The organism is Chryseobacterium sp. C-71, assembly GCF_020911865.1.
In the GTDB taxonomy this organism is placed as follows: domain Bacteria; phylum Bacteroidota; class Bacteroidia; order Flavobacteriales; family Weeksellaceae; genus Chryseobacterium.
This window is the reverse complement of record NZ_CP087131.1, coordinates 57,672-115,342: the sequence shown is the minus strand read 5'-3', so window position 1 is coordinate 115,342 and position 57,671 is coordinate 57,672. Positions and strand designations below refer to the sequence as shown.

The 57,671-nt window shown below is 34.7% G+C and carries 52 protein-coding genes (2 of these 52 cut by a window edge); 22 read left to right on the top strand and 30 right to left on the bottom strand.

The window, feature by feature from the left end; genetic code table 11:
- On the bottom strand, positions 1–546 hold the 5' portion of the coding sequence (locus LNP04_RS00500; protein ID WP_229984635.1) for a carbamoyl phosphate synthase small subunit. 531 nt of this gene lie to the left of the window's left edge; only the first 546 of its 1,077 coding nucleotides appear in the window; its start codon is at positions 544–546; its stop codon lies beyond the left edge, outside the window.
- Between the two features lie 178 nt (positions 547–724).
- Positions 725–1,615, bottom strand: coding sequence for an aspartate carbamoyltransferase catalytic subunit (locus LNP04_RS00495; protein WP_229984634.1), 891 nt, complete (start codon positions 1,613–1,615; stop codon positions 725–727).
- Positions 1,616–1,857: 242 nt separating this feature from the next.
- On the opposite strand from LNP04_RS00495, the gene LNP04_RS00490 reads away from it, so the two are divergent.
- Positions 1,858–2,319, top strand: a complete 462-nt coding sequence (locus tag LNP04_RS00490) for an Lrp/AsnC family transcriptional regulator (RefSeq protein WP_047442942.1) — start codon at positions 1,858–1,860, stop codon at positions 2,317–2,319.
- Positions 2,320–2,481: 162 nt separating this feature from the next.
- On the opposite strand, the gene argH is transcribed toward LNP04_RS00490, so the two are convergent.
- The 8 genes from argH to LNP04_RS00450 form a co-directional block, all read right to left on the bottom strand.
- Positions 2,482–3,786: an argininosuccinate lyase gene (argH, locus tag LNP04_RS00485; protein ID WP_229984633.1), complete on the bottom strand. Its 1,305-nt coding sequence runs from the start codon at positions 3,784–3,786 to the stop codon at positions 2,482–2,484.
- 263 nt (positions 3,787–4,049) lie between these two features.
- Entirely contained in the window at positions 4,050–5,168 is a 1,119-nt protein-coding gene (locus tag LNP04_RS00480; protein WP_229984632.1) for a M20 family metallo-hydrolase, read from the bottom strand.
- On the bottom strand, positions 5,143–5,937 hold the full coding sequence (gene argB, locus LNP04_RS00475) for an acetylglutamate kinase (protein WP_229984631.1): 795 nt from the start codon (positions 5,935–5,937) through the stop codon (positions 5,143–5,145). The genes LNP04_RS00480 and argB overlap by 26 nt, the downstream gene beginning before the upstream one ends.
- 158 nt (positions 5,938–6,095) lie before the next feature.
- The gene (locus tag LNP04_RS00470; RefSeq protein ID WP_229984630.1) at positions 6,096–7,052 is read right to left on the bottom strand and encodes an acetylornithine carbamoyltransferase; all 957 of its coding nucleotides are present in this window, start codon (positions 7,050–7,052) and stop codon (positions 6,096–6,098) included.
- Between the two features lie 286 nt (positions 7,053–7,338).
- Positions 7,339–8,478, bottom strand: coding sequence for an aspartate aminotransferase family protein (locus LNP04_RS00465; protein WP_229984629.1), 1,140 nt, complete (start codon positions 8,476–8,478; stop codon positions 7,339–7,341).
- A gap of 273 nt (positions 8,479–8,751) precedes the next feature.
- On the bottom strand, positions 8,752–9,717 hold the full coding sequence (gene argC, locus LNP04_RS00460) for an N-acetyl-gamma-glutamyl-phosphate reductase (protein WP_229984628.1): 966 nt from the start codon (positions 9,715–9,717) through the stop codon (positions 8,752–8,754).
- A gap of 123 nt (positions 9,718–9,840) precedes the next feature.
- A complete protein-coding gene (locus LNP04_RS00455; RefSeq protein ID WP_229984627.1) occupies positions 9,841–11,034 on the bottom strand; it encodes an argininosuccinate synthase in 1,194 nt (397 codons plus the stop codon).
- Entirely contained in the window at positions 11,006–11,605 is a 600-nt protein-coding gene (locus LNP04_RS00450) for a GNAT family N-acetyltransferase (protein WP_229984626.1), read from the bottom strand. The genes LNP04_RS00455 and LNP04_RS00450 overlap by 29 nt, the downstream gene beginning before the upstream one ends.
- A 158-nt stretch (positions 11,606–11,763) precedes the next feature.
- On the opposite strand from LNP04_RS00450, the gene LNP04_RS00445 reads away from it, so the two are divergent.
- The 15 genes from LNP04_RS00445 to nhaA all read left to right on the top strand — a co-directional run bounded on the left by LNP04_RS00445 (position 11,764) and on the right by nhaA (position 29,370).
- The gene (locus LNP04_RS00445; protein WP_229984625.1) at positions 11,764–12,180 is read left to right on the top strand and encodes a terminase gpP N-terminus-related DNA-binding protein; all 417 of its coding nucleotides are present in this window, start codon (positions 11,764–11,766) and stop codon (positions 12,178–12,180) included.
- A 260-nt stretch (positions 12,181–12,440) separates the two neighbouring features.
- Complete coding sequence (locus tag LNP04_RS00440) at positions 12,441–13,820, top strand: porin (RefSeq protein WP_229984624.1); 1,380 nt, start codon at positions 12,441–12,443, stop codon at positions 13,818–13,820.
- A gap of 48 nt (positions 13,821–13,868) precedes the next feature.
- Entirely contained in the window at positions 13,869–15,449 is a 1,581-nt protein-coding gene (locus tag LNP04_RS00435; RefSeq protein WP_229984623.1) for an MFS transporter, read from the top strand.
- A 44-nt stretch (positions 15,450–15,493) separates the two neighbouring features.
- Positions 15,494–15,718 carry a DUF6814 family protein gene (locus LNP04_RS00430; RefSeq protein WP_229984622.1) on the top strand — a complete coding sequence of 75 codons (225 nt, stop codon included), beginning with the start codon at positions 15,494–15,496 and terminating at the stop codon, positions 15,716–15,718.
- A gap of 379 nt (positions 15,719–16,097) precedes the next feature.
- Entirely contained in the window at positions 16,098–16,292 is a 195-nt protein-coding gene (locus tag LNP04_RS00425) for a hypothetical protein (RefSeq protein WP_229984621.1), read from the top strand.
- Positions 16,285–19,002 carry an ATP-binding protein gene (locus LNP04_RS00420; protein WP_229986329.1) on the top strand — a complete coding sequence of 906 codons (2,718 nt, stop codon included), beginning with the start codon at positions 16,285–16,287 and terminating at the stop codon, positions 19,000–19,002. Before LNP04_RS00425 ends, LNP04_RS00420 begins: the two co-directional genes overlap by 8 nt.
- Positions 19,003–19,199: 197 nt before the next feature.
- The gene (gene tnpA, locus LNP04_RS00415; RefSeq protein WP_229984620.1) at positions 19,200–19,652 is read left to right on the top strand and encodes an IS200/IS605 family transposase; all 453 of its coding nucleotides are present in this window, start codon (positions 19,200–19,202) and stop codon (positions 19,650–19,652) included.
- A gap of 140 nt (positions 19,653–19,792) precedes the next feature.
- Entirely contained in the window at positions 19,793–20,158 is a 366-nt protein-coding gene (locus LNP04_RS00410; protein WP_229984619.1) for a response regulator transcription factor, read from the top strand.
- 40 nt (positions 20,159–20,198) lie between these two features.
- On the top strand, positions 20,199–22,085 hold the full coding sequence (locus LNP04_RS00405; protein ID WP_229984618.1) for an AMP-binding protein: 1,887 nt from the start codon (positions 20,199–20,201) through the stop codon (positions 22,083–22,085).
- 366 nt (positions 22,086–22,451) lie between these two features.
- Positions 22,452–24,359 carry an acetate--CoA ligase gene (gene acs, locus LNP04_RS00400; RefSeq protein WP_229984617.1) on the top strand — a complete coding sequence of 636 codons (1,908 nt, stop codon included), beginning with the start codon at positions 22,452–22,454 and terminating at the stop codon, positions 24,357–24,359.
- A gap of 68 nt (positions 24,360–24,427) precedes the next feature.
- On the top strand, positions 24,428–24,652 hold the full coding sequence (locus tag LNP04_RS00395) for a hypothetical protein (RefSeq protein ID WP_229984616.1): 225 nt from the start codon (positions 24,428–24,430) through the stop codon (positions 24,650–24,652).
- 293 nt (positions 24,653–24,945) lie between these two features.
- Entirely contained in the window at positions 24,946–25,353 is a 408-nt protein-coding gene (locus LNP04_RS00390) for a hypothetical protein (RefSeq protein WP_229984615.1), read from the top strand.
- A 140-nt stretch (positions 25,354–25,493) separates the two neighbouring features.
- Positions 25,494–25,859 (top strand): hypothetical protein, encoded by a 366-nt coding sequence (locus LNP04_RS00385; RefSeq protein ID WP_229984614.1) that lies wholly within the window; start codon positions 25,494–25,496, stop codon positions 25,857–25,859.
- Positions 25,860–25,978: 119 nt separating this feature from the next.
- Entirely contained in the window at positions 25,979–28,183 is a 2,205-nt protein-coding gene (locus LNP04_RS00380; RefSeq protein ID WP_229984613.1) for a bifunctional (p)ppGpp synthetase/guanosine-3',5'-bis(diphosphate) 3'-pyrophosphohydrolase, read from the top strand.
- A 2-nt stretch (positions 28,184–28,185) separates the two neighbouring features.
- Positions 28,186–29,370: a Na+/H+ antiporter NhaA gene (nhaA, locus tag LNP04_RS00375; protein WP_229984612.1), complete on the top strand. Its 1,185-nt coding sequence runs from the start codon at positions 28,186–28,188 to the stop codon at positions 29,368–29,370.
- On the opposite strand, the gene LNP04_RS00370 is transcribed toward nhaA, so the two are convergent.
- The 3 genes from LNP04_RS00370 to LNP04_RS00360 are packed head-to-tail and all read right to left on the bottom strand — an operon-like array spanning position 29,367 to position 31,848.
- The gene (locus LNP04_RS00370) at positions 29,367–29,744 is read right to left on the bottom strand and encodes a hypothetical protein (RefSeq protein WP_229984611.1); all 378 of its coding nucleotides are present in this window, start codon (positions 29,742–29,744) and stop codon (positions 29,367–29,369) included. The two genes, nhaA and LNP04_RS00370, sit on opposite strands and share 4 nt — an antisense overlap.
- Positions 29,725–30,762 carry a YihY/virulence factor BrkB family protein gene (locus LNP04_RS00365; protein WP_229984610.1) on the bottom strand — a complete coding sequence of 346 codons (1,038 nt, stop codon included), beginning with the start codon at positions 30,760–30,762 and terminating at the stop codon, positions 29,725–29,727. The genes LNP04_RS00370 and LNP04_RS00365 overlap by 20 nt, the downstream gene beginning before the upstream one ends.
- 3 nt (positions 30,763–30,765) lie before the next feature.
- Positions 30,766–31,848 (bottom strand): DUF4421 family protein, encoded by a 1,083-nt coding sequence (locus tag LNP04_RS00360; protein WP_229984609.1) that lies wholly within the window; start codon positions 31,846–31,848, stop codon positions 30,766–30,768.
- Positions 31,849–31,899: 51 nt separating this feature from the next.
- Here LNP04_RS00360 and LNP04_RS00355 point away from each other — a divergent pair, with 51 nt between their 5' ends.
- Positions 31,900–32,373, top strand: coding sequence for a 23S rRNA (pseudouridine(1915)-N(3))-methyltransferase RlmH (locus tag LNP04_RS00355; protein WP_229984608.1), 474 nt, complete (start codon positions 31,900–31,902; stop codon positions 32,371–32,373).
- Positions 32,374–32,412: 39 nt separating this feature from the next.
- Here the strand turns inward: LNP04_RS00355 and LNP04_RS00350 are convergent, their stop codons facing one another.
- From LNP04_RS00350 to secD, 11 genes are all read right to left on the bottom strand, one after another.
- Complete coding sequence (locus tag LNP04_RS00350) at positions 32,413–33,894, bottom strand: hypothetical protein (RefSeq protein ID WP_229984607.1); 1,482 nt, start codon at positions 33,892–33,894, stop codon at positions 32,413–32,415.
- Between the two features lie 105 nt (positions 33,895–33,999).
- Positions 34,000–34,449, bottom strand: coding sequence for a tRNA (cytidine(34)-2'-O)-methyltransferase (locus LNP04_RS00345; protein ID WP_229984606.1), 450 nt, complete (start codon positions 34,447–34,449; stop codon positions 34,000–34,002).
- Between the two features lie 10 nt (positions 34,450–34,459).
- Positions 34,460–35,446, bottom strand: coding sequence for a hypothetical protein (locus LNP04_RS00340; RefSeq protein WP_229984605.1), 987 nt, complete (start codon positions 35,444–35,446; stop codon positions 34,460–34,462).
- Between the two features lie 16 nt (positions 35,447–35,462).
- The gene (locus LNP04_RS00335; RefSeq protein WP_229984604.1) at positions 35,463–36,278 is read right to left on the bottom strand and encodes a lipopolysaccharide assembly protein LapB; all 816 of its coding nucleotides are present in this window, start codon (positions 36,276–36,278) and stop codon (positions 35,463–35,465) included.
- A gap of 1 nt (position 36,279) precedes the next feature.
- Positions 36,280–36,840: a phosphatase PAP2 family protein gene (locus LNP04_RS00330; RefSeq protein ID WP_129534032.1), complete on the bottom strand. Its 561-nt coding sequence runs from the start codon at positions 36,838–36,840 to the stop codon at positions 36,280–36,282.
- Positions 36,841–36,842: 2 nt separating this feature from the next.
- Positions 36,843–37,175: a twin-arginine translocase TatA/TatE family subunit gene (locus LNP04_RS00325; protein ID WP_229984603.1), complete on the bottom strand. Its 333-nt coding sequence runs from the start codon at positions 37,173–37,175 to the stop codon at positions 36,843–36,845.
- Positions 37,176–37,248: 73 nt separating this feature from the next.
- A complete protein-coding gene (locus tag LNP04_RS00320) occupies positions 37,249–37,887 on the bottom strand; it encodes an SCO family protein (RefSeq protein WP_229984602.1) in 639 nt (212 codons plus the stop codon).
- On the bottom strand, positions 37,859–38,356 hold the full coding sequence (locus LNP04_RS00315) for a toxin-antitoxin system YwqK family antitoxin (RefSeq protein ID WP_229984601.1): 498 nt from the start codon (positions 38,354–38,356) through the stop codon (positions 37,859–37,861). Before LNP04_RS00315 ends, LNP04_RS00320 begins: the two co-directional genes overlap by 29 nt.
- Before the next feature lie 46 nt (positions 38,357–38,402).
- Positions 38,403–39,167: a YHYH protein gene (locus tag LNP04_RS00310; RefSeq protein WP_229984600.1), complete on the bottom strand. Its 765-nt coding sequence runs from the start codon at positions 39,165–39,167 to the stop codon at positions 38,403–38,405.
- An 84-nt stretch (positions 39,168–39,251) separates the two neighbouring features.
- Entirely contained in the window at positions 39,252–40,472 is a 1,221-nt protein-coding gene (locus LNP04_RS00305) for a TCR/Tet family MFS transporter (protein ID WP_407928666.1), read from the bottom strand.
- Between the two features lie 327 nt (positions 40,473–40,799).
- Positions 40,800–43,712 carry a protein translocase subunit SecD gene (secD, locus tag LNP04_RS00300; protein ID WP_229984598.1) on the bottom strand — a complete coding sequence of 971 codons (2,913 nt, stop codon included), beginning with the start codon at positions 43,710–43,712 and terminating at the stop codon, positions 40,800–40,802.
- A 216-nt stretch (positions 43,713–43,928) separates the two neighbouring features.
- Between secD and LNP04_RS00295 the strand changes: the two genes are divergently transcribed.
- A complete protein-coding gene (locus tag LNP04_RS00295; RefSeq protein ID WP_229984597.1) occupies positions 43,929–45,296 on the top strand; it encodes a sorbosone dehydrogenase family protein in 1,368 nt (455 codons plus the stop codon).
- Positions 45,297–45,405: 109 nt separating this feature from the next.
- Here LNP04_RS00295 and hemN read toward each other — a convergent pair whose 3' ends face one another.
- Together hemN and LNP04_RS00285 are read right to left on the bottom strand one after the other, a co-directional pair.
- Positions 45,406–46,764: an oxygen-independent coproporphyrinogen III oxidase gene (gene hemN / locus LNP04_RS00290; RefSeq protein WP_229984596.1), complete on the bottom strand. Its 1,359-nt coding sequence runs from the start codon at positions 46,762–46,764 to the stop codon at positions 45,406–45,408.
- A gap of 95 nt (positions 46,765–46,859) precedes the next feature.
- Positions 46,860–47,756 carry a sialate O-acetylesterase gene (locus LNP04_RS00285; protein WP_229984595.1) on the bottom strand — a complete coding sequence of 299 codons (897 nt, stop codon included), beginning with the start codon at positions 47,754–47,756 and terminating at the stop codon, positions 46,860–46,862.
- 330 nt (positions 47,757–48,086) lie between these two features.
- Between LNP04_RS00285 and LNP04_RS00280 the strand changes: the two genes are divergently transcribed.
- The 3 genes from LNP04_RS00280 (at position 48,087) to LNP04_RS00270 (ending at position 51,090) form a co-directional block, all read left to right on the top strand.
- Positions 48,087–49,268, top strand: a complete 1,182-nt coding sequence (locus LNP04_RS00280; RefSeq protein ID WP_229984594.1) for a hypothetical protein — start codon at positions 48,087–48,089, stop codon at positions 49,266–49,268.
- A 2-nt stretch (positions 49,269–49,270) separates the two neighbouring features.
- Entirely contained in the window at positions 49,271–50,455 is a 1,185-nt protein-coding gene (locus LNP04_RS00275; RefSeq protein WP_229984593.1) for a hypothetical protein, read from the top strand.
- 131 nt (positions 50,456–50,586) lie between these two features.
- On the top strand, positions 50,587–51,090 hold the full coding sequence (locus tag LNP04_RS00270; protein WP_229984592.1) for a YfbM family protein: 504 nt from the start codon (positions 50,587–50,589) through the stop codon (positions 51,088–51,090).
- A 57-nt stretch (positions 51,091–51,147) separates the two neighbouring features.
- On the opposite strand, the gene LNP04_RS00265 is transcribed toward LNP04_RS00270, so the two are convergent.
- The 4 genes from LNP04_RS00265 to LNP04_RS00250 all read right to left on the bottom strand — a co-directional run bounded on the left by LNP04_RS00265 (position 51,148) and on the right by LNP04_RS00250 (position 56,876).
- Positions 51,148–53,661: an Hsp70 family protein gene (locus LNP04_RS00265; RefSeq protein WP_229984591.1), complete on the bottom strand. Its 2,514-nt coding sequence runs from the start codon at positions 53,659–53,661 to the stop codon at positions 51,148–51,150.
- A gap of 1 nt (position 53,662) precedes the next feature.
- Entirely contained in the window at positions 53,663–53,953 is a 291-nt protein-coding gene (locus tag LNP04_RS00260; RefSeq protein ID WP_229984590.1) for a hypothetical protein, read from the bottom strand.
- Positions 53,954–54,153: 200 nt separating this feature from the next.
- Positions 54,154–55,182: a glycosyl hydrolase gene (locus tag LNP04_RS00255; protein WP_229984589.1), complete on the bottom strand. Its 1,029-nt coding sequence runs from the start codon at positions 55,180–55,182 to the stop codon at positions 54,154–54,156.
- 50 nt (positions 55,183–55,232) lie between these two features.
- Positions 55,233–56,876 (bottom strand): APC family permease, encoded by a 1,644-nt coding sequence (locus LNP04_RS00250; RefSeq protein WP_272492181.1) that lies wholly within the window; start codon positions 56,874–56,876, stop codon positions 55,233–55,235.
- A gap of 163 nt (positions 56,877–57,039) precedes the next feature.
- On the opposite strand from LNP04_RS00250, the gene pnuC reads away from it, so the two are divergent.
- A protein-coding gene (gene pnuC / locus LNP04_RS00245) for a nicotinamide riboside transporter PnuC (protein ID WP_229984588.1) crosses the window boundary here: on the top strand, positions 57,040–57,671 show its 5' portion. 37 nt of this gene lie beyond the right edge of the window; only the first 632 of its 669 coding nucleotides appear in the window; the start codon lies at positions 57,040–57,042; its stop codon lies off the right edge, out of view.

Here is a 57,671-nt window from a genome sequence, read left to right as displayed (position 1 = left end):
TCCTAATTTAGAACCAAAATCAACAAGTACTACTTTAAATCCTCTTCCCGGATTGGCATAAGATGTTTTTGTAGAAACCTGCTCCACCTGATTGGTTGGAAATGTAGTTGATTTTAATTCTTCAACTGTTGTATTTTCGTCTGCATCTACATTCACGATTTTTCCTTTGACCACACCTGAATTACGAAGAATTCTTGTTAGTCTTCTGGTATCGATACCTGAAATTCCTGATAGATTTTTCTTTTTAAACAGTTCCTGTAAAGTAATCTGTGTTCTGAAATTGGAAGGTAAATCGCAAATTTCCTTTACAATAAGACCTTTGATTGCAGGCTCGATGCTTTCGTAGTCATCACGGTTTATCCCGTAATTTCCGATCAGCGGATACGTCATGCAAACAATCTGACCGCAATATGATGGGTCAGAAATCAATTCCTGATATCCCGTCATTCCGGTATTGAAAACCACCTCTCCTGCTGTTTCCAATTCTGCTCCGAAACCTTCTCCATGAAATACTTCACCGGACTCCAGTATTAATTTTTTCTTCATTTTAACTTTTTATCTTTATTTCTATTTTTACTTTTTTACTTTCTTTAACCACCCCGTCAAAAATTCTTTGAATTTTCGCCACCCCTCCAAGGGAGGGGAATTTTGTGAGTGCTTATTTATTTAAACCTCGCTAATTGAAATGTTAATCAATTAACTTGGCTCTTTTACTTTTACCTTTTTACTTAAAAGTGAACCCTTTTTCTTCCAAAGCATTTTTCAGAATCGCCATTCTTGCGAAAACTCCGTTCTGCATTTGTTTGAAAATTCTTGAGCGTTCACATTCCACCAAATCGGTATCGATTTCTACGCCTCTGTTAATTGGTGCAGGATGCATAATGATGGCTTCTTTTTTCATGGTTTTTTCTCTGTATTTCGTCAAACCATATTTCTTATGATATTCCGATGCTGAGAAACTCATTTTTGAATCGTGTCTTTCGTGCTGAATTCTCAATAGCATCAAAACATCTACATCGTGAATCATTTCATCTACAGAAAGATACGTACCGTTAATTAAAGCTCCTTCGTCAAACCATTGTTCAGGTCCTGAGAAGTAAACTTTAGCACCTAATCTTCTTAAAGCTTCTGCATTTGAGTTGGCAACACGGCTGTGTTTTACATCTCCAACGATCCCAATTTTTAAACCTTCAAATGTTCCGAATTCCTGATAGATCGTAAGCAAATCGAGCATACATTGTGAAGGGTGATTTCCTGTTCCGTCGCCTCCGTTGATCACCGGAATGGTAATGTTTTTCAAATCATCAAAATAACGGTCTTTTTTATCTCTGATCACAACAAGATTTACACCGATGCTTTCAATCGTCTTTACGGTATCATATAAACTTTCACCTTTATTGACAGAACTGTTGGATGCATCGAAAGGAACGACCTGCAAACCCAATTTTCTTTCGGCAACATCGAAGCTTGTTTTGGTTCTTGTGCTGTCTTCAAAAAACAGATTTGAGCAGAAAACCTCGCCTTCAATTTTGGCAGTTTTTCCGTTAGCAAAAGCTAAAGCTTCCGTCAGTATCTTGTTGATTTTCTCTGTACTTAGTTCGGTAATCGTAAACATATTATCTTAATTTTTGAACATAAAAAAAGCGAAGAAAATATCTTCGCTTAAAATAAATAAATATCGTAAAGGGCGTCTACGCCCGGTAATTCTAATGATATAAATACTGTGTTATTCATTAGGTGCAAAGATATAACATTTGGGCAACATGACAAAGCGAAACTTTAAAAAAATTAAAAAACTTCAATCGCTGGTTATTCTCATTTATTCTTAATATTTTTGTTAGAATTCAAATACAGTTTATGGACGCAAAAGACAGGATGATTCTCAGCATAATTCAGGAAGATTCTACTTTCTCGGTAAAAGAAATTTCAGAGAAAATAGGTTTAACCTTTACTCCAACCTATGAGCGTATCAAACAGTTGGAGAAACAGGGAATTATTGAGAAATATGTCGGTCTTCTAAACCGTGAAAAACTGGGTTTAAATATTGTCGTTTACTGCAACGTCCGTCTCAAAGAGCAATCTAAAAAAGTTCTGGAAACGTTCGAAAAAAACATCATGCAACATGATGAAGTTCAGGAAATCATTAGTCTTTCCGGTGAATATGATTATATGCTGAAAATTATTGCAAAAGATATTAATTCTTATAATGATTTTACGGTTAATGTGATTTCAAATATTCCCAGTATTGGGCAATATCACAGTTCTATCGTGCTTCATGAGGTGAAAAAGTCGACTAAGTTTAAGATTGATTTGGGATAGTTTTTCGTTTAAATCAAAACATTTAGCTTAATGATTTTAAAGATGCTTCGACTACGCTCAGCATGACACTGCTACAAATAAATCGCTAATAAAAACAGATAGTATTAGAGATGTCATGCTGAGCTCCGTCGAAGCATCTAAGAAAGTTTTAAATTTAAAATATCAACCCAACAACTTTTTTTTCAATTTACTAAACTGATATTCAATTCTATCCAAACAAAGATTCCCAATACTTCCTTCATGAGTATGGTTTAGATTTCCTATTTCAAAATCAAACTCATTATTTTCAATCTCCTGCCCCACTTTTACATACGCATCACGGAATGAGCTTCCGTTTTTCACTTCTTCATTGATCTTCTCTACACTGAAAAGATATTTGTACTTTTCATCTTCCAAAATTCCATCCTTCACCTGAATATTCGACAATGTATAGCTTAAAATTTCAAGACATTCTCTCAAGGAATCGATTGCTGGAAAAAGAATTTCTTTCGTCAACTGCATATCTCGGTGATAGCCTGAAGGAAGGTTATTAGTCAACAAAATAAACTCATTCGGCAACGATTGAATTCTGTTGCATCGTGCACGAACCAACTCAAAAATATCCGGATTTTTCTTGTGAGGCATAATGCTGCTTCCCGTTGTAAATTCTTTTGGAAAGCTTATAAAATCAAAGTTCTGGCTTAAATACAGACAAACATCATAGGCGAATTTCCCCAGCGTTCCTGCCAAAGTTGCCATTGCCATCGACAACATTTTCTCTGATTTTCCTCGTGTCATTTGAGCATACACCGAGTTATAATTCATCGATTGAAAACCTAAATTATAGGTCGTACTCTCACGGTCAATCGGGAAAGACGAACCGTAACCTGCCGCAGAACCTAGTGGATTTTTATTAATGATATTTTTTACTGAAAACAACATTTCAATATCATCTAACAATGCTTCAGCATAAGCTCCAAACCATAATCCAAAAGATGAAGGCATAGCAATTTGCAAATGCGTATATCCAGGAAGAAGCACATTTTTATGCTGATCTGCCAATTTGATTAATATTTGAAAAAATTCATCTGTCAAAGTTGTAATCTCACGGATTTCGTCCAGTAAATACAGTTTAATATCCAACAAAACCTGATCATTTCTTGAACGAGCGGTGTGAATTTTCTTTCCTGTATCGCCTAATTTTTCAATTAAGATAGACTCAACTTGCGAATGAATATCTTCCGCATTTTTATCGATTTCAAAAGTTCCGTTTTCAATATCTTTCAAAATTCCCTCCAAAACAGACAACATCTGCTTTGATTCTTCATTGGAAATAATTCCAACTTCTGCCAACATTTTACAGTGCGCCATCGAGCCTTTGACATCGTATTTTGCTAGACGCTCATCAAAGTCAAGATCTTTCCCGACTGTAAATTTGTTGACTAATATATTGGTGGCATTATCGTCTTTTTGCCATATTTTTTTCATAAAATTCTTTTTTTATTTTAAAAATTTCTTTTGTCTTGAAATCGAAGATTCGACGAAGTCAAACAAAAGAAACAAAAATTCAAGACTTGGAAACTCCGGCTAAAATTTTAGATTATCTCCTAAAATTTCCAAAACTCGGGCGGGAAGTATTATTTGAAATAATTAGATTATTTTTTGCCGCCACTCAGACAGTGGAAATTTTTTAACGGAAATAATATAAAATTTCTTAACGCCTCCGTTTCCTAAGTCATTATTCGCAGACTTCATAGACTTCCATCATCCGCCATCCAGCTTCCAGCCAATAAAACCTTCTCCAAAATTTTGATGTAAATCTCAATTCCTTCCGCAATTTCTTCAATGAAAATAAATTCATCTGCGGTGTGAGAGCGTGTGCTATCTCCGGGACCGAGCTTTACAGATGTACATGGAATAATCGCCTGATCGGACGATGTGGGCGAACCGTAAGTTGTCCTGCCGATTTCCAGACCTGCCTGTACAAATGGATGATCCATTTCAATTTTTGAAGAATTTAGCCTGAAAGACCTCGCTGTTAACCTTGATTTCATCTGCGACTGGATGATTTCAAACGCTTCTTCATTAGAATATTCATCCGTAACTCTCACATCTAAAGTAAAGGTACAAGATTCCGGAACTACATTATGCTGAACTCCCGCATGAATTCCCGACAAAGTCACTTTAACTTCACCCAAATAATCTGAAACCTTTGGAAATTTAAAGCTTAAAATTTGCTGCAAATCTTCCATACATTTTACAATCGAATTATCATCATTCGGATGAGCGGCGTGAGAAGGAGTGCCTTTCATTTCACCATCAATAACCAATAATCCTTTTTCCGCAATTGCCAGATTCATCTGCGTTGGTTCTCCTACAATGGCAAGCGCGATATTTGGTAGCTGAGGAAATAAAGCTTCAATTCCGTCAAATCCTGAAATCTCCTCCTCAGCCGTCAAAGCAATCACTAAATTATATTTTAAATCTTCTTTATCATAAAAATGTAAAAAAACCTGAGCCATCGAAACCAGAGAAGCTCCAGCATCATTACTTCCCAATCCGAACAGTTTTCCATTCTCTTCAATCGCTAAAAAAGGATCTAAAGTGTAAGCTTTATTTGGCTTTACGGTGTCGTGATGCGTATTCAACAAAATCGACGGTTTGAAAACATCAAAATTTTTGTTCACCGCCCAGATGTTATTTTTAAAACGTTTTGTAGGAATTTGCTGTTTTTTGAAAAAATTTTCAATTTCCACAGATGTATTAAATTCATCTTTGCTGAATGACGGAATTTCAATCAGTTTTTTCAGCAAATCCACTGCGTTATTCAGTAATTCTTCTTTACTATAAACAGATTTCAGTTCCTGCATGATGGTTTTCTATGTGGTTTTTCAGTTCGGTTTCTTTAATTAAGAATACCTTATTTACATTATTTTTTACTGCTCCAAGAGCGTTTTCCAACTTGGGTAAAATTCCTTTATGAAGTTTCCCTTCCTCTTTTAAGGTTGAAAACTCTTCTTCAGAAATATTTTTTATCACAGATTCAGAATTATTTACATCTTCCAAAACCCCTTCTTTATCGAAACAATATAATAATTCAACATTATATTTTATTGATAAGGCCTGAGCAATCACCGAAGCAATCGTATCTGCATTGGTATTGAAAAGATTTCCTTTTTTGTCATGTGTGATTGCCGAAAATACGGGAACAAGTTTAAGTTTAATTAATTTTGAGATTAATTTCCTGTTCACGCTTTTCTTCTCAATATCTCCCACAAATCCAAAATCTATTTCTGCATGTTCTCTTTTTTTGGCTTTAATTAGATTGGCATCAGCGCCAGAAAACCCTATTGCTTTGCATTTTTTCTGCTGAAGTTTTGCCACAATGTTTTTATTGATACCTCCCGCATACACCATCGCTACAATATCCAAGGTATCTTTATCTGTGATTCTTCGTCCGTTAATCATTTTTTGTTCAACGCCCAGTTTATAAGCTAAGGTGGTTGCTAATTTTCCGCCGCCATGAACCAGAATTTTCTTTTCCTGAATATCAGAAAACTGCTCCAGAAATCCATCCAATAATTCCTCATCATCGATTAATGCGCCGCCAATCTTTATGATGTATAATTTTTCTTTCATTGCAAACCTTTTTTGAGAACCTTGTAAAGACTTAAAACCTTGACAAGGTTTGCGATTGTAAACCTAACGGGTTTTAAAAACCCGTTAGGTTTGATTTTATTGTAAATTAAACTCATGAAACCTCATAGGTTTTAAAAACCTATGAGGTTTAGTTATTATTAAGAATTCAATTCATCCAAAATTTCAGAGAAAACTGCCTGAGCAGAGAAAATTCGGTTCTTTGCCTGTTGGTAAATAATAGAATTTTCGCCATCCATTACCTCGTCACTCAATTCTACATTTCGACGAACCGGAAGACAGTGCATTACTTTTGCGTGGTTGGTATTTTCAAGTTTTTCATTCGTCAGCATCCAGTTTTCTTTCACTTCAGGCATTGCTGCATAATCATCAAAAGACGACCAGTTTTTTACATAAATAAAATCTGCATCTTTCAACGCTTCATCCTGATTATGGATTACTTTCACATCTTTTGTAAAATTTTCATCCAAATCATAACCTTCCGGATTCGCAATCACCAATTCAACATCCATTTCCTGCATCCATTCTGCGAAAGAATTTCCTACCGCATGAGCAATCGGTTTGATGTGAGGTGCCCAAGTCAGCACCACTTTCGGCTTATGTTCTTTTTTCCAGTTTTCAGTAATCGTGATACAATCTGCCAAACTTTGCAAAGGGTGACGTGTAGCCGACTCCAATGAAATAATGGGAACTTTTGCATGTTGCTCGAACTGGCTTAAAATACTTTCATTCACATCATCTTCCTTGCTTTTCATTCCTGCAAAACAACGCACTGCGATGATGTCACAATATTGATTTAAGACTTCAATGGCATCTTTGATATGTTCAACAGTATCACCGTTCATTACGGCTCCGTCTGCGAATTCCAGATTCCATGCTTCCTGAGCTGCATTTAAAGTTAAAACATTTAAACCTAAATTTTGCGCTGCAATCTGACTGCTCAAACGAGTTCTCAAACTTGAATTTAAAAACACAAGTCCGATTGTTTTTCCTTTTCCTTTTTCGGTTTCAGAAAGAGGATTTTCTTTAATTTGTAACGTTTTTTTTATAATTTCCTGTAAGTTTTCAACATCGCTTACAGAGGTGAATTTTTTCATTTGAAAATTTTTATTTTTTCAATGGACAAATGGAATATCCATTTCATTTTGAATTGATTTTAAAGATTTTTTATCTTACATATTATGTTGAGTTTTTAACGCTATGGTCGCAAAGTTTTTTTTTAATTAAACTTGAAAACATTTTCGTTCGCATGGGCGTTTCACTCAGCAATTGAAAATTGTGTTTATCATTCTGAACGAAACAAAGTGTAGTGAAGAATCTCTTTTTTATCATATTAATAGATTCTTCCTTCGTCAGAATGACAGACCGCAGAATTTTCACATTCTAAATATTCTCCAATACTTCTTTCAAGGCATTAATAAAAATATCTGTTTCTTCTTTTTTAATGTTAAGCGCCGGAAGAATCCTCAATACAGCCTTATCATTGGAGTTTCCTGTGAAAATATGGTGATTGTACAACAGGTTATTCCTCACTTCCGAGCAATCCCTGTCGAGTTCAATCCCAATCATCAAACCTTTCCTTCGGATGGTTTTAATATGTGGAAAATCTTTAATTTCGTTTTCAATATAAGCGCCCATTTCCTGAGTATTTTCGATAAGATTTTCATCTTTGATAACGTCTAACACAGCGATCGCAGCTACACAAGCTAAGTGATTTCCGCCAAAAGTTGTCCCTAGCAAACCATTGCTTGCATGAAATTTTGGATGGATCAATACTCCTCCGATTGGAAAGCCGTTTCCCATTCCTTTGGCCGTTGTGATGATATCAGCTTCAATTCCAAATTCCTGATGAGCAAAGAAATATCCGCTTCTTCCGTATCCTGACTGAACTTCATCCAAAATCAAAACAGCATTGTATTTTTTGCATAATTCTTTGATTTTGCTTAGAAATTCAACTGTTGGAATCATAATTCCGCCAACTCCCTGAATTCCTTCAATGATTACCGATGAAATTTCACTTCCTTGTTTTTCAAAAACCGTTTCAAGCTGTTCGATATTATTCCATTCAGATTTGATGAATCTTTCGTCATAATTTACCGGAGCTACAATTTTCGGGTTATCCGTCACGGAAACTGCCGCCGAAGTTCTGCCGTGAAACGAACCTGAAAAATACAATACTTTGCTTTTCCCGTTGTGAAAAGAGGCCAGTTTTAAAGCATTTTCATTTGCTTCAGCTCCTGAATTACACAAAAATAAATTGTAATCTTCCAAGCCTGACAGTTTTCCTAATTTTTCAGCCAATTCAGTTTGCAATTCATTCTGAACAGAGTTTGAATAGAAAGATATTTTATCTAACTGGTTTTTTAATTGAGTTTGATAATGCGGATGGTTATGACCGATAGAAATTACCGCGTGACCTCCGTAAAAATCAAGATATTTTTCTCCTTTATCGTCCCAAAGAAATGATCCCTGAGCTTTTACCGGATTTATATTGAATAATGGATATACGTTGAATAAATTCATGTCTATTTATAAATGATAATTGATTTTAGATGAATGATCTACAAATTCTTTTTTAATTTTTCTTTTGTCTTGAAACAAAAGAAACAAAAATTCAAGACTGGAAAATTCTGCTAAAAATTAAAATTTAATCCTAAAACCCCAAAAACTCACACGAATTGGATACTTGTTTTTTGATTGAGAATTTGTCTCGTGCTCAAACAGTGGGAATTTTTTAACGGATTAAATTTCAATTTTCTTAACGCTTCATTTTCCTAAGTCGGATTATTGTCCGTTTTAAAATGCAATAGGTTTTAAGTTCAATCCTAAATTCTCTTCCCACCCCATTGCAATATTCATGTTTTGAACTGCCTGCCCAGAAGCTCCTTTCAACAAATTGTCAATCGCTGAGTGAATAACTGCAACATTTCCACTCTTTTCTATATGAATCACACAGCGATTGGTATTGACAACCTGCTTTAAATCAATTGCTTTCTCACTTACCTTTACAAAAGGTTCATCTGCATAAAAATCCTTAAACAATTGATGAATATCTGAAAGTTCTAAATCTGTTTTCACCGTGGAACTCGTAAAAATTCCTCTCGCAAAATCTCCTCTCCATGGAACAAAATTCAGACTAATTTCATTCGTATTAAAAGAAACTAACTGCCGTAAAATCTCATCTACATGCTGATGTGTCAAAGTTTTATATGCCGAAATATTATCGTTTCTCCAGGTAAAATGCGTCGTTGGCTGCAAAGACTGACCGGCACCTGTTGAACCTGTAATTCCAGTTGTGTAAACCTCATTCAACAATCCTTTTTGAGCTAATGGAAGTAAAGCCAATTGAATTGCAGTCGCAAAACATCCCGGATTTGCAATACTTTTTGATCCTAAAAGTTGTTTTTTGTTGATTTCAGGCAAACCGTAGATAAAATTTCTGTTTCCTAAATTACCCTCTAAACGAAAATCATTTCCTAAATCGATCACTAACGTTTCATCTTTTACATTATTTTGAGTCAGCCAATTTTGACTTTCTTTGTGAGGAAGACATAAAAACAAAATGTCTACATCTTCAGGCTGATCCGTTAAAACCATTTCACAAACTGTCGCTAAATCCGGGTACAAATGTGAAATCTTTATTCCTGAATTTGAACGACTATATAAAAAACTCAAAGTCACATTTGGATGAAAAGCCAACAGACGAACTAATTCGCTTCCTGCGTATCCGTTGGCACCGATGATTCCTATTCTTTTTTTCATTTTTATGTTGCCACAGGTTTCACCTATGGTTATTATTGTTGAACCCTTCGGGTTCATTGGTACATTGATTTTCGATCCATAGGTTTCACCTATGGCTACTTTTATTGAACCCTTCGGGTTACATTATAATGCTGAATTAATCTGATGATATATATTTAAAGAATTGCTTACGATTTTCGTGTACCCTTTCACATCTTCCCCTGTCCACGCTCTATTTGCTTCACCATAGCTTCCGAATTTTTCGGACATTAGATCATGCTTAGATTCAATTCCGTTTAAAATAAATCTATATGGATGAAGGGTCACAAACACTTTTCCACTTACCGTTTTTTGAGAATCTACCAAGAAAGACTCAATATTTCTCATCACAGGATCTAAGAAAAGCGCCTCGTGAAGCCAGTTTCCATACCAATCTGACAATTGAGATTTCATCATCTGCTGATATTTTGAGAGCGTATGTTTTTCCAGTAAATGATGCGATTTGATGATGACAGAAGCTGCTGCCGCTTCAAAACCTACTCTCCCTTTAATCCCAACAATTGTATCTCCAACATGAATATCACGACCGATTCCATAAGCAGAAGCCAATTCTTCAATTTTTTGAATGGCGTAAACCGAGTGTTCAAAATTTTCACCGTTTACCGCTACAACTTCACCATTTTTGAATTCAATTTCCAGTTCTGAAGGCTTAGTTTCTTTAATCTGAGATGGAAAAGCTTCTTCAGGAAGATAATTTCTTGAAGTCAAGGTTTCTTTTCCACCAACTGAAGTTCCCCAAAGTCCTTTATTGACTGAATATTGTGCTTTTTGGAATTCCATTTCGTAACCATGGCCTTTCAAAAATTCAATTTCCTCTTCACGGGATAAAGATAGATCACGAATTGGCGTAATAATTTCTACATTCGGGCACATGACCTTAAAAATTAAATCGAAACGAACTTGATCATTTCCAGCACCCGTACTTCCGTGAGCGATCGCATCAGCCCCGATTTCAATCGCAAATTTTCCAATTTCCTGCGCCTGAATTGTACGTTCAGCACTTACCGACAATGGATATGTATTGTTTTTCAAAACATTCCCAAAGATCAAATACTTCACACAAGAATCGTAATAATCTTCCTGAGCATCAACGCACCTGTATTCTTTCACCCCAAGATTAAAGGCTTTTTTCTCCAATTCTTTTTCCTCTTCTTTAGAAAAACCTCCGGTATTTACAGTGACTGCATATACCTCATATCCAAGTGTTTCACTCAAATATTTGGCACAGTAAGAGGTATCTAAACCTCCGCTAAATGCTAAGATTACTTTCTTGCTCATTTTTATATTGATTTTCGGGTTGATTATTTACAACTCCATTTACTTTATTATTTTCAGGAACGAAAAGCATTGCCGTGCAAAGGCAGTTTTTACGTTCTTTTTTCATTAAAATTTCATAGTTGACGCAGCTTTTGCAGTCGTTCCAGAATTCTTCGTCCTGTGTTAATTCAGAATAAATAACAGGCTTATACCCTAAATCACTATTGATTTTCATGACAGCCAAACCTGTCGTCAATCCGAAAATTTTCGCAGTCGGATATTTATCTCTGGAAAGTTGGAAAACTTTATCTTTTATTAAAGTTGCAGCTCCTCTTTCCCTGAATTTTGGGGAAACAATTAATCCTGAGTTGGCCACAAACTGACCATGTGACCAGGTTTCTATATAACAAAACCCCACCCACTCACCGTTTTCAGTAGCAACTACAGCATTGCCTTCTGAAATCTTTTTACTTAAATATTCTATAGAACGTTTAGCGATTCCCGTTCCTCGTCGCTGTGCAGAATCATACATTTCCTGCTGTATTTCACTCACATACATTAAATGTTCGCATGAGGAAATTTCTATTTCCATTTATTTATCTGAATTTTTTGGCAAATTTAAAACATATTATCTTTAAAAACCAAATTAAAAAGATAATTTTATTGTTTAATTAATATTAACAGGTATAATTATCTTATTGTTAAAATTTAATATTGCTAAATTATTATATATTTGCTAAAATACTATATATGGAAAATATTTGCCCGAAATGTAAGAGTGAAAAAGTCGTAAAAAGCGGAATCATTAATGAGAAACAAAGATTCCATTGTAAAGACTGTAATTATTATTTTACCGTTAAAAAATTAGGTAAAAAGATTGATGATTATTATGTTACAAAAGCACTTCAGTTATATCTTGAAGGATTAAGTTTCCGTGAAATAGAAAGGATTATCGGGGTTTCTCACGTTACTGTAAGTTCGTGGATTAAGAAATATAATATTACAAGACCACCCCATTCTGATTTCCATCCTGTTTATAAAGTTTTAAAGCAAAACGAACTAATCGATTATATTTCGAAAGAAGAAAACATTAAAGATTCTGGATTAATTATCACACAGTTTGCAGACAAGTATATGTTGATTAAATGGGAAAGATTTAAAAAATAAGTTTTATAGTTTTGAGTTATTAATTATACGTTTTGAGTTTTAAAAGTAGAATTAATTTCAATTTAAAAAACTGTAAATCAAACCATTAAATACCATTTAAATTAAAATAATTGCTTACAATTAATGACTTTTCAAACTCATAATTCATCACTTTAAACTATTAACTATACTCTTACCTTTAATATATATTAAATTTTCACAACTAAATTATTAATTCCAATTTGGCTTTCACAAAATAACAGCCAAAAAATTAATAATTTATGAAGAAAATATTAAGTTTTATTGGATTAGCTTTAATAAGCAGTTCTGTCTACAGTCAGGGTTCTCCTGATTATGGAAATGGTTTAAAAATAAATTTAAATCCTGAAGGAGATAAATACGTCAGATTTATTCTCTGGGATCAGTTCTGGATCAGGAACACAAAAATGAACCCCGGAAGTATGGTTGGCGGCGAACCAACCGACAATACCTGGAACTTAGGAAACCGACGAGCACGTATTTTAGCCTACGCACAAATCACGAAGCGTTATATGATTGTCACCCACATCGGAATCAACAATCAGACTTTCATTAATGGTGGCGCAACAGGAACTACAGGAACTGGAGGTTACGGAAACGGTAAAAAACCTCAGCTTTTTTTTCATGATGCCTGGAATGAATATGCCGTTGTAATGCCGGGAGATGCAGGAAAATTCAGCTTAACATTAGGAGGCGGACTTCATTATTACATGGGACTTTCCCGTATGACGATGGCTTCGACACTGAACTTTCTGACTTTAGATTCACCGATTTTCAGCTGGCCGTTGATTGATAATTCTGATCAGTTTGCAAGACAAATGGGAGTTTTTGCAAAAGGTAAGTACGGAAAATTTGAATACCGAATGAGTTTAAACAAACCTTTCGCAACAGATTTAGCTCCAGCCAACACTTTAATTCCAGGAAATGAAGTTGCGGTTGATAACAACGGAAATCCGAACTGGTCAAAAGCAGGTTATTTTGAATATCAATTCTTAGATACAGAGTCTAATCTTCTTCCTTTCAAAGTGGGTTCTTATCTGGGAACCAAAAAAGTCTTCAACCTCGGTGCAGGTTTTTATCATCAGGCAGAAGGAACAAGAACATCACTTAATTCCAACATCGAAAAACACGACATTACCCTACTTTCGGTAGATGCTTTTGCCGATATTCCTTTGGGCGAAGCTAAAAATAAAATGGCTGTATCGGCTTATGCAGGTTATTTCAACTATAATTTTGGTCCAAATTACATCAGAAATTTAGGAACTATGAACATCGCAGCCAATGACCCTAATTTTGTCGGACAGAGAGCTTTAGCTGGCCCCGGAAACCTTCAGCCAATGATTGGAACCGGTAATGTCGTTTATGCTCAGGCTGGTTTATTACTACCAAGTCAGGCAGAAAAACCAAAAGTCAGAATTCAGCCTTTTGCGGCTTATACTTACAAAGATTTTGAAGCGTTTGATAAGCCATCTTCACAGTTTGATGTGGGAGCCAACTGGTTTCTGGATGGTCATCATGCAAAAATTACAACACAATATTCTACAAGACCTGTTTATACAAGTCCGACAGAAAACCCGAAATCTAAAGGGGAATTTATTGTACAACTCCAAATTTATTTATAAAAACTAATCCTATAAAATTTTAATCACTAACAAAAAAAATCTACTAATATGAGCGAACAACACCACGATGTTTACGAGAATATGACAGATAAGCAGAAAAACCGCACCATCTGGAGCGTCATCACCGCATCGTCCCTCGGAACCTTGATAGAATGGTATGATTTCTATATTTTCGGAAGTCTGGCAGTCGTTTTGGCGACTAAATTCTTTCCGGCAGACAATCCTACCGCAGCATTTTTATCTACGCTCGCAACTTTTGCAGCCGGATTTGTAGTCAGACCTTTCGGAGCCTTATTTTTCGGAAGATTGGGAGACATTATCGGAAGGAAATACACTTTCTTAGTTACGTTATTGATCATGGGATTCTCAACCTTCCTGATCGGATGTATTCCGGGATATGAAACCATCGGATTTATGGCGCCGGTTTTAGTTTTAATTTTAAGACTTTTACAGGGATTAGCTTTAGGTGGAGAGTACGGCGGAGCAGCAACTTATGTCGCAGAATACTCGCAGCCACACAGAAGAGGTTACTGGACTTCCTGGATTCAGACTACCGCTACAGCAGGGCTTTTCATTTCATTGATTGTTATTTTAATTACTAAAAATACACTTTCAGCAGAAGATTTTGATTCTTGGGGATGGAGGGTTCCGTTCTGGATTTCAATCTTAATGGTTGGAGTTTCTTATTTTATCAGAAAAAACATGAAGGAATCTCCTCTTTTTGCGAAGGCTAAAAGTGAAGGGAAAACTTCAAAAAATCCTTTAAAAGAAAGTTTTGGAAATAAATTTAATTTCAAATTTGTTTTGCTTGCCTTATTCGGAGCTGCAATGGGACAAGGGGTGATCTGGTACACAGGACAGTTTTACGCAATGAGTTTTCTCCAAAAAGTGATGAATATCAATTCGATGCAGGTCGATTATCTGATGGCAACAGCATTACTGATGGGAACACCTTTCTTTGTGTTTTTCGGTTGGCTTTCAGATAAAATTGGTCGAAAAGCGATTATGATGACCGGAATGCTGGTCGCAATTTTAGCCTACAGACCGATTTACGATGCAATGTACAAAAGCGTGAATATTGAGGCAAAAACCGTGGCAGACAATGGGATTAAAGAAACAAGAGTTGCGGCAGTGCACAAAACTATTGCATCAGACAGTTTAGTTACATTCCATAAACAAACAGCTTATACAGACGGAACTTTAATTAAAAAAGACAGTATCGTTCACTGGTCAGCCGCCGGCCCAGTAATGAAAGACGGAAAAGCTGAAGAGCCAAAAGTTTCGACAGCAATTACTTTAAATGACGACACAAGATGGTATTTGGTCTTCCTTGTATTTGTTCAAGTAATTTTTGTGACGATGGTTTACGGTCCGATTGCAGCATTTTTGGTTGAAATGTTCCCAGTGAGAATCCGCTACACATCGATGTCTTTGCCATATCACATTGGTAATGGGGTTTTTGGAGGATTGCTTCCCGCAGTAGCGACTTATCTCGTAACTTCCGGAAAAGATGCAGGTCATGCGACGTGGTATCTGCAGGGACTTTGGTATCCGATTGGAGTTGCCGCCGTCTGTTTAGTCATCGGATTGATTTATCTTAAAAATAAGAACAACAATATCCACGATTAATAGGGATAATCACTTAAAAATTTATTAATTTTAAATCTACTAAAATGAACGGATTAAAAAAAATATTAGGCATTGTATGGATTTTAGCCGCCTTAATCGTTGCCTACTTCGGAATAACAGTGATGGGCATCCCTAAAATCACATCAGGCAAACAGGAAGATTTGGTATTCGGCATCATTATACTTTTTGTATTGGTTCCGATTGTCACAGGCGGATTGGCCATCTTCGGATATTATTCCTTGATTGGAGAATATTCTGACGAGAAATAAATTATAAATGACAGATGATAATTGATGAATGATTTTGTTCATCAATTATCATTTTTAAAACTAACATATTTTTATATAAATTTTTAGCATGTTTTAAATTATAATTTGTATTACTTTTATAAGTGAAACGCCTTAGTTTACCTTAAAAACTTAAAGTATTTTAATCAAAATCTTTGTTTAGTCTTGCGTTAAATTAAACGCAAGGTTAAACAAAAGGTTCAGAAAACTGAGATAGTTTTAAGAAAAACAAAGGCACTCCGTTTAACGATGAAATACAAGGATTTAAATTTCATTTAATTTATTTTAGATACATAAACAAAGATATTTTAGAGTAAATGAGCACAACACATTTAAACCAATCAATTATCATTCATCAACTATGAAAAAGCGTCACGAGCAAAAACTGATTATTCTGAGCGTAGGTTTACTGATTGCTTTCAGCATTCCCATTTCTTTGCTTTTCAACAGTGAAAGGGAGGTTTTTGGTTATCCTATGCTTCTTGTTTATTTTTTCGCAGTCTGGATGTTTTCCATCATTGTATCTTTTGTAATCGTAAAAAAATATGATGAGTAGTTTCGCATTATTTATCGTTGTCCTTATTTACCTCGCACTTTTGTTCTTAGTTGCCCATTTGGCAGAGAAGAAAAAGAGTAAAATCTGGATCAATAACCCATACATCTATGCATTGTCTCTTGCCGTGTATTGCACCGCATGGACATATTATGGAAGTATTGGCGTGGCAGCAACCAGCGGACTCAATTATTTGCCGATTTACATTGGCCCGATCATGGTGATTCCGGCTTGGATTTACATTAACACAAGAATTGTTAGAATTTCTAGAGTTAACAAAATCAGCAGTTTAGCCGATTTCATTTCACTACGATATGGAAACAGCAGAAGCTTCAGTGCCATTATTACTTTGGTTTGTCTTTTTGCAATTATTCCTTACATCGGATTGCAGATAAAAGCAATTTCCGAAACTTTCCATTTGGTTACAGAAACCAAAATTTCTCAAAATATTTTAACCGACAGCGGAACTTTTGTAGTTATTTTAATTGCTGTTTTTTCATCTTATTACGGAACAAAATACGTTGATGCCTCCGAAAAACGTTTAGGAATTATTTCCGCAATTGCTTTGGAGAGTTTTCTTAAATTATTTTTCATTATTATTTTAGGATTATTCGTCATCTATTATGCATTTGACGGATTTTCAGACTTGTATCAAAAGGCAAGCAAATTCCCGGATTTTAAAGCTAAAAACACCTTTAACGGAATTGAAGGCGCCATGAACTGGATGGTTCTCTGCATGATTTCCGGAACTGCAATTTGCATTCTACCAAGACAGTTTCACACCGCAATTGTTGAAAACAGACAGGAAAAACACATCAAAACAGCAATCTGGTTCTTCCCCTTATATCTTTTGATATTCACCATTTTCATCTTCCCGATTGCGTGGGGCGGAAGATTGATCTTCGAAGGACAAAACGTAAACCCTGAGTTCTACTCTATTCTCATTCCGCAATATTTTAATAATACCCTGATTACAGTTTTGGTTTTTTTGGGTGGTTTAAGTTCGTCAATTTCCATGATTATCATTTCAGCTATCACGCTTTCAATTATGCTTTCGAATAATTTAATTATTCCTTACGGTTTGTTAGGAAAATTTAAAGCAGAAAATGAAGTTCAAAACACCAGAAATATTACCAACATCCGTAAATTTTCGATATTCGGATTGATTATTCTGGCTTTTGCCTTTTACAAATATTTTATTTTAAGAAGTTCTCTAGATTCTGTCGGATTAATTTCATTTGTCATCATTGCACAATTGGCTCCTGCATTTTTCGGAGCGATATTTTGGAGAAGAGGAAGTTACAAAGGCGCAGTAATCGGACTTTTAGCGGGATTAATTATTTGCTATTTCGGATTAATTATTCCGCAGTATTACTTTTCTTATAATTCAGAATTAAAAGGTTTTTTAAGAGATCTATATGATACTTTTCAGTTTTTCGATATTTATTTTTTAACCAGAATTCCTGAAATTTTCTTCTGGTCGATTTTGGTAAATACCGCCCTGTTTACCATACTTTCAGTAAGCATGAAAGGAAATTATCGTGAGAGAAATTTCGCAGAATTGTACGTTGATATCGATAAGTATATTCAAAATCATGAAGACGCATTCATTTGGAGAGGAACTGCTTATGTTTCTGATATTCAAAATATTCTGGAACGTTTTTTAGGCCAAAAAAAAACCGAACAGGCCATGCGGATTTTTAATATTAAATACAATATCGATTCGCAAACCGAAACGGCAGATTCACGATTTATTAAATTTTCAGAAAACCTTTTGGCAGGACGAATCGGCACTGCTTCTGCAAAAATTCTGATCGAAGGCGTGACCAAAGAAGATAAAATTTCGTTGAAAGAAGTTCTAAATATCTTAGAAGAATCTAAAGAAAATATCACATTAAACAAGAAACTGACTGAGAAATCCGAAGAACTGAAACAGCTTTCCAACGACCTCAGTGCCGCAAATGAAAATCTCATCGTCAAAGACCGTCAGAAAGATGATTTTCTTGATTCTGTTGCGCATGAATTAAGAACTCCGATTACCGCAATTCGTTCGGCTGGAGAAATTTTAGCAGATGACGACGATATTCCTTTAGATATTAAAAGAGAATTTTTAAATAACATCATTACAGAATCTGACCGTCTCAGTGAAATCATCAACGATATTTTATATTTGGATAAACTTCAGCACGGAGAAATCGCATTAAATATTCATGAAAATAATATTATTGAAACCTATAAAAAGGCTTTAAACCCAATATTACATTTAATTCAGCAGAAATTCATTCATGTGAGCGAAGTTGATTTATTGAATCATTATCAATTTGAATATGATGAAGCTAGATTTATTCAGTTGTTTCAGAATATTTTAGGAAATGCTTTGAAATTCACTGAAGATCAAGGCATCATTCAAACTAAATTTTCAGAAAGAGATAACTTTTTAATTATAAAAATATTCAATACGGGCAAACATATTTCCGAAGAAGATTTGGAAATGATTTTTGATAAATTTTATCAGTCAAAAAACCAAAACATTTTAAAACCCACCGGAAGTGGTCTTGGATTGGCAATTTCAAAAAGAATCGTCGAAGCCCATAACGGAAACATTAAAGCAGAAAACAGCGGATTGGGCGTGACGTTTACAATAATGTTACCAATGATAAAAACAGATGACGACGGAAAACCCGAAGAATTCAATATGAGTAGCCATGGTTGAGACCTATGTTAAAAAGGAGATCGTAAACAACGAACCCGATAGGGTTCAATGTGATTAACCGTAGGTGAAACAATTGTAAAAGGTCACTATAAATGGCTAACCCGACAGGGTTCAATATTAATAGCCGTGGGTGAAACCCATGGTAGATTGAGACAACGTAAAACGAACCCGACAGGGTTCAATATTAAAAAACACAAATGGAAAAAATGGGAACGTACAGACAAATATTTTATCACATTGTTTTTGGAACAAAACACAGAGAAAAGGCCATTAATGAAAAAAATGAATCAGAACTTTACAAATACATTTGGGGTATTTTAAACAATAAAAAATGTAAATTATACAGAATTAATGGGATGCCAGACCACATTCATATTTTATGTGACTTACATCCAAATTTGAATCTCAGCAGTTTGGTAAAAGATATTAAAGTAGCATCAAACTTATGGATGAAAGAATCTGGATTATTTGATGAGTTCGAAGGATGGCAGGAAGGTTATGGAGCATTTACAATCTCGGTGAGAGAAAAGGAAACTGTTATAAATTATATTAAAAATCAAAAAGAACACCACAAGAAAGAGACGTTTGAGCATGAATTTAAAAGGTTATTGAAAGAGAATGGGATTATATTTGAAGGTGAAATTATTTAAATTAAACCCTATCGGGTTGTTTTGATGCGAATGATGATTTACATTCCATAGGTTTCACCTACGGCTATTAAAATTAAACCTTGCGGGTTATCAGATAAAACATAAAAAACAATGAAGTTGAATCATAAAGAAAATACACAATGAAAAAAATATTAATTGCAGATGACGAACACAAAATATTAATGTCCCTGGAATACAGTTTCCGGAAAATAGGTTACGAAGTTTTCATCGCAAGAGACGGAAATGAGGTTTTGGAATTTCTGAAAACGATTGTTCCTGACGTAATTTTACTCCACATCATGATGCCCAATCTTGACGGATACAGCACTTTAGAAGAAATCAAAAAGAACGACAATTTAAACAACACGAAAGTTCTTTTCCTGAGTGCTAAAAATAACCCAAAAGACATTGAAAAAGGACTGGAAATGGGAGCAGATGCGTATGTAACAAAACCATATTCGATAAAAAAACTGATTTCTCAGATTGAGGAACTGCTTAATGCTTAAACACGAATAATTAGTGTTTAAAAAATCAAACACAAAAATTATGAACGCAGACAATTTATTTAAACAAAGCATAGAAAACAAAGAGCAGTTTTGGAAAGAGCAGGCTCAGGAAATTTCGTGGTTTAAATTTCCCGATATAATTATTTCAAAAGATGAAAACGACTACACTCAATGGTTTGCAGATGGGAAACTGAATATGTCTTACCTCTGCATCGATAAACATATTGAAGACGGTTTTGGAGAACAAACTGCAATTATCTACGATTCTCCGGTGACGAATCAGAAGAAAAAATATACTTTTAATCAAGCCAAAGAAGAAATTTCGAAGTTAGCTGGCGGATTAGTTTCTTTAGGTTTAAAAAAGGGTGACACCGCAGTAATTTACATGCCGATGATACCGCAAACGCTTTTCTCGATGTTGGCGTGCGCAAGGATTGGAGTGATTCATAATGTTGTTTTCGGAGGTTTTGCGCCGCACGAATTGGTCGTAAGAATTGATGATTGCAAACCTAAAGCTTTAATTACAGCCACCGCAGGAATTGAAATAGCGAAAAGAATTCCTTATCTGCCATTGGTTGAAAAAACGATTGAACTGGCGCAGGATAAAGTCGAAAACATCATTGTTTTCAACAGAAAATTAGTTGATAATCAACATGAAATGTTTGAAGGCATCATCGATTATGAAGAGTTAGTTGAAAAGTCCAAACCTGCAGATTGTGTTTCAATAGAATCAAATCATCCGTTATACTTACTTTACACTTCCGGAACAACTGGCAAACCAAAAGGAATCACAAGAGATACGGGAGGTTACGCAACCGCTTTGAAATTCTCAATGAAATATATTTATGGCATTGAGCACGGCGAAACTTTTTGGGCAGCATCAGATTTTGGTTGGGCAGTCGGTCACAGTTACAGCGTTTACGGCCCTTTAATTAACAGAAATACCACTATCATCTTTGAAGGAAAACCCATTATGACTCCTGATGCAGGAACTTTCTGGAGAATTATTTCTGAATATAAAGTGGCTGCAATGTTTACAGCTCCAACAGCCATCAGAGCGATTAAAAAAGAAGACCCGAATGGTGAATTGGTGAAAAAATACGACTTATCACATTTGAAAAAACAGTTTCTGGCAGGTGAAAGATGTGATGTTGCCACTTTAGACTGGTTTGAAAAGCATATCGGAGTTCCCGCTATCGATCATTGGTGGCAGACAGAATCTGGTTCACCGATGTTAGGTCTGATGACTTTTGATGATGATTATAAAATTAAAAGAGCTTCAGCAGGAAAACCGATTCCGGGGTACGATATTAAAATTTTTGACGAAAATGGTTACGAATTAGATGAACATAAAGAGGGTTACTTAGTCATCAAACTTCCGCTTCCTCCAGGGGCAATGTTGGGAATCTGGAATGATTACGATCGTTTTGAGAAAAGTTATTTATCACAATATAAAGGCTATTACTTTTCTGGAGATGGAGCTATAAAAGATGAAGACGGATATATTTTTATTACAGGTCGTGTAGATGATGTCATCAATGTAGCCGGTCACCGACTTTCAACTTCGGAAATGGAAGAAATTGTTTCTTCACATCCCGATATTGCCGAATGTGCTGTTGTAGGAATTGATGATGATTTGCGTGGACAAGTTCCTTTTGCAACGGTTGTTTTAAAAAATGGTAGTGCAATTTCAGAAGCAGATGTAGAGAAAGAAATCATTCTACAAGTCAGAGAAAAAATTGGTGCAGTAGCATTTTTAAAAAGCGTAATGGTAGTTAAACGACTTCCAAAAACCCGCTCAGGAAAGATTTTAAGAAAATTGATCAGGACGATTATTGATGGAAAGGAATTTCAGATTCCGTCAACGATTGATGATGAGAAGATTATTGATGAATTGAAAGATAAAATTCAGGAATACAGAAAGTAATTTAAATAAATGCGAAAGTCAGATTTGAATGATTTCATTTTTAAAATAAAACAAAGCAAAAGAACAAGAATACTTCTGGACGACGACGCGAATGCAGAGAAATTTATGAAAGTTTCGGATTTATAAAAACCTGGCAAATTGAAACATCAATCAAAAATAGATTTTTACCAATCATGGAACTTCAACTAAATACAATTATTGATAGTTAAATAAAAAAACAAAGTCTTACACAAGTGAAACGGCTTTGTGAGACTTAAAAGCAGTTTGTAGTAAAAAAACTTCGTGCGCTTCGTGTTCAATTTGAAAATCGAAAAGACACTACTTAAATAAAAAAATAAACAATAAATAATTCTAAAAAGAAAAAGTATGAGAAATTACGTGATAGAAGATTTACCGCACTACTTTGAAGAGTACAAAAAATCAATCAAAAACCCGAAAAAATTCTGGGACAAGGTGGCTGACAAAAATTTTGTCTGGTATCAAAGATGGAGCAAGGTGGTAAAATATGATATGAATGAAGCAAAAATCACTTGGTTTAAAGATGCTAAATTAAATATCACCAAAAACTGCCTCGACAGACATTTATCAGTGCGTGGTGAAAAAACAGCCATCATCTGGGAACCCAACGACCCTAAAGAAGAAGCCCAGCACATTTCCTACAACGAACTGTACGAAAGAGTCAACAAGACAGCCAATGTTTTGAAAGACATGGGAATCCAAAAAGGCGACAGAGTCTGCATCTATCTTCCAATGATTCCTGAATTGGCGGTTACAATGTTAGCTTGTGCAAAATTGGGAGCAGTTCATTCCGTAATATTTGCGGGATTCTCGGCTTCTGCTGTGGTTTCCAGAGTGAATGATTGTAGTGCAAAAATGCTGATTACTTCCGACGGAAGTTACAGAGGAAGTAAAGTTTTAGATTTAAAATCGATTATAGACGAAGCAGTAGAAAAATGTCCTACCGTAGAAAAAGTTTTGGTTGTAAAACGCACCAACAACGAGGTTAAAATGAAGGAAGGCAGAGATTTCTGGATGGAAGATTTATACAAAAAAGCATCTGCAGATTTCGTAACCATTATTATGGATGCAGAAGATCCTTTGTTTATTCTGTACACTTCAGGCTCTACGGGAAAACCAAAAGGGATGCTTCATACTTCAGCAGGATACATGGTTTATTCGGCGTACACGTTCAAAAATGTTTTTAATTATCAGGAAAATGATATTTACTGGTGTACGGCAGATATTGGCTGGATTACCGGGCATTCTTACATTCTTTACGGACCACTTTTGAACGGTGCAACTACTGTAATTTTCGAAGGAATTCCGACTTATCCTGAACCAGACAGATTCTGGGAAGTGATTGAAAAACATAAAGTTACCCAATTTTATACAGCTCCAACTGCTATCCGTTCTTTAGCAAAAGAAAGTGCTGAATGGGTTGATAAACATGATTTAAGCTCATTAAGAGTAATCGGATCTGTTGGAGAACCGATTAATGATGAAGCGTGGCATTGGTTCAACGATCATGTCGGAAGAAAAAAATGTCCGATTGTAGACACCTGGTGGCAGACGGAAACCGGCGGAATCATGATCTCTCCTATTCCTTTCGTTACACCGACAAAACCGACGTATGCAACCCTTCCGTTACCGGGAATTCAGCCTGTCTTAATGGATGACAAACGCAATGAAATTACAGGAAATCAGGTGACCGGAAATCTCTGCATCCGTTTTCCGTGGCCGGGAATTGCGAGAACGATTTGGGGAGATCACCAAAGATATAAAGAGACTTATTTCTCAGCATTTCCGGGGAAATATTTCACTGGTGACGGTGCTTTGAGAGACGAAGTAGGTTATTACAGAATTACGGGTCGTGTAGATGATGTGGTAATTGTTTCGGGACACAATTTAGGAACTGCACCGATTGAAGACAGCATCAACGAACATCCGGCTGTAGCAGAATCTGCAATTGTAGGATTTCCTCATGATATCAAAGGAAGTGCATTGTATGGTTTTGTGATTTTAAAAGATTCGGGATCAGACAGAAAGCAGGAAAATTTAGTTAAGGAAATCAATCAGTTGATCTCAGATCAGATTGGTCCGATTGCTAAATTAGATAAAATTCAGTTTGTCTCCGGACTTCCGAAAACACGTTCAGGAAAAATTATGCGTAGAATTTTAAGAAAAATTGCGGAAGGTGACTTCTCTAATTTCGGAGACACTTCTACTCTGTTGAATCCCGAAATTGTAGAGGAAATTAAAAATGAGAGAATTTAATTTTATTTAAATAATTTAGAGCCTGTTTAATTTTTTAGACGGGCTTTTTTATCCTTAAAACATTCGTAATGAAATTAATTTATATTTTAATTGGAATTTTTCTTCTGCACTCCTGTGAGAAAACAGAACTCAATGAAAGTGAGATTCTGGAAATTATACATTCACATAAAGGCTATGAAAATTCAGAACTGAAAAAGGATTTTTCTTACGGTGCAGATTTTATTGATTCTATAAAAACTTTCAGAGAAACAAAAAAAAGGAAAATTTCAAACCAATTTATGAAGCAGATTTAAATGATGATGGTAAGAAAGATTATTTAGTAAATTTAAGTTATCCAGAGACCAAGGATAATATTATTGTTAAAATATTAATTAATGAAGATTATTACCACACTGTTTTATTGTTGAGTAGTGATGCTGGTTATCAATTGTTAAATCCTGGAAAGCAGAAAGTTTACGACATATTTTCTGCCAAAATAATCTTTCATAGAAATCAACATCTCATCAAGCTGGTTAATTTTAAAAGACATAGTGACAACAAGAATGATTTGATTCAATATGATACATTAATGATTAAAAATAATCAGTTGACAGAATTTATATCATCAATAAATAAGCATCATATTGAAAAGATAATTTTCACTCAAATTGGAGGGTATGCGCCAGGAATAGAATATCAATTAACTCTAAACAAAGATTCGATTATTCTTCAATCAAACTTTTATAAAAATCTTGAAGGAAGATACAGCGGAAATAATATTTCCAGTTCTAAGAATATTGCTGAAGAACTTAATCAAATAGGTTTTGAAAATTTAGAAGACAAGTACTCCATTGAATGTTCAGACTGTCCATCAAAAGTAACTGAAATTATTTTTGACAATGGTAAAAGAAAAAAAATTTACGACTATGGTGAAAAGGGAACTTTAGGACTAGTAAAATTTTATGAAAAGATTGACTATATTATGAGAGATGAAAAATGGAAGAAACTAGACTAAAATGAAAACTCAATCAAAATAGATAATATCTTAATTATTATTAATTTTTTATAGATAAAATAAAATATATCAAATTTTATTAAATTTTTGCCAATTATTTGAAAAATAGTACTATCTTTAAGTACCAAAACAAAATTACTATGTCAAGCATTTTAACAGGAATATTTGAACGTCACAGTGATTATAAGCGGTTAGAAAACGAAGTTGAAACTTCGGGGTTTGAAAACTCTGATTATATAGTTTATCTCCTAGAAGATCATCCGCATTCACAATATATGGCGAGTGTACAGATTAGAGATAATGAACAGTTAACAGCAGCGCAGAATATATTTCATCAAAATTCTGTTGTCAAAACGTATTTATTTGAAAACATGAGCATCGAACAAGCATCCTACAGCAACATAAAAAAATACATTGATGCAAGGTGTAGAGCTGAAATTCACAGCAGCCCCGATGTAAGAATCAAAGTACAGCATGACGGAATAAATTCTGAAGTGAAATCTTAAAATTAAAACTAAAAACTCATAACCAGATCCGTAGAATTTTTTCTACGGATTTTTAGTTTATAGAATTGACAAATAGCCATATTTTTCGTATTTTCGTTTAAACAAAGCCTTTTACACAAATGAGTTACGACTTAGAACAAGAGAATAAAGAAATCTTAGCGAGGTATAAAGACCTGATTTCTAACACATACAGAACTTTGGATGAAGAGAACAACAAACTCATCCGAAAGGCTTTTGATATTGCATTAGATGCACACAAAGACCAAAGAAGAAAAACCGGGGAACCGTACATCTACCATCCTATTGCGGTGGCAAAGATTGTTGCGACAGAAATTGGTTTAGGTGCAACGTCGATTGCCTGTGCATTGTTGCATGATGTGATTGAAGATTCTGATTACACCTACGAAGACCTGAAAAAAATTTTTGGTGATAAAATTGCGGAAATTGTCAACGGATTGACCAAGATCTCAATCATGAACCATCAGAACATCTCTGTGCAGTCTGAAAATTACAGAAAACTACTCCTCACCCTTTCAGAAGATTTTCGTGTAATCTTGATCAAAATTGCAGACCGACTTCACAATATGAGAACGTTGGAAAGCATGGCGCCGGACAAGCAGAAAAAAATTGCTTCAGAAACTGTTTACATTTATGCTCCACTCGCACACCGTTTAGGTTTGTACAATATCAAATCTGAATTAGAGGACTTATCATTGAAGTATAACAGTCCGGATGTTTATAATGAAATAACGCAAAAATTAGAACTTGCCAAGGAAAACAGAGAGCGATACATCGAAGAGTTTAAAAAAGAGGTTTCTGTACGTTTAAAAGACGAAGGGCTGAATGTCACCATCAAAGGCCGTGCAAAAGCGATTTCGTCGATTTACAGAAAAATGCTCAAGCAGGGCGTTACTTTTGAGGAAGTTTTTGACAATTACGCCATCAGAATCATTTATAAATCAGATGCTAAAAATGAGAAATTTTTGGCCTGGAAAATTTATTCGATAGTAACGGATGTTTATCACAGCAATCCGTCGAGAATGCGTGACTGGATTACGCAACCACGTTCTACGGGCTATGAAAGTTTACATTTAACGGTGCTTGGTCCTGATAAAAAATGGATTGAAGTGCAAATCCGTTCAGACAGAATGGATGACATCGCTGAAAAAGGTGTTGCCGCACATTACAAGTACAAGGAAGGCTACAAACAAACCAATGACGACCGAAATTTCGAGAAATGGGTTACCGAAATTCGTGATGTTCTTGAGCAACAGCAGAATCTCTCTACTTCTGAGCTTTTAGATAATATTAAACTTAATTTATATTCTAAAGAAGTTTTTGTCTTTACGCCAAAAGGTGAGATTAAAATTCTTCCCACTAATGCAACCGCTTTAGATTTTGCATTTTCTGTGCACTCAGATTTAGGAATGAAGTGCTTGGGAGCAAAGATCAATGGAAAATTAGTCCCTATTTCTTATGTTTTGCAAAATGGCGATCAGGTAGATATTCTTTCGTCTCAAAACCAGAAACCAAAGTTTGATTGGCTGGAGTTTGTAGTAACTTCCAAAGCCAAATCAAAAATAAAAGGGTATCTAAATTCTGAGAAAAACTCTTTGGTCGACGAAGGGAAAGAAATTCTTCGCAGAAAATTGAGACATGCAAAGATCAATTTTAATGATGAAGAAATCAATAAACTTCAGAAGTTTTTCAATCTGAAAACCTCTCAGGAACTATTTTTGAAATTCCAGACGAATGAATTGGATGCGAGTAGTTTAAGAAAATACATTGAAAGTAAAAACGTATTCAACAACCTACTTTCAAGATTCAGAAAATCACCTACAAAAAACCAACATTATGTAGAGCCAAAAGAGATCAATCTGGATATGATTGTTTTCGGGAAAGATGAAGAAAAACTGAATTACAGTTATGCAAAATGTTGTACCGTAATCCCGGGAGACAAAATTTTTGGATTTATCACCATTTCCGAAGGTATAAAAGTACACAGTGACAATTGTCCGAATGCGATCAACCTGAGAGCTCAGTACGATTATCGTGTAATTCCTGCTAAATGGGTAAATGAAGAAAGCTTCAAAAACCGTATTAAAATTGAGATCGAGGGACTCGACAGAATGGGAATGATCAATGACATTACTGCAGTAATCAGCGGTGCAATGGGTATGGATATGAAGAGTATGTCAATTGAATCGAACAACGGCGTTTTCACCGGAAATATCAATCTTGAAGTAAAAAACAGAAGTCAACTCGATGAAACTTTTAAAAAACTAAAAGATATCGACGGTGTTTCTAAAGTCATCAGAATTTAAGCATGAAATTAAGCATATACTTTAAAAAATTCTTCGAAAGCAGCCAGTCGTCAGGAGTTTTATTGATACTTTGTGTCGCATTGGCATTAGGAATCGCCAATTCTTCTTTGGCCGAAAACTTTCAGAATTTTTTAGATCAAGAAATTGGTCTTAATCTATTCCATCTGAAATATCCTGTCAGTATTTGGATTAACGATGGTTTGATGGCCATTTTCTTTCTTTTAGTAGGTCTAGAAATCAAACGAGAAATCGTCGAAGGTGAGCTTTCATCTTTTAAAAATGCTTCTCTTCCTATATTTGCTGCAATTGGCGGAATGATTGTTCCGGCAATTATTTATACTGCTTTTAACTACGGAACTGATCATAGCAACGGTTGGGGAATACCGATGGCGACAGATATTGCTTTTTCTTTGGCAATCATTTCGATGCTTGGGAAAAAAGTTCCTAATGCGATTAAAATATTTCTCGCAGCTTTGGCAATTGTTGATGATTTGGGTGCTATTTTGGTGATCGCCATTTTTTATACCGAGCAAATTCACTGGATGTACATTTTCCTTTCTTTGGGAGTTTCTGCATTGCTTTTTTTACTTAACTATTTTAAAGTCACAAAAATCATATTTTACCTTATTCCGGGATTATTTCTTTGGTATTTTTTGCATCATTCAGGAATTCATGCAACGATTGCGGGTGTTGTTTTGGCATTTTCAATTCCGACAAATATTTCTACAACAGAAATTTCACCTTTAGAAAAACTAGAACATCAGCTTCATTTTCCGGTAGGCTTTTTCATCATGCCGATTTTCGCTTTAACCAATACCAACATTACTTTTACCAATGGAATGGTTGACGGGCTTTTCAGTGGTTTAGGTTTGGGAATTGTCTGCGGATTGGTTTTAGGAAAATTAATAGGGATCAATCTTTTTTCATGGATTGCCATCAAATTCAAAGTCAGTTCGCTTCCTCAAAATTCTTCATGGACGCAGATGTTGGGTGTCGGACTTTTGGCCGGAATAGGCTTTACGATGTCAATTTTCATCGCTTTACTTTCATTTAAAGGAGAAATTCAGATTCAGGACGAAGCTAAATTTGCGATTCTGATTGCTTCTTTTATTGCAGCAATTTCGGGATATGTTATTTTGAATTTGAGCTCGTCAAAAACTATGGAAATTGAAGATGAAGAAGATTAGTTTTTATTCACACTCCAGGTTCCTTTAAGGTTACCCATTTTCCAAGTTCCATTTTTTGTCTGCATATTTCCGATGAGCATAAAACCTGCTGGCGATTGAGAAACACCATTAAAGGAACTCATGATAAGATTTGTAATATAAGTATCAGGATTTCCAGCGGTACTTCTTATTACTTGTACACTTGCGTCTTTTCTTACATTAACCTCCAAAGATCCGCTCAAATCACCTGTGTAGCTTCCCTTATAATATCCCATAAACTCTGAGGTGAAACTTTCCTGAGCACGATTTTCTTCGGCTTGATCAAGAATCTGCTCACAAGATTGTAAAATCATCAAAACAAACAAAAATAAAATTTTAACCGTTAGATTTTTCATCTTCTTCTTTTTTAATTTCTTGTATAATACTGCGGATATGCTCTTCATCACTGTCGAGATTGGGTTCTTCACTTTTTGATTGATAATGAGAGGCTTCTTTTTTGAGTTCGTCTGCCAAAAGTTTTTCAACTCTTAATTTTCGCAGAGCCATATTCAATTCATTCCCGAAAAGCAGGAGATAAACGTTGACATTTACCCAAACCATCAATAAAATCATACTTCCAATCGATCCGTATAGTACGTTATATCGGGCAATATTTTTCACATAAAGCGTAAAGAGATAAGTTGTAAGAATAAATAAAACCGTCGTGAGAATCGCTCCGGGAATTGCCTGTCTGAATCTGATTATTTTTACCGTTCCCAACCAATAAAACATGGCAAGCAAAAGGAAAAAGAATACCGGAAATGACACAAAACCAATGATTTTTGAAAGGTTATTGACAAGCCAGGAAATATTATATTTTGGTGTAAAAAGCTTAAGAACAACCTCAGAATAGTAAACGCCAAAAAGCGCTAAAAACACGATGGTAACAAAGCCAATTGTGATAAAAAATGACAGAATAAATTCTTTAACATCAGGAAGCTTTTCTTTAGAATTTTCGTTAAAACCATTAATAATAGAAAATGTTCCGTTAGTCGCAAAAACAAGGGCAATAAGAATCGTTAAATTACTGATTCCCTTCATGTTGGGGATGATATTATTTTCAATATAACCTCTCACATCTCCTTCGATGTTGGATGGGAAAATATTGTGCATCAACACCTCAAAAATATAAAACTGAAGCTTATCATAATGCGGCATATATGGTAAAACAGAAAGCAAAAATAGAATAAAAGGAAAAAGACTCAACGTAAAACTCCAGGAGATTGCGGCGGCCTTCTTCCCTATTTTACCTTTGAAAACACCTGCAAAATATATTTGAAACAACTGCCAAAGCGATATTCCCAGAAGCGGAATATGTATATCGTCTAGAAAATCTTGAACCTTCAAAAGAAAACCCGGAACCTTAATACCCATTTTTTATTTTAAAATTTGATCAATTTTGTCAAACTGTTTGTCTACAAATTTAGGGGATTTTATTCTAAAACCCAATCCGAAACGAAATAACCAATTGGTAGTTGAATAAAAATTATCATTATTGCTGTTGATCCAATTCAGTTGTGCACCGCCGCCGAAAAACCATTTTCCATTATCAAATCCTATTCTGGAGTAAGAATTGAGACCAACATTAAATTCATTATAATTTTCATCTATCAAGTAACCGTAGTGTATTTGCGGATAAATTTCTACAATTGCATACCAGTTTTTCCCTATTATTTTTTGCATTCCGCCACCTGTTCTCAAGGTCAGTCTTACATCTTTGGTGACAGAATTTCCATTTTCTGTATCATTAATTTCTAAACCTTGATACCTTGCACGATTCGTATCTTTCATCAGGTTGTATTGATAAACCAAACCTGTGAGCAAAACAAAATCATTCTTCAGAGGTTTATAAGTCATATTGGTGTACGTTCTGTAATTTTCCTTTTTGCCGAACAACAGATAACTCGTGTCACCTGTAAAAGATTGATATTTAGCATCCGGAAATTGCATTAAATCATTACTTAATTCCTGTGTAAATTCGTCATTTAAAACAGTTTCAAAAAATCTTTTAGTATCTTCTAAATAAAGACCTTTTACCTGATTAAAGTTGACATATTGTCTGAGTTTTGGGCTGATAAAAAAAGCAAATCCGAGATTGAAATATTTGGTTTTTCCTTTGGTATCGTCGTCATTATTTATCCTCACAAACTTTGGTGCAAAAGATATACTGGCGTCCACCCATCGGTATCGAAGGAAAAATTCTGTGTAAAAAGAATCATTGGGTTTCAGCCTAAAAGTTTCACCTTCATAAAACAACCCGAAAGAATTGTTGATATAGCTTATTCCACCTACAAGCGAGATTTTGTGACGGTCATCTTCAAGATATTTTTTTTCATCAGGATCACTGATTTCCTGACTGTATTCAATTGTCGAAAAGCTTAAAAATAATGAAAAAAATACCGAGGATTTCATATTGTATTTGCTGATTAATGTAAAAATACAGATTTTAATAATAATCATTAATCTTTTTTAAATATAAGTATCTTTGTTCTTTCTATTTAAAGCTAAAAAATGCGCATTAATCTACTTTGCATCGGGAAAACTGACGATAAGGAAATCACCTCTTTAATCAGCTATTATCTCACCCGACTTCCCAAACACTGGAATTTTGAAATTGTAGAGATTCCCGACATTAAAAACGCAAAAAATCTTTCGCCTGATCTTTTAAAAAAAGAAGAAGCAAAATTATTTCAGAATTATATTGAAAAAAATGACTGGGTTACTATTTTAGACGAAAAAGGAAAACAGTTCACCAGCAGAGAATTTTCCCAGAAAATTGACAGTTGGATGAATTCTTCTGTCAAAAAAATTCACATTTTGATTGGCGGGGCTTATGGTTTTTCAGACGAAATTTATACTAGAGCAAACGAAAAAATGTCACTTTCTAAAATGACATTTACCCACCAGATGATCCGGTTATTTATCGTTGAACAATTATATCGTGCTGACCAGATTTTGCAGGGAAAACCTTACCACAACGATTGAGATATATTTTTTAAAAAACATTTGTCTGTATTCAAAAAATTATAAAGAAAGATCAAATTGCTTTTCAAAAATTTTTATTTGTTCTTGGCTGTAATCGTGATCTCCTTGCATTACTTTAGGTTTTATTTTTTTTATTGCTTTAACTGTATAGTCAAATAACTCTTTGTAATCAAATTGTTTTAATGTCTTTGCAGCATATATTAAATAATTAGAATTTTCTTCTTTATCAATCCTCATTTTTATAGCATCTTCAGCATTTAAAATTGCTTGTCTATCATCAAGAAATTTTATGAAAAAATTCAAATGTTGCAAAAAATCTAGTTCTAAGATATATTTGTTTACAATCTCTTGATACATTGTACTATTTAGGGTTTTTAAAAACTTGATCTTCGTTTGATAAAGATTTGGTAATTCTACTCCTTCATTATCAATATCACGTGCAGAAAATTCATTTATTTTAATTTTTTTAAATCCATCATATAGATACTTTGCAAGGTCATCATTATTAAGCATTTTTTTTGTATAATTTTCAAACACATAATTACTTAATACTCCATCATTTATCCAAGCATCTTTTATGTATGGATAATAAAGTTCACAATAATGATCAACAAACAATTCGTTCTTAAAATCATAAGTACTCCTACTCAAAGTTGAAATCAAAAAACTTCTGCTTGGATTATTAGAATTAAATATTTTTTCAACAAGTATCTTTGCTTTTGGGCTACAAAATTCTGCAACAGTTCTCAAATAGTTTTGGTACGCAAAAAAATCTTCATCACCTGCAAATTTTTCAATAAACTGCTCTAAAAATGGAATAAATTTTTCATCAGGAAACTCCTGTATCGCAAAGAAAGATTTGTCACCAAAACTTTTAATAAATTCTATATCTTCCTGTTTCTTAAATTTAGCTATATATTTAAGCAAGTAAGGGAAATTTTTCTCTTTGACCAGTTTTTTAATTGCATCATAATATTCTTTTTTCAAAGGAATGGCATATTGAATATTGGACAACAAATTTTCATTTAATGGTTCAGATGCAAAAATAAAATTTAATAGTTCATCTTTTATAGCACTTTCTCTACTCTCATACGTTTTGGGATTTATTGTTAAATTTTCAAACAATTCTCCGTTATAAATAATAGATCCAATCTCTGGATCAAAATTTCTAATAGCATGGCTTTCTGTTACTATATCTTTTCTTCCAATGGTTGCTTTAAAAAGTTGAACAACAATTGCTGTATCCTTGTCTGCAAACAATTTTTGAATAATTAATTTTCTAAAAGTCAAAGGAATTTCTTGTCTATAGAAACTTATTAAATCTGATTTATTCGTTTTTGAAAGAATTGATGTTTCTACTTTATCTCTTAACAATACAAATTCATCAAAATTATCAATTATTCTGGAATCACCTATCAAAGATAAAGAATCGTACTTTTTTATTTCAAATTCGAGTTCTTTGTTTATTTGCGTAAAAGCAAAAAAAGGAGATAATAAAAATATAAGAATAAAAATTTTCATCGTATTATTTTTTCAACTAAGCCATTTGAAAAGTTTTGTCTTTTCCTAATTTCCAAATCTAGCGAATGTACAATGCCATTGCAATAAAAAAGTTATTTTAATTTATTACAAACCTATCTGCCTTTTTGCCTCTCCCACTACAAACGCCACAGAATTTGCAATATTAAAACTTCTGATCAGTTTCGACATCGGTATCGTTAAATGGTTTTCAAATAAATTTAAAACTTCCTTGCTCAAACCCACACTTTCTTTCCCGAAAACCAGCCAGTCACCATCCTGAAAATCAATTTCAAGATAAGATTTTTCAGCATGAGAACTCATCAGGAAAACTCTTGACATATCAGGGATTACCTTCATCCATTCTTCAACATTGGCATATTCTGAAACATCGAGATGCACCCAATAATCTAAACCTGAACGTTTGAGGTTTTTGTCGTCAATTAAAAATCCTAGAGGATGAATGAGGTGTAATCGGCTTTCGGTTCCTACGCATAATCTTCCGATATTGCCTGTGTTATTGGGTATTTCCGGTTCTACAAGAACAATGTTTAACATGAATAATATTTTATTTAAATGATGAATCCGTTTTATATCTGTATCTAGTTTCCGCGACAGAATTTAAACGATATCTGAACCTCTCTTTTTCATTTCTGATTATTTCGTCGATCGTTTTATATCTTTTTAATTGGGAATTACTGGGATGAAGAATTCTTGAATTGCTACTCCTACAAATTATGCATTTGTCATCTAAAACTGATTTTCGTGCACAAACTAAGCATTTTTGTAAGTTCAAAATTCTTTTTCTTAGGTCAATCTGTTCGCTGGACAGATATTGGAACGGAATTTTTTTCAGCAACTTGAAAAAGTTTACTGTGTTAGACGAATTAAATGGTAAATACTGAGTGGGATTATAAACATATCCGTCAATAAAAATTTCTTCATCATTTATTTTAGATAAATTTAACCAATATTCTCCTTCTCCGCCTTGTATTTCTATTTTTTTAATTTCACTCCAATTTACAGTCATAAACTTTCTCAAAGATGATTCATAATATTTGAATCCTACCGTATTGATTTTTGCAACTCTCTTCTTTTGCAGACTTGAGACTATACATTTTTTACACAAATATTCATCCCCAGAATGTTCAACTTTTTTTATACTACCACAATCATTACAAGTCAAATGAAATATTTTTTTATATTTTTTATAAATATCCACACATTTGTTGTTCGCCTCAGTTCGAAAACCATTAACCATAAATTCGCCCCAGGTATATTTATATTTAAGTGGTACGTCGTTATTCCATCCATTCTCTAATAGATCATCAAACATTTTCCTCAATGTCTTTCTCCATCCGATTGGAAAATCTCTAATCACATACTCAATGTATAAGTTTTGAGTCAGTCTTGAAAAATCATAATTTCTCTCTTTCAATTCATCTATTGAGGCGGCAATATATTCATTTTGATAACTGAAACTTGCGACATGTACCTGATAAACTAATGTATCTGTATTTTCTTTTTGAATTTGTTCTTTATAAGGACTTTCCATAAGTCAAAACATTAAATTATTTTTTGACACATTTAGCATATTGCTCAGTTAATGCCGCTTTTTCGTATCCCGTAGCAACAGCTTTATCCAGACTTGCACAAGCTTCTTTATCTTTTGCAGAATCAAATAAAATTAGTGCTTTCGTTACGTATGATTGCGAAAATTTAGGATCGATTGAGATTGCTTTATTGACGTCTGCTAATGCCTCTTTATACTTTTTTAGTTTTAAATAAACATCGGCTCTACCATTGTATAAAAGAGATTCTGGTTTTTCTGAAAGCAGCTTGTTGTAATCTTTCAAAGAACCTTCAAGGTCACCATTTCTCTTTTTCAGATTGGCTAAACTTGTACGGGCAAAAATATTGTCTGGTGCAAAGCTTAGAATTTGATTTAAATCTTTTTCGGCTAAATCTTTTTTGTTTAGATTTTCATAAACCTTAGCCCGAGTCAGATACATTTCAGCATTCTCTTCATCGATGAGTAAACCTTTATTCAGGTAATCCAATGCTTTGGTTTTACTTCCTTTTTGATTATGCAACGAGCCCAAATTAGCGTACACAGCCGCCGACTTAGGATTTGACTTCAAAGCAGATTCATAAGATTTAAAAGCCGCCGCCGTTTTTCCTAATCGTCTTTGCGCTGTACCTAAATTATTGAAATATTCAGATTGATACTGCTGAATCATTTCTTTGTCAGCCAGTTTTGCATACTGCTCTTCGGCACATTTGTAATCGGCCTTTCGCATGCATTCTTCTGCGATTTTTTTGTCTTGAGCTGAGAAAAATTGTAGCGATGAAACCGCTAAAGTAATAATGAATAGATGTTTTTTCATTTTATATAGTTTGTTTGTTGATGACTTTTTTTGCGAGCACAGAAAATATCGCTCCCAATAAAATTCCAACAAACGCCCCCACCAAAATATCTATCGGGAAATGCACTCCTAAATAAATGCGACTGTATGATACCACCACAGCCCAAACAAATATAACATAAGGAAACCACTTAAGCTTATCTTTTAACAGAAAACTTAAATAACTTGCTAAAAAGAAGGTATTTGAGGCATGTGCAGAGTAAAAACCGAATTGTCCGCCACATTTTACAATTCTCATATAAGACTGTAAACTTGGGTCGTGACAAGGCCTTAATCTCGCAACTCCGTATTTGAAAATCCCTGATACCTGATCGGAAATCGTGACCCCGATGGCAACGAAAAGAAGAATATACAGTAAAGATTTAAGCTTAAAATTTTTATAAAGAAAATAACAGAAAATAATGTAAAGCGGTACCCAGATCCATGTTCCGGAAACCATGAGCCAAAACTGATCGAATGGCGTATCTCCTAAATTATTAAGGTACAGAAATGCCTTTTTATCTTCAAGAATGATCTCTTCCATTATTATCTGCTTACAGGCCCTTCATAGGTATCATCATCCGAAGGTTTGATCTTTGGTGTTTCAGATACAGAAGGTTCACCCATCAAATCTTTCTGAAGATTTTTTGTAGGATCAAAATCTTTGGCAGCATCTTTTACTTTTTCGATTTCACGTTTGATTTCAGAAACAGGATTATCTGTCTCTTTCATGATTTCGGTCTTGATATCTTCTACTGCCCCACGCATTTTTCTCACTCCGGATCCTAGATCACGGGCAATCTGAGGCAGTTTATCCGGACCGAATAAAACTACAATCGCAATGGCGATTAATGCCATTTCTCCAATGCTTAATTCCATGATGCTAAATTACAAAAGATATATGAATCTGAAAGTCCTAATTTTAAGATTTAATAAAAAATTAAGTTTTAAATTACTCTTTTCTCAAAACATCTATATCTTTAATAAGCTGCTCTATATCAGTCTGTAAAGTTCCGTTGTATATTCCTCTTATTTTTTTGTTTTGATCTGCTAATATAATGTGTTCTGTATGAAGAAATTTTGTACTGTCACTTGTAAATCCTAAATCCTCTTCTGCAAAATAAGATCGCCTTGCCAATTGATAAATTTCTCCTTTTTTTCCGGTTAAAAAATGCCAATTCTTATTGCTTATTTTATTTTCATTCTTAAAGTCTTTAAGCTTTTTCGGTGTATCAATCCAAGGGGTTACAGAAAATGACAGCAAAATTACATCTTCGTTTTTTTCGTATTTTTCACTTACGGCACTTAGATTCTTAATCATAACAGGACAAATACTTCCACAGGAAGTAAAAATAAAACTTGCAACGTGTATCTTATGATCTACAGTTTTATCTGTAATTATTTTCTGATCCTGATCTGTAAAAGAAAAAGGAGCAATCGTGTGTGGAACTTCTTTTAGGGCATCATGCTTTGACAAAAAATGCGGCTCAAAATCCGGAGTATTATAGTAAGGGATTTCACTATTTTGCTTGCAGGAAACAAACATTAAAAGAATAATAAAACTACTTCTGAAAAACACTGTCTTTGACATTCACACAATTTTTAGTTCCGAGCAAACCATATCTTTTACCATCTCTCATGATATAATTTGATCTAATTTTTCCGTTATCATAGAATTGTTTCTGGCTTCCTTCTTCATATCCTACACTATAATGCATTTGTTTTACAAGTCTTCCATCCCTATTCCATTCTTTAAATTCGCCATTATTTTCACCTTTCAAAAAAGAAGCTGATAATTTTGGCTTTCCGTTTTCCCACCATTCCTTTAGAGTTTTAACTTTGATTCCGTTATCAAAATAACGTTGCTGCATCAGTTTACCGTTTGGGAAAAATCTTTTCCATTCAGAATGTTCTTTTCCTTTATTAAAGCCCATCACTTCGGCAGTATCTTTTGTATTAGGATAAAATGAATACACAATTCCTGTAAATGGTTGACCATTATTCTTCACCAAACCATTATTGTTTTCCAGATGAAGCACGGAAAAGTTATAATATTTCAATTTTTCCTGATCAGATGAATGACAGGAAATTATTAAAAATAAAATGCTAATTGCTGACAGTACCCGCAGTGCCATAAAACCCGTTTCCGTTAATATAGGGATCTGTATTTGTGATGTGGTAATGATAAATCCCGGCCGGATAATCTGCCGTCACACTTGTATGGCCATGATATGCGTCTAAAGAAGCATTAGCAACTGCAGAACCATTTTCTTCAGGTCCGTAAACCGGAAAACCATCCAATAAAAAACCTAATAAAGCAGATTTTGAAGCTTTAACGGTTGTAAGATATTTTGGTTCTACATGATAGTGATAATCTCCGCCTGGTGCAGGATGTCCCCAATATTGATCAAAAGAAACGATTTCCCCGCTAAGTGGTTGATTAGGACCTGCATATTGGTTAAAAAACGGAACACCATTTAGCGAAATTCCTATAGGACCTAAAGGCGTTGCTGCATGATTAGAAGCCATTACAGGATTTATCGGAATTTTAAATGTATAATTTTTAGTAGAAATAGAATTTGGATTTTTTGAAAATGTAAAGCCTCCAAAAGTTGTTCCTGAGAAATTTTCGTACAAACTGTTACTTGTAGAATAATAAACACTTTTATGATCCGGAGTGCCTGTTGTTTTTATATAGACATAAGTTCCGTCTGAAGTGATGCTTGAAGCACCATAAATTTTGCTGTAAATTGCCGGAACTGTAGACGAATTATTATTACTACTTTCTTCCTGAGTAGCTTCATCATTACTGCTACAGCTTAGAAACATTGCTGATGCAAGCAATGCGAGCATCATTCTTTCAATTTTCATATTTATGTTATTTCCAGCAAAAATATGAAAAATTCACATCACATAATATAAATATTTCCGAATTTTTTCTAAAAACCACACGTTTTAGGATTTCTTTTTCTGAAAAGTATAGTAAGTAACGATTACACTAATGGTCATCAAAATAAACGCCAAAAAGAACGGAGCTCCTGAAAATTTAAAAGGTGCATCTTTATGGGTAAAATAGAAAAATAACTGCGTCATCATTGGCGGACCGATAATTGAAGTTGCACTCATTAAACTCGTTAAAGCTCCCTGAAGTTCCCCTTGTTCGTTGCTGGGAACACTTTTGGTAATCACAGACTGCAAAGCCGGCCCGCAAATTCCACCTAAACAATAGGGAATTAAAAATACAAACATCATCCAGCCTTCTGTGGCAAATGAAAACAATAACATTCCCAATGCATATAAGGCTAAACCGTAATAAATACTTTTTTGCTCGCCTAATTTTGGTGTCGTCCATCGAATTAAAACTCCTTGTACCAAGCCTACTAAAAGTCCGACAACACCAAGAGAAATTCCAACCATTCTTTCTGTCCAATCAAATTCATACATGGTGAAGAAACTCCAGTTGCTCTGAACCGCATGACCTGCGATATAGATTAAAATTAAAGCAACAATTAAACCTGAAATTTCCGGATGCTTGCCTAAAAATTTAAATGAACCGACAGGATTTGCACGCTTCCAACTGAATTCTCTTCTTTTGTCTTTATCTAAACTTTCCGGAAGAATGAAATAGCCATAAAGGAAATTTAGCAGACACAAAACCGCCGCTGCATAAAATGGGACTCTCGCTCCGTAATGTCCTAAAATACCACCAATCACAGGGCCTATAATAAATCCAAGACCAAACGCAGCACCGATCAATCCAAAGTTCTTTGCTCTGTCCTCATCGGTTGAAATATCTGCAATATAAGCGCTTGCTGTGGTCACACTTGCTCCTGTAATTCCGGCAATAATTCTCCCTGCAAAAAGCCAGATTATTGTTGGTGATAACGCTAAAAGAATATAATCTACCGCAAAACCGAAAAGTGAAATCAAAATTATGGGTCTTCGTCCGAATTTGTCACTCAGATTCCCAACAATAGGCGAAAAAATAAATTGGGTAAATGCATACGCAAAACCAAGCCAGCCACCATATTTGGCAGCTTCGCTGATATCCGCATGAATCAACTCTTTGATCAATGCCGGAACCACCGGAATAATAATTCCCCACCCTGTAATATCAATTAGTAAGGTGATGAAAATAAAGCTCATGGCTGCTTTCTTTTTCGATTTTTCCATAATGGTGCAAAAGTAAGGAAATATTGGGAAAAGGGATATTGTGAGTGTAAAGTTTAATATTGCTATTAATTTTTAGTTTTAAATTTAATTCTATTGTTGAGCATGAAAACTCAAATTAGTGGGAAAAATTAAATCCCACAGATTACGCAGATTTGCGCAGATTATTTTTGATTTAAAATGAAAAATTTCAGAAAAAATCAGGGTCTTTTTAATTTTATTTAAAATAAGAGGTTTATTCCAATCTCTAAAAGGAGAAAAATGTATTAGAGATTAAGGCAAAAAAAGAGCCCTTCAGATGAAAGGCTCTTTTTGTATTTAATGTAGTTAAATTTATTTTGAAGCAAGAACTTCTTTGTTTGTGGTTGTTTTACCATGTACTTCTTCTTCTTTTCCAGATTTCAAGAAGTCATAGGCAATCGCAGATGCGATAAATATTGATGAGTATGCACCAAAGCCTATTCCGATAAGTAATGCAAACATAAATCCTCTAAGATTATCTCCTCCGAAAATAAAGATTGCAAGAATTACAAGTAATACGGTAAAAGTGGTATTGAAAGTTCTACCTAAAGTACTAGAAATAGAATCATCAAATAATCCTGCCAATGTTATTGATTTCTTTTCTCTTAAATACTCTCTAATTCTATCGAAGATAATTACGGTATCATTGATAGAATAACCCAATACTGTAAGAATTGCAGCTACAAAATCCTGATTGATTTCCATATTGAATGGCATGATTCTGTGTAGGAGTGAATAAGCACCTAAAATAATCACCGCATCATGGAATAAAGCAGCTACTGCTCCTAAGGAGAATTGCCATTTTCTAAATCTCACAAGGATATAAATAAAAATACCACCCAATGCAGCTACTACAGCTAGAATACCATGCGTTTTAATATCATCGGCAACCGTAGGACCTACTTTTTCAGAAGATACAATACCTACACTAGCATTATCTGCTGATTTAAAATCTTGTATCGTTGTATTAGTTGGTAGATTTGATTTCAAACCTTCAAATAATTTTTGTTCAACTGTTTGGTCAGCTTTCAAAGATTCATCATCAATTAAATAATCTGTTGAGATTTTCAATTGTCTGTCATTACCGAAGGTTTTAGCTTCTACAGAAGAATTTTTCCCATCTGAGGTTGCAAATACTTTTACTAGTTTTTGCTCAATATCTTCCGCTTTCACATCCTTATCGAATCTAACTACATAATTTCTACCTCCCGTAAAATCAATTCCGTATTTGAAACCGTTTGTGAAGATTGAAACCAAACATATAACTGTTAATATAGCTGATACAGTATAAGCGATTTTTCTTTTTCCGATAAAGTCGATCCAAGTATTTCTGAAAAGGTTTTTTGTAGGAGGAGTCCAAACTGAAAGACCTTTACCTTTTTCTAATCTTGAGAAAATCATTACTCTAGAAAGTGCTACCGAAGTGAAAAGTGTCATTACAATACCAATCATCAACGTTAAAGCAAATCCTTTAATAGGACCCGTTCCGAAGAAGAACAATACTACTGCTGTTAATAAAGTTGTAAGGTGACCATCAATAATTGCATTTAAAGCATGTTTAAATCCGTCTCTGTAAGCTTCAAGAATATTTTTTCCTGCAAAAAGTTCTTCTTTGGTTCTTTCGTAAATAATTACGTTGGTATCAACCGCCATCGCCATTGTCAGTACAATACCAGCAATACCGGGAAGCGTTAATGTAAAGTCTCCGGAATCCATAATTCCGAAAATATAAAACAAGTTGATGATCATTGCAATTACCGCATAAACACCTGCTCCACCATAATAGAATACGATGTATACAATGATAATTAAAAATGCAATAGCAAACGATATTACCCCTGCATTGATTGATTCTTCACCTAATGAAGGACCTACCTGCGTAGCCTGAACAACTTTTGCTCCTGCAGGTAATTTACCAGCTCCTAAAACGTCAACCAATTCTTTAGCTTCCTCCTGAGAGAAGTTACCTGAGATTTGAGTTCTACCGTTTGGAATAGCACCAACAACATTTGGTGCGGTATATACTCTGTTATCTAAAGTTACTGCTACAGGTCTTCCAACATTTTTTTCTGTCAGAGTTTTCCATTCTTTAGCACCTTTAGAATCCATTTGCATGTCGACAACCACTCTGCTCAAATCATCATATCCGATACTAGCAGTTTCTACTGCACCATCTACCGGAGCTTTTTGATTGATGCTACCTTTGATTGCATATAAAACCAAGCTGTTAGTATCCGTAGATTCTGGCTTGTAACCCCACATGAATTGGGTATATTTTAAGTTTGCAGGTCTTAAAGACTTAGCAACTTTACTGTTTAAAACCTTGTTAACAATAGCAGTATCAGACAATTTCACGCTTCCTACTGAGCTTTGGGTACCAGATTTACCACCTTGCATTAAGGCCATCAGATTCACATTTTTAGCGACACCGATAGAATCACCTTTAGTAGAAACTGCATTGGTTAAATTCTGGAAATAAGGTGCTACCTCACCAAACTGCTGTACTTCCCAAAACTGAAGTTTCGCAGAAGTCTGAAGCATTTTTTTCACCTTATCGATATCTTTCATACCAGGCATTTCTACAGAAATTCTCGCAGTACCAGGAACTCTCTGAACGTTTGGCTGGATGGCTCCAAGCTTATCGATTCTGGTTCTGATTACTTCAAAAGCAGTACCTACCGATAGGTCGATTCTTCTTTTCACGATACTCTGCACCTGCTCGTCAGTAGTATTAAATTTAATCTCAGAAAGATTGGTGTTTCCGAAGATTTCAGGATCTGCAAGTTTCAGATTAGCTCCTTTTGCTTTGTTTACAGCATTAAACTCAACAAAGAAATTATCGATGTAAGGTCTTGTAGAGTTTTTCTGAGCTTCGTCAGTTCTGTTTAAAGCTTCAATCAAAATAGGATTGGTAGAATAATTGGTTAAATCATTCACCAAGTCTCTCTGGTTGATCTCCAAAAGAACGTTGATCCCTCCTTTAAGGTCAAGACCAAGTTTCATTTCCTTGTCTTTCGCTTTGGTGTAATAAAGTTCTGTGAAACCTAGATTAAGTGTATCCTTAGAAAGTCTTGCGATTTCTTTCTGATACTTTTCCGGATTGTCTCCTGCAATAGCAGTTGCCTGCTTTTCAATCTTGCTGGCGTACCATGTTGGTAATAGCTCATTTAAGCAAATTAACCCTAGTACAATAGCAACAATTGTAATAAGTCCTTTTCCTTGCATTTTGTTATAACTACGTTAAATTAAGTCGGCAAATATAATGATTTTCTTGATATTTTATGAATTTTTAAGAACAGAAATGGTTTATTTTCAGATATATCGGCATTCTGCTTTCAATTAAAGATTCAGCAATTTATCTTAATATTTTGTAATGAAGTTTTTAATTCTCTTTTGGTACGAAATTTTCATTAAACATAATACACTAAATATCAAAATATTATGAGAAAATTATTACTTTCGGCAATCTTGTTATCTGCCTTACCTTTCAGTGCACAGAGCTTTGCATTGACGCAATTTGCAACTGGATTCACTAGTCCGGTTGAGATTACCCACGCCAATGACACCCGATTATTTGTAGTTCAACAAAATGGAATTATAAAAATCGTACAACCCAACGGAACCGTGAATGCCGCTGACTTTCTGAATATCAGCTCAAAAATAACCTTTGGTGGTGAGCGAGGGCTCCTAGGCTTAGCTTTTCACCCTCAGTATGCAACCAACGGATACTTCTTTGTATATTATAACAATACAGCGGGAAATATTGTAGTGGCCAGATACACTGTAAGCTCAGCAAATCCGAATGTTGCAAATGATACTACAGAAAAGATTATTTTAAACATCCCTAAACCTTTTGACAATCATAATGGCGGAAGCATTCACTTTGCACCCGATGGTAATTTATGGATTGTAACAGGTGATGGAGGCAGCGGTGGTGACCCCAACAATAATGGTCAGAATAAGAATTCACTTTTGGGTAAAATGTTAAGAATTGATATTAATTCAACAGGATCATATAATATCCCGTCAGGAAATCCTTTTGTTGGAGCCGGAGTTGATGGTGCTGATGAAGTCTGGTCTTACGGTTTGAGAAATGCCTGGAAGTTTTCATTTGACCAAACCACAGGAAATGCAATGATTGCAGATGTGGGGCAAGGCGTGATAGAAGAAATCAACAAAGTTCCGGTAACAACAGCAGGAGTAAACTACGGATGGAGATGCTATGAAGGAAACAACACATACAATACAGCAGGTTGTGCTGCTTCTTCAACAATGACTTTCCCTGTTGCAGTATATGATCATTCTGGTGGCAAATGCTCAATAACAGGCGGATATGTTTACCGAGGAACAGCTTCACCAAGTCTTCAGGGAAAATATTTTTTCGCAGATTATTGTTCTACACAGATCGGAACTTTAGACACCAATAATGTCATCACATGGACGACACCATTTAACGGAAATAATTTTTCAACGTTCGGAGAAGACAATCAAAAGGAGCTTTATGTTGCAGCAGTCAATAACGGAACTATTTACAAAATCACCACATCAACATTAGGAGTTCAGGAAAACACATTGAATGGGATTAAAATTTATCCAAATCCTGCGGATGAAAGAGTTTTTGTAGAAGGATTACAGACTGCAAATGCTAAGATCGAGCTGATCAGCACGGAAGGTCGTAAAGCAATCGACAGCGTAAAACTTGATAGTGAAAATAGCTTTGATGTTACAGGAATTACTCCAGGAGTTTATTACATCAATATCAAATCCGGAGATTTAAAAGAGTATAGCCAGAAGTTGATTATTAAATAATTTAATTTTCTGTCTGACTAAAATTAAATTTAAAAACTGGGTCAAATCTAGATAACCAATATTTACTTAAACAAAAAACAAGCGACTCAAAATTGAATCGCTTGTTTTTTTATATCGTCATCGAGAAAATCCTGGTTTCAGGTTTGTTTCTCATCATTCTGAGATCAAATACCATCGCAACATTTCTTGTGAAAGCTCTACCCTTTTCGGTGATTTTTATTTGATTGTCATGAATTTCAACCAATTCATCACTTTCCATTTCTTTCAGCATTTCGAAAGCATTTTCAAGCTCGGGAAAAGAATTTTGAACATCAAAAGTAGTTTCAAGCTGACACATTAAATTTAAAATATGTCTGCGTATTGTTAAATCTTCATCACTTAAAATATGCCCTTTCACCACAGGAATCACACCTTTTTCAACTGTTTTCTGATACTCTTCTACCGTTTTCACATTCTGTGCAAAAGCATACCAGGAATCTGAAATGGCAGACATTCCCAAGCCAACCATTAATTGGGTTTTGCTTGAAGTATATCCCATAAAATTCCGGTGCAGTTTTTTCTGAATTAAAGATTGGTATAAATCATCATGCTCCAGAGAAAAATGATCCATCCCTACTTCAATATATCCTAAATTTTCTAAAAGTCTTTTTCCGTCCTCATACAGACGGCGTTTTTCTTCGCCACTTGGCAAATCGTTTTCGTCAAAACCACGCTGTCCTACACCTTTCACCCACGGAACATGAGCATAAGAGTAAAATGCCAAACGGTCCGGTTTCAATTCCATTGTTTTGCGGATGGTATGTTCCATCGCTTCCCAGCTTTGATGCGGAAGACCAAATACCAAATCATGACTGATCCCTGTATATCCAATTTCGCGGGCTATTTCGGTCACTTCTTTTACTTTTTCAAAAGGCTGAATTCTATTGATTGCTTTCTGCACTTTCAAATCATAATCCTGAACGCCAAAACTTGCTCTTCTGAAACCTAAATCGTACAAAGTCTGTAAATGCTCTCTCGTCGTATTATTCGGATGTCCTTCAAAAGAAAACTCCTGATGCTCGGCTATTTCAACCGTAGAAAAAATCCCTTCCAATAAAGTTCTCAGATTTTCAGGAGAGAAAAATGTAGGTGTTCCGCCACCTAAGTGAAGTTCTTTCAGTTTCGGTTTTTCATTAAACAATTGAAGATACAATTGCCATTCTTTTAAAACGCTTTCCAAATATGGAATTTCAACGCTATGTTGCTTAGTAATCCGTTTATGACATGCACAAAATGTACACAAAGCTTCGCAGAAAGGCAAATGAATATAAATAGAAATTCCTTCTTCAGCATTGGTTTCATTAAAAGACCTGATGACCGTTTCTTTCCATTTTTCGGGTGAGAAAGTGCTTTCGTCCCAGTAAGGAACGGTAGGATAAGACGTGTAACGAGGTCCGGGAATATTATATTTATCGATTAAAGAGTTCATTCAGAAAATTTAAAATAAAATTAAATCCTTGAAGGATTTCGTACTGCAAAAATAACCATTACAGATGACTTTTTGCTTATGAATTATATTAGGTCTTATTTTATAATCAGTCTAAATACTTCGTCGGCAAAGTTCTTCCCGAGATCAATATATCCTGCGCTGTCATAGTGCCAGGGATCATTTCCGTAATTGTATTTAGCTGTTGACCGAACAATAGCTGCATTCTTATCGTCATTCACAAATTTTTCCTGAGCATACTGCACCAATTCTCCAGTTGGCCACACTTTTCCTTTTTCATTCTTGCCTGAATCTGAAATTTTCCCAATAACCACAGGAAGATCATCAGTAAGCAAAGCAGCTCTCATCTTTTGCATCAAGCTGGTTAAATTAGAATAATACATGTTTGCAATTTCTTCACTGTAGCTGGCATCACCTTCTCCTTGCATCCAAAGAATGCCGGACATTATAAGTTCATCAGCTTTTCCGTTTCCATCAATATCCTTTTCTTTCAAAGCATTTCTAATGGTCTTTTTGAAGTGAAGCAATTGGTTTATTGCTCTTTTATCCTCAAATTCAGGATCCCAACTTCCAAAACTACCTGCTGCCTGTACACTAATCGAAGAACCTTCTCGTGCATATTTAATCAAAGCAATTTTATCATTCGGAAAAAGTTCTTTGAGCCTTTTGGCAAAAGACAGCTCCGGACCGAATCTGTCTGAAAGCTGATTGGTTTTTCCATCCGTTTTAAATCCGGTTCCGTTGCCGGGTTTCAGGATGTCCCATTTCCCTATTCCGCCGTTCAGGTCGCCATCAGGAACAGAATTTCCCTGAAAAATATAAACACCTTTAAATGTTTTTAAATCATTCGGTAAATCTTTATTATATCCAAAGCCGTTCATGTTTGATTGGCCTGCAAGAATGAAAACCCTGATTTTCTGAGTGTAAAATAATGCGGGCAAGAACAGAAGGAGAAATATTTTCAGATTTTTCATTGGGGGAATTTTATTCAAAGGTAATTTGAAAATATTGATTGTAAGAAAGAAAAGTTCTATGGGTGAGATTGGTTATTTCGAAAACAAGGTGTTGAACGTGCCGCTCCTACGGAGCTCGCTGTCACATTTATGATAATTCTCTACAAACATATCGCTCCTACGGAGCTTCTTTAAGGCAATTGATAGGATTGACTTTTTATTTTAATTAAATCGAACAAGTTTTAAGAAATGATTTTGAGAGCAATAAGCTTTCTAAATTTTTAAATTAATACAACAGAGCGCAAGAATTATCAATAAATTCTTTTATTTTGCAAAAACCATTTGATAACCATGCAAAATTTCAGACTGAAAGAATTTGTAGAACAGAACATTCAGAATTTCAATCCTAAAAGCCCTCAGGATTTGATTAAAGCTGAAAAACTGTTAAAAGCCGAGAGCAAATTAAACCAAACTTTCAGCATTAATGAAATTGAAGCATTTTTAGATTTCATTAAAAATCAGAAACAGAATTTTGATGAGATTCTGAAATTGCCCGTGATCAAATGTATTTACACAGACATTTACCCACACAACCTTTCCTTTAAACCTGATTTAAGAAAAATTTCCAAAGAGGAATTGGAAGATTTCAGCGAATTATTTACTCCAAACCTGAAAGCTTTTCTTTCTGAGGCTGTACGAAAAAACCAATGGCAAAGTCTGATTTATTTTCAGCAATATTATGCTTCCTTCTTAACTGCAGAATCTTTAGATTTTTATAAGAATTTACTGCACGACCGCAATCATTTAATTATTGAAGGTATTTTGAAAAACAAAGATCTGGTCACTTTCAAAAAAAATTATCCTTTTGCCACCGAACGTAAATTCTATTATCTGCAAGGTCTCGTTGACGAATTTGAATTTGATGATGATATCCTTTCCATCAACAATGTGGTTGCCGAAATGCAGCGAACCAACATTAACAATAAAGTCATTCTCGGTGAAATTCTTACGGCCATTTATGGTTTTAATTCTGAAAATGAGGTGACGAAAAATATTATCCGCAATAACCAAAGAGTCGCACAGGAGTGGAAAGATGAGAAAAGTGGTTTTCTTAATACCATTGCGTACAGCATTGCAGGTTTTTTTCTCAAAAATCAAAATCCTGCGCTGATTATATTTCTGTCGACCATTATTATTTTATCATACCTTTTCAGTTTCATCTATGTTTTTAGTTTTGGAACCAAAGCACTGATGTTTTACCTGCTGACGAATGCAGTGGCAATCTATTTAGCTTTTAGAAATTTTAAATATTATTTCAGCCAGATCAATTTACAGGATAAAGTTGATGCTTTAGGGAAAATATCGGCAACTATTCTGATTACGATGGTAATTTCTTTCCCTCTGATGATTGTGGTAGGTATGGGTTCACTTTATGTTTTTGACTCTGTAGCAGATCGTAAATTCCCTACACAAATCATTTTACCGGCAATTATCATCGGAGTAAAAATCTATATGCACAGAAACAGAAAATAATTATGTCGCAGCTTCAATTATTGGATATCATTAAAGAAACCCTGCCTCATTTTGATGCGGGAAATCCTTCTGATTTGATAAAAGCCGAAAAGATTTTAAAGATCCACCAGAAAACAAATCCTGATCTGCAGCTCAATGATATTGAAAATTTTATCGAGTTTTACAAAGATAACGGAAATAAATATGGAGTAATTCTTCAGGATGAGAACCTTCAAAAGATTCTAAAAAATGAGGACTTCAAAATAGATTCTTCACAAAACAATATTTTCTCACAACCCCCTTCTCTGCGTGAAGATTTTGGAAATGATTATGAGGAAAATATCCAGAACTACATTCAGTTGAATATTAAAAATAACAACTGGAAGAATCTCAGAGTGTTTTACAAAAACTATTTCCCGATTATCAGTTATGAAAATAAGGATTTGTTGATTGACAGCATTACGACAAAAAACAATCTGGTAAGAGGAACAATTCCTTACACTGATCAGTATCATTTGCTTCTAAATCAATACAGACACTCAGTAGATCCTGATTTTTACGCTCTGCAATCGGATATTGATTCGGCTTATTTTAATGAGGAAATACTGGATATCAATAATGATCTGGCAGAGCATCAGCACACCACTCAGCACAATAAAGTATTTCTGGGTAAAATTTTTGTGGCTTTGGCAAGCTTTGATGCCTATACAGAAGAATTAAGAGGATTATTGATTAAAAATTCAAGGATTGGAGCTAAATGGGCAAATCTTGATTCTTCTGTTGTTCTCAAAAAGAAAGACACTACCCAGAAATACACTGAAAAAGATTATGGCAAAACTGCAGAATGGATTGCCTTATCTGTCTTTTTTTCTCTCCTATGTCTGGCCATTTACCATTTATACAATAGTTGGGGAAACATTTTTTGGGGTTTTGTAGGTTTTGAGGCTATTCTTTTTTTAATTTTAAATAAAAGACTCAATGGTCATTACGAGGAAAACTCAAAATCTAAAGGAGATCAGTCCCTTAGACGCAAGATTAAAAAATGGGCTTTTAAATTCATGATTCTGCAAATCTACGCCTCAGCCATTGTTATTTCCTTAGGCATCGTAGGAGTCATCATCGCCTTAACTGTAGCTTCGGGAGGCATTGGATTGGGTGGAATTATCTTTTTAATTTGGGTTATTCGTGCCATCATAAAAAAGAAATAAGCTGAAAACCTTAAGTGAAGAGTCTCTACTCGTTAACACGTCAACTCTAGCCTAAAAGCGATCAACATCCTATTCAAAATCTTTTTATATTTGAAAATATAATTAAACACCATTACTTAAAATTATTATTTATGGGCATGATTGCAAACCTTCTTCGTGTAAGTCAAAATAAGCTTGAAGAATACCTCAAAGACAGTTCTTTACTTGAGAATGATATGTATAATGAAGATTCTGATGATAAAAATCTTCAACTAGCTGACATCGATAAATCCTGGGATGGAATCATCTTTCTACTGACAGGGGAAGGCTTTCAAGACAATGATAATGCTCTTATGAGAGTTCTTTTTAGCAGGCAGCTTATCGATGAAGAGCAGGATATGGGAGTTGGCCCCGCTCATTATCTTACCCCTAATGAAGTAAAAGAAATACATTCTCAAATTTCAACGGTTACGGTTAAAGATTTGAAAGAAAAATATAATCCTACAAAAATGGAAGAGCTTGAAGTGTATCCCAATATATGGAAAAGGGACAATGATTATGGTTTCGAATATTTATCTCGCTACTTTTTGGATGTACAAAGAATATATGCAGAAGCTTCTCAAAACAATGAAGCAATTATAACTTTTTTAAACTAATTTTCATCAAAAACAACCTACTGAAAAGCCACCTGAATATTCAGATGGCTTCTTAAATTATTTCAATCCCAGATTTCCGTCGGTGTCTTCAAACGGATTTTTAGGTTTCACTTTCAACAAGTCGTACAGTCCCTGGATGACATATTTTACTTCTTTAAAATTGTTATTTTCCATGGCTTTGTCGCCGGAATCAAAAAGTTTCATGGCTTTCTTCTGATCTTTGTAATCGTCTATATCACGGTATTTGTAGTAATAATACAATGAAGCGTAAGATTCATCTTTCTGATAGTAAATTTCTGAATGCAGTTTATCTAATTCTTTCGTTTTTCTCTTGATGAGTGACTTCTCGTTGGATTCCAGAAATATCTTTTCGTCTTTAATGATTTTTTGGAATTGTTCTTTCTGCCTTTGAGTAGCTTCTTCAAGCTGACTTTCCAAATCCTTTTTTGAAGCTTTATACTCTTCTATTTCGTAAATAACATCACGGAAACGGACGATTTTATCATATTCCTGCAAAGCACGTCTTTTTCTCTCATCAAGCTGAAAAATCCTTTCGGTCTGTTCATCTTCCTGCACTTCAATCAGGTCAAATTTAATTCTGAAAAGCTCGTCCTTGATGTTTTTAAATTTTACCAAAACAGCAATATCTTCAGGATCTGCTTCGTCTACATTTTGAACATAACTTAGCTCAGTTTCTATTTCATCAATTACTTTGTCGATATCTTCCTGAAATTTATCTTTATTGATATGTTTTGTATGCGGATTGAACACTTCATTTTTCTCAAAATCTACCGAACTGATGTACACCGAAACCGACAGATCGCGGGACTCGCTCATGCTGAATTTCAGTTCGATATCCATTCCTTTCAATAAATTAATCGGTAAATCTTTTGAATTGATTTCGATATATCCGATGCTCATATTGCTTGCAGGAAGCGTAGCATTTTTACCTTCCAAAATATTGATGATCAGCTTATCATCGGCTTCTTTATTAAAGTTTTTTGAGGTCGTTTTATAAATCGTCTTTTTAAGCGGAAGAATATCATTTTTCTTGAAAATTCTTTCAAGATAAGTGCTTCCAAAATTATCATCCACTTCGAGGCAAATATCATTCGGCAACGGCTGTCCGGAAATATTATAAATTCCGTGATTAATCGAAATATCATTCTGCTCAAAAACCACATTCTGATGTTGATCAGAAACCGTCAGACTAAACTGGTTAATCTGCTTCGGAAGAATCTTTACAAACTCTGAAAATTTATTTTTAAAGCTCATCAAACCCGTATCAAAACCTCCGTCTTTTCGGGTAATTCTGTAATATCCATCGAAGTCTCCTTTAACGCTTCCCACCAAAAGCTCTTCATCATCCTGCGTATTGACTTCGTAGATCAATTTTAAATCGATCTTATTAGAATTTTGAATTTCTTTCTGGTCTGAACTTAAATGAGTTTCAGTTTTAATTATTTGGGTATCTTCTTCTTTAGTTCCTGCAAAATAGGCTGCACCCACCATCACTGCTGTCGACGGATCTATTGAGTGATCTACTATAATTCCGAAAACCTCTTTCAGATGCTCTCTGATGTACGGAATGTAAGTCGTTCCGCCTACCAAAATAATTCGTTCAATATCACTCGCCGATTTTTGATTTTCTTCTAAAAGTTTCTTGATGAGGGTAATTGTTTCATCCACTTTTGGAGCGATCACTTTATTGAAATCGTTTCTTGAAATTTCAAAATCGATATAATGATCACCGTCATTCAATTCAAGTTCGGTATTGATTGTATCTTTTACTGATAATTCTTTTTTGATCTCTTCAGCTTTGTACAGCAGTTCGTAATATAGTTTTGCATAAAAACTATTTTCTTTAGACATCAGCTTTTTGAAAAGTGATTCTTCATTTAAAACCGCTTCAATTTTAGGAACAAATAAATGCTCAATCACCAAATGGTCAAGGTCAACGCCACCTAAAAAGTTGTTTCCTTCGTGATCTGTAATTTTAAGTTCGCGCTCATTGATTTTCACCAAAGCGACATCGAAAGTTCCGCCACCGAAATCGTATACCAACCAGTTTTTTTCTTCAGACTGATCCTGAGTCTGAAAATTAGCATACGCCAGACACGCTGCAATAGGTTCCTGCAAAAGAACAACCTGCTGAAAACCTGCTAAAAGACCTGCTTTCTTCGTCGCATTCGACTGTACGGTATCAAAAGATGCAGGAATGGTAATGACAATAGATTGAGGTTTTTCGTCCTGAATGAAACTCTGGAGTTCTTTCAAAATCATCGCCGAAAGTTCAACCGGGCTTTTTTGTTCCTCGGTATCGGCAACATCATACAAATGTTCAGTTCCCATCTTTCTTTTGAAAGAAGAAAAAACATCCAGATGCGCTGATTTCAAAAGTTCTCTGGCTTTATCACCAATGAGAATTCTCCCTTTTTTGTAGGCAACAATTGAAGGCAATGTATCGCTGAAGCCTACCGGATTTTTATAAATCTGAACTTTTCCGTCTGCAAACTTTGAAATCCCCGAATTGGTGGTTCCTAAGTCTATCCCAAAATTTATATTTCCCATATTATTCTGCAATTACAATTCCCTTCTGCAACAATATATTCCCTGAGCCGTCATTCTGAAAAATAGCAGGTTTCAGGACTTTGGTGATGATTGGTTTTGAAGAATTCCCAATCAGATTTGCTTCCAAAGAAGTATCTCTGGAATCATACAGTTTCCCGATAGGATTGTTAACAGAATAGCCCAATTCTTCGAGCTCGTGATGTATTCTTTCGAAATTTCTTTCAAAGATTGAAATATCCTGATCTTTTGATTTTTTTTCTATTTCAAAGATTTGATTAATGATATTCAGCATGAATTATTTGATGTTTTTAAAAGCACAATTTAATTATTTTTTGTTGAAAATAATAGTGAATAATCATTTTGCATAATACAATGAATTTTAACGCAAAGATTTTCTTTTAATATTGTTCTGCATATTTTTCGTTCACAAAGGCGCTCTGCTCAGCTAAGATAACAGAGCTTTTATTTGAATTGTTATTAATTTTAAACAAATCAATTGAATTTCATTTTTACGATCCTGTCTTTCCCGGCAAAAACTACGGTATTTTTATCAATCCATTCACAGACGAAAAGTCCTTTTTCATCAGAAATTTTCTTCCATGTTTTTCCAAAGTCTGAGGAATAGCTTATGTGCTGATCACCGACTGCAATGATTTCTTTGCCTTTTGATTCTGGTTTTATCTTCACGCAAGTCATGTATCCTGCATTTTGTCCTGACGCCTGAATCTGCCAAGATTCTCCACCATTATTGGTGGTTGCAATATTGTTGACATTGGCATCCTGTTTTGTATAATCTCCGCCGACTGCGATACCGAATTTTTCATTAGCAAAATCGATTGAATAAATTCCCTGCGCTTCAGAATCTTGAATAAAATTGGTCTCAAAAACTTCTGTTTCCATGTAGTTAATATTTGTTCTGAAAATCCGGGACGACCCACCTCCAGTTCCCAGCCAAAGATATTTTCCAAATGAGGCTAAATTAGTATTACTGGCCGCAAAGGCTGCTTCACCTTCGTTTAGTTTAATTATTCTATTTCCAAAACTTGCCTTATGGCTCAAAAATTTATCTTTCTGAGGTATAATCGTCATTAAATTAAGATGTAAACTACTATCTGGATCACTAAATGAAAAAGCTAAATCATCATTTACAAAATGTAATGCATCATAAAAAGCCGTTTTCACGGTATCAGTAAATACAATTTCATGAGTAAGTTTTTCTTTATCTATTTTAAAAAAATAAGCCGGACTTTCAATATTAATCGCATAAAACGATTTTTTATCCTGCGCCAAAGTTCTAAACTGTAACTTCTTTTCAGATAATTTTATCTGCTTTTGCTTTTGAGGATTTTTTAAATCTACATATCCGAATTTTGAATCTGTCCCGCTGTACCAGACTTTGCCGTCCCAGATTTCTAGAGCTCTGATGCTGATTTTATCATTGAGTAATGTTTCAAAACTCACATTTTGAGCAAAGAAAAAAGTTCCAAAGAATAAAAATAATGTGGGGAATATTTTTTTCATAACAGTCAAATTTAATCAAAAAAAAATTCCGCATAAAGCGGAATTTAAATTTATTCTTTATTGTCAATATTGATGTTGACGTCTTCTAAAGGTTTTTGTTCAGCCTTGAAGGTTTCTCCATAACCGCCATTCTGCAGTTTTGAATTTCTCTTACTGTAAAGGAAGTAAATGATAAATCCGATAATCAACCAACCAAATGAGTACATCTGTGCTTCTTTACTAAGGTTGAAAATCAAGTATACATTGATTGCAATTCCTAAACAAGCAATTACAGGCAATGCAGGAACTCTGAAACTTCTTACCAAATTTGGCTCTTTCACTCTTAAAACCCAAACCGCAACACAAACCATTGTAAAGGCAAACAAAGTTCCGAAACTTGTCATGTGTGCCAACTCGTTAATTGGTGTCAGTGATGCCACAATCGCAATAACTGTCCCCAGAATCATTAAGTTTTTTCTAGGAACTCCAGAAGTAGGATTTACTTTTGAGAAAGTTGCAGGTATAAGACCATCTTTAGACATTCCTAAGAAAATTCTAGACTGTCCCATGATCATTACCATCAATACAGAAATCAAACCTACAGTTGCGGCAATCGTAATGATGTAACCAGCCCAAGCCTGACCTGCAATATCAAATGCATAAGCTACAGGAGCTTTAATTGCATCCGGATATTTACCTAAAGGATTAAAATCACTATAATGCATCATCCCTGTAAGAACAAGTGATACTAAGATATATAGAATTGTACAAATTACTAACGAAGTAATGATAGCAAAAGGTACATCTTTTTTAGGATTAATCGCTTCACCTGCCTGTGTAGAAACCGCATCGAAACCTACATAAGCAAAGAAGATAGCAGAAGCTCCGGCAATAATTCCGCCATAGCCATACGCTTTGTGGGAGACTCCGTTTTCTGTAATGGTCGTTGCATCAGGGATAAAAGGTGTCCAGTTTGCAGTATCTATGAAGAATAAACCTGCAATAATTACAAATATGATCGCAGAAACTTTTAAGATTACAATAAAGTTGTTGGCCTTAGCAGCGCCTTTTGTACCTCTCAATAAGATCCAGATTACAAATAGAACGATTACCAATGCCGGTAAATTTAAAAACAGTTTAAAATCTAATAATTCAGGAGCTGCATTGAAGTTATTAATGGTTTCCTGAAAACCTAATAATTTATCTGCAGGAAGCTTTCCTTCAGCAATCTGTTTTGTAGCTTCCCCGAATGCTTTATTAGCAGTTCCGGGATCTGTGGTCATCCAATAAGGTAGATGAAGACCAAACATCTTGAGAAGTTTACCGAAATAACCCGACCATGAAACGGCGACCGTCATCGATCCCATCGCATACTCTAATATCAAACCCCACCCGATTATCCAGGCAAAAATTTCACCTACTGTTCCGTATGCATACGCATAAGCAGAACCTTCTACGGGAAGTATTGACGCAAACTCAGCATAACACAAAGCTGCAAATACACAGGCAATACCCGCTACTACAAAAGAAAGTGCCAATGCAGGCCCTGCGTTGTAATAGGCACCAGTACCTGTAAGTACAAAAATTCCTCCTCCGATAATAGCTCCAATTCCGATAGCAGTAAGACTCCATTTTCCTAAAACACGTTTTAGTTCGCTCTTCTGTATATCAGCTTCATAAGCACTCATTGGCTTTTTAGCCCAAATTTTTGACATATTTTTTATTTATTAAAGATTTACGAAAATATAAAAATTTTAATGATATTAACATTTATTAATAAAAATTCATGATTTAATTTACATTTAAAAATATAAAAAACTGATTTCCACTTGTTTTAGACATTGTAAAGTAACTGTTTTTTTGCTTATTTTTGACCGCATGAATGTATATGATCTCTTTGTAAAACCGTATGAAAGCTATACTGATTTGCAAATTTTTCTGGAATCTACGGGAACTTTGTTTGGAATTCTGAGCGTTTTCTTTTCTATTAAAAAAAACATCTGGGTTTATCCTACCGGAATTATTTCTACTATTATTTATGTTTACCTTCTTTTTATCGCAGGATTGCTGGGAGATTGTATGATCAACGTGTACTACACAATCATGAGCATTTATGGCTGGATTTTGTGGCAAAGAAATTCCGAAGACAATATTCATGTGGAAGTTTCCTGGTCTACCAAGAAAGAATGGTTGATTTCAGCAGTGCTTTTTGTGCTGAGTGTTTTCTTGGTGATGGTTATTTATTATTACAAACCTTTACTTGACAACAATTTTATTTCAGAAAATGTGCAGTATGGTTTTCATCATCTGGATTGGGCCAACTGGATGGATATTTTCACAACATCAGTATTCTTAGTAGGAATGTGGCTGATGGCAAAAAGACGCATCGAGAATTGGATTTTCTGGATTTTGGGCGATCTGATTTCTATCCCGATGTACATTTATAAAGGCTACGGAATTACTTCGGTACAGTATTTGGTTTTTACTGTGATGGCTACCATTGGCTATAT

What these genes read in the sequence shown, in the direction of transcription:
- LNP04_RS00425 (WP_229984621.1), top strand. Translation starts at nt 16,098, where the DNA reads ATGAAAAAGCGTCACGAGCAAAAACTGATTATTCTGAGCGTAGGTTTA.
- nhaA (WP_229984612.1), top strand. Translation starts at nt 28,186, where the DNA reads ATGAAATTAAGCATATACTTTAAAAAATTCTTCGAAAGCAGCCAGTCG.
- LNP04_RS00325 (WP_229984603.1), bottom strand. Translation starts at nt 37,175, where the DNA reads ATGGAATTAAGCATTGGAGAAATGGCATTAATCGCCATTGCGATTGTA.
- LNP04_RS00495 (WP_229984634.1), bottom strand. Translation starts at nt 1,615, where the DNA reads ATGTTTACGATTACCGAACTAAGTACAGAGAAAATCAACAAGATACTG.
- hemN (WP_229984596.1), bottom strand. Translation starts at nt 46,764, where the DNA reads ATGAACTCTTTAATCGATAAATATAATATTCCCGGACCTCGTTACACG.
- LNP04_RS00380 (WP_229984613.1), top strand. Translation starts at nt 25,979, where the DNA reads ATGAGTTACGACTTAGAACAAGAGAATAAAGAAATCTTAGCGAGGTAT.
- LNP04_RS00320 (WP_229984602.1), bottom strand. Translation starts at nt 37,887, where the DNA reads ATGTCAAAGACAGTGTTTTTCAGAAGTAGTTTTATTATTCTTTTAATG.
- LNP04_RS00405 (WP_229984618.1), top strand. Translation starts at nt 20,199, where the DNA reads ATGAACGCAGACAATTTATTTAAACAAAGCATAGAAAACAAAGAGCAG.
- LNP04_RS00470 (WP_229984630.1), bottom strand. Translation starts at nt 7,052, where the DNA reads ATGAAAAAATTCACCTCTGTAAGCGATGTTGAAAACTTACAGGAAATT.
- LNP04_RS00435 (WP_229984623.1), top strand. Translation starts at nt 13,869, where the DNA reads ATGAGCGAACAACACCACGATGTTTACGAGAATATGACAGATAAGCAG.
- LNP04_RS00445 (WP_229984625.1), top strand. Translation starts at nt 11,764, where the DNA reads ATGGAAAATATTTGCCCGAAATGTAAGAGTGAAAAAGTCGTAAAAAGC.
- LNP04_RS00395 (WP_229984616.1), top strand. Translation starts at nt 24,428, where the DNA reads ATGAAATTAATTTATATTTTAATTGGAATTTTTCTTCTGCACTCCTGT.
- LNP04_RS00360 (WP_229984609.1), bottom strand. Translation starts at nt 31,848, where the DNA reads ATGATTATTATTAAAATCTGTATTTTTACATTAATCAGCAAATACAAT.
- LNP04_RS00335 (WP_229984604.1), bottom strand. Translation starts at nt 36,278, where the DNA reads ATGAAAAAACATCTATTCATTATTACTTTAGCGGTTTCATCGCTACAA.
- LNP04_RS00345 (WP_229984606.1), bottom strand. Translation starts at nt 34,449, where the DNA reads ATGTTAAACATTGTTCTTGTAGAACCGGAAATACCCAATAACACAGGC.
- LNP04_RS00250 (WP_272492181.1), bottom strand. Translation starts at nt 56,876, where the DNA reads ATGTCAAAAATTTGGGCTAAAAAGCCAATGAGTGCTTATGAAGCTGAT.
- LNP04_RS00275 (WP_229984593.1), top strand. Translation starts at nt 49,271, where the DNA reads ATGTCGCAGCTTCAATTATTGGATATCATTAAAGAAACCCTGCCTCAT.
- LNP04_RS00330 (WP_129534032.1), bottom strand. Translation starts at nt 36,840, where the DNA reads ATGGAAGAGATCATTCTTGAAGATAAAAAGGCATTTCTGTACCTTAAT.
- LNP04_RS00270 (WP_229984592.1), top strand. Translation starts at nt 50,587, where the DNA reads ATGGGCATGATTGCAAACCTTCTTCGTGTAAGTCAAAATAAGCTTGAA.
- tnpA (WP_229984620.1), top strand. Translation starts at nt 19,200, where the DNA reads ATGGAAAAAATGGGAACGTACAGACAAATATTTTATCACATTGTTTTT.
- LNP04_RS00480 (WP_229984632.1), bottom strand. Translation starts at nt 5,168, where the DNA reads ATGCAGGAACTGAAATCTGTTTATAGTAAAGAAGAATTACTGAATAAC.
- argB (WP_229984631.1), bottom strand. Translation starts at nt 5,937, where the DNA reads ATGAAAGAAAAATTATACATCATAAAGATTGGCGGCGCATTAATCGAT.
- LNP04_RS00355 (WP_229984608.1), top strand. Translation starts at nt 31,900, where the DNA reads ATGCGCATTAATCTACTTTGCATCGGGAAAACTGACGATAAGGAAATC.
- LNP04_RS00385 (WP_229984614.1), top strand. Translation starts at nt 25,494, where the DNA reads ATGTCAAGCATTTTAACAGGAATATTTGAACGTCACAGTGATTATAAG.
- LNP04_RS00465 (WP_229984629.1), bottom strand. Translation starts at nt 8,478, where the DNA reads ATGAATTTATTCAACGTATATCCATTATTCAATATAAATCCGGTAAAA.
- LNP04_RS00310 (WP_229984600.1), bottom strand. Translation starts at nt 39,167, where the DNA reads ATGAAAATTGAAAGAATGATGCTCGCATTGCTTGCATCAGCAATGTTT.
- LNP04_RS00420 (WP_229986329.1), top strand. Translation starts at nt 16,285, where the DNA reads ATGAGTAGTTTCGCATTATTTATCGTTGTCCTTATTTACCTCGCACTT.
- LNP04_RS00440 (WP_229984624.1), top strand. Translation starts at nt 12,441, where the DNA reads ATGAAGAAAATATTAAGTTTTATTGGATTAGCTTTAATAAGCAGTTCT.
- LNP04_RS00350 (WP_229984607.1), bottom strand. Translation starts at nt 33,894, where the DNA reads ATGAAAATTTTTATTCTTATATTTTTATTATCTCCTTTTTTTGCTTTT.
- LNP04_RS00370 (WP_229984611.1), bottom strand. Translation starts at nt 29,744, where the DNA reads ATGAAAAATCTAACGGTTAAAATTTTATTTTTGTTTGTTTTGATGATT.
- argH (WP_229984633.1), bottom strand. Translation starts at nt 3,786, where the DNA reads ATGAAAAAAATATGGCAAAAAGACGATAATGCCACCAATATATTAGTC.
- LNP04_RS00295 (WP_229984597.1), top strand. Translation starts at nt 43,929, where the DNA reads ATGAGAAAATTATTACTTTCGGCAATCTTGTTATCTGCCTTACCTTTC.
- LNP04_RS00260 (WP_229984590.1), bottom strand. Translation starts at nt 53,953, where the DNA reads ATGCTGAATATCATTAATCAAATCTTTGAAATAGAAAAAAAATCAAAA.
- LNP04_RS00410 (WP_229984619.1), top strand. Translation starts at nt 19,793, where the DNA reads ATGAAAAAAATATTAATTGCAGATGACGAACACAAAATATTAATGTCC.
- LNP04_RS00450 (WP_229984626.1), bottom strand. Translation starts at nt 11,605, where the DNA reads ATGGAAATAGAAATTTCCTCATGCGAACATTTAATGTATGTGAGTGAA.
- LNP04_RS00255 (WP_229984589.1), bottom strand. Translation starts at nt 55,182, where the DNA reads ATGAAAAAAATATTCCCCACATTATTTTTATTCTTTGGAACTTTTTTC.
- acs (WP_229984617.1), top strand. Translation starts at nt 22,452, where the DNA reads ATGAGAAATTACGTGATAGAAGATTTACCGCACTACTTTGAAGAGTAC.
- LNP04_RS00455 (WP_229984627.1), bottom strand. Translation starts at nt 11,034, where the DNA reads ATGAGCAAGAAAGTAATCTTAGCATTTAGCGGAGGTTTAGATACCTCT.
- LNP04_RS00365 (WP_229984610.1), bottom strand. Translation starts at nt 30,762, where the DNA reads ATGGGTATTAAGGTTCCGGGTTTTCTTTTGAAGGTTCAAGATTTTCTA.
- secD (WP_229984598.1), bottom strand. Translation starts at nt 43,712, where the DNA reads ATGCAAGGAAAAGGACTTATTACAATTGTTGCTATTGTACTAGGGTTA.
- LNP04_RS00280 (WP_229984594.1), top strand. Translation starts at nt 48,087, where the DNA reads ATGCAAAATTTCAGACTGAAAGAATTTGTAGAACAGAACATTCAGAAT.
- LNP04_RS00490 (WP_047442942.1), top strand. Translation starts at nt 1,858, where the DNA reads ATGGACGCAAAAGACAGGATGATTCTCAGCATAATTCAGGAAGATTCT.
- LNP04_RS00265 (WP_229984591.1), bottom strand. Translation starts at nt 53,661, where the DNA reads ATGGGAAATATAAATTTTGGGATAGACTTAGGAACCACCAATTCGGGG.
- argC (WP_229984628.1), bottom strand. Translation starts at nt 9,717, where the DNA reads ATGAAAAAAAGAATAGGAATCATCGGTGCCAACGGATACGCAGGAAGC.
- LNP04_RS00430 (WP_229984622.1), top strand. Translation starts at nt 15,494, where the DNA reads ATGAACGGATTAAAAAAAATATTAGGCATTGTATGGATTTTAGCCGCC.
- LNP04_RS00340 (WP_229984605.1), bottom strand. Translation starts at nt 35,446, where the DNA reads ATGGAAAGTCCTTATAAAGAACAAATTCAAAAAGAAAATACAGATACA.
- LNP04_RS00285 (WP_229984595.1), bottom strand. Translation starts at nt 47,756, where the DNA reads ATGAAAAATCTGAAAATATTTCTCCTTCTGTTCTTGCCCGCATTATTT.